This is a genomic window from Streptomyces globisporus (assembly GCF_003501885.1).
GTDB classification, from domain to species: domain Bacteria; phylum Actinomycetota; class Actinomycetes; order Streptomycetales; family Streptomycetaceae; genus Streptomyces; species Streptomyces globisporus_D.
In genome coordinates, this window is record NZ_QWFA01000025.1 from 1 (window position 1) to 41,051 (window position 41,051).

General features: G+C 71.9%; 34 protein-coding genes. 9 read left to right on the forward strand and 25 right to left on the reverse strand.

Annotation, left to right across the window (positions count from 1 at the left end; translation table 11 throughout):
• The 7 genes from D3105_RS35995 to D3105_RS06575 all read right to left on the reverse strand — a co-directional run.
• Positions 1-246 (reverse strand): NAD-dependent epimerase/dehydratase family protein (locus D3105_RS35995; RefSeq protein ID WP_425315725.1); only part of this gene is annotated, 246 nt, incomplete at its 3' end.
• Complete coding sequence (locus tag D3105_RS06555) at positions 206-922, reverse strand: lysophospholipid acyltransferase family protein (protein ID WP_118900878.1); 717 nt, start codon at positions 920-922, stop codon at positions 206-208. The genes D3105_RS35995 and D3105_RS06555, both read right to left, overlap by 41 nt.
• A 198-nt stretch (positions 923-1,120) precedes the next feature.
• Positions 1,121-1,279: a hypothetical protein gene (locus tag D3105_RS34480; protein WP_006122878.1), complete on the reverse strand. Its 159-nt coding sequence runs from the start codon at positions 1,277-1,279 to the stop codon at positions 1,121-1,123.
• Between the two features lie 66 nt (positions 1,280-1,345).
• Positions 1,346-2,296 carry a cytochrome c oxidase assembly protein gene (locus tag D3105_RS06560; RefSeq protein ID WP_097886878.1) on the reverse strand — a complete coding sequence of 317 codons (951 nt, stop codon included), beginning with the start codon at positions 2,294-2,296 and terminating at the stop codon, positions 1,346-1,348.
• A 111-nt stretch (positions 2,297-2,407) separates the two neighbouring features.
• Positions 2,408-3,433 carry a 6-phosphofructokinase gene (locus D3105_RS06565; RefSeq protein WP_018516056.1) on the reverse strand — a complete coding sequence of 342 codons (1,026 nt, stop codon included), beginning with the start codon at positions 3,431-3,433 and terminating at the stop codon, positions 2,408-2,410.
• A 212-nt stretch (positions 3,434-3,645) separates the two neighbouring features.
• On the reverse strand, positions 3,646-4,371 hold the full coding sequence (locus tag D3105_RS06570) for a type 1 glutamine amidotransferase (protein ID WP_118900880.1): 726 nt from the start codon (positions 4,369-4,371) through the stop codon (positions 3,646-3,648).
• Positions 4,372-4,405: 34 nt separating this feature from the next.
• The gene (locus tag D3105_RS06575) at positions 4,406-5,644 is read right to left on the reverse strand and encodes a MurT ligase domain-containing protein (protein ID WP_030580492.1); all 1,239 of its coding nucleotides are present in this window, start codon (positions 5,642-5,644) and stop codon (positions 4,406-4,408) included.
• Between the two features lie 114 nt (positions 5,645-5,758).
• On the opposite strand from D3105_RS06575, the gene def reads away from it, so the two are divergent.
• Positions 5,759-6,304, forward strand: a complete 546-nt coding sequence (gene def / locus D3105_RS06580) for a peptide deformylase (RefSeq protein WP_118900882.1) — start codon at positions 5,759-5,761, stop codon at positions 6,302-6,304.
• Positions 6,305-6,332: 28 nt separating this feature from the next.
• Here def and D3105_RS06585 read toward each other — a convergent pair whose 3' ends face one another.
• Positions 6,333-7,007, reverse strand: a complete 675-nt coding sequence (locus tag D3105_RS06585; protein ID WP_118900885.1) for a TetR family transcriptional regulator — start codon at positions 7,005-7,007, stop codon at positions 6,333-6,335.
• Between the two features lie 186 nt (positions 7,008-7,193).
• Between D3105_RS06585 and D3105_RS06590 the strand changes: the two genes are divergently transcribed.
• Positions 7,194-8,420, forward strand: a complete 1,227-nt coding sequence (locus D3105_RS06590; RefSeq protein WP_118900888.1) for an acyl-CoA dehydrogenase family protein — start codon at positions 7,194-7,196, stop codon at positions 8,418-8,420.
• A 56-nt stretch (positions 8,421-8,476) separates the two neighbouring features.
• On the opposite strand, the gene D3105_RS06595 is transcribed toward D3105_RS06590, so the two are convergent.
• The 5 genes from D3105_RS06595 to D3105_RS06615 all read right to left on the reverse strand — a co-directional run bounded on the left by D3105_RS06595 (position 8,477) and on the right by D3105_RS06615 (position 13,720).
• Complete coding sequence (locus D3105_RS06595; protein ID WP_118900890.1) at positions 8,477-8,965, reverse strand: glutathione peroxidase; 489 nt, start codon at positions 8,963-8,965, stop codon at positions 8,477-8,479.
• 50 nt (positions 8,966-9,015) lie between these two features.
• A complete protein-coding gene (locus tag D3105_RS06600) occupies positions 9,016-9,540 on the reverse strand; it encodes a GNAT family N-acetyltransferase (protein WP_118900892.1) in 525 nt (174 codons plus the stop codon).
• Positions 9,541-9,739: 199 nt separating this feature from the next.
• Positions 9,740-11,083 carry a chloride channel protein gene (locus D3105_RS06605; protein WP_118900894.1) on the reverse strand — a complete coding sequence of 448 codons (1,344 nt, stop codon included), beginning with the start codon at positions 11,081-11,083 and terminating at the stop codon, positions 9,740-9,742.
• A 185-nt stretch (positions 11,084-11,268) separates the two neighbouring features.
• Positions 11,269-12,732 carry a DUF2252 domain-containing protein gene (locus D3105_RS06610; RefSeq protein ID WP_118900896.1) on the reverse strand — a complete coding sequence of 488 codons (1,464 nt, stop codon included), beginning with the start codon at positions 12,730-12,732 and terminating at the stop codon, positions 11,269-11,271.
• 22 nt (positions 12,733-12,754) lie between these two features.
• Complete coding sequence (locus D3105_RS06615) at positions 12,755-13,720, reverse strand: DUF389 domain-containing protein (RefSeq protein WP_118900899.1); 966 nt, start codon at positions 13,718-13,720, stop codon at positions 12,755-12,757.
• A 173-nt stretch (positions 13,721-13,893) separates the two neighbouring features.
• Here D3105_RS06615 and D3105_RS06620 point away from each other — a divergent pair, with 173 nt between their 5' ends.
• Positions 13,894-14,148, forward strand: a complete 255-nt coding sequence (locus D3105_RS06620) for a DUF6011 domain-containing protein (RefSeq protein ID WP_118900901.1) — start codon at positions 13,894-13,896, stop codon at positions 14,146-14,148.
• Between the two features lie 12 nt (positions 14,149-14,160).
• Here the strand turns inward: D3105_RS06620 and D3105_RS06625 are convergent, their stop codons facing one another.
• Together D3105_RS06625 and D3105_RS06630 are read right to left on the reverse strand one after the other, a co-directional pair.
• On the reverse strand, positions 14,161-15,033 hold the full coding sequence (locus tag D3105_RS06625; protein ID WP_118900903.1) for an acyl-CoA thioesterase: 873 nt from the start codon (positions 15,031-15,033) through the stop codon (positions 14,161-14,163).
• A 34-nt stretch (positions 15,034-15,067) separates the two neighbouring features.
• Positions 15,068-17,581, reverse strand: coding sequence for a DEAD/DEAH box helicase (locus tag D3105_RS06630; RefSeq protein WP_118900906.1), 2,514 nt, complete (start codon positions 17,579-17,581; stop codon positions 15,068-15,070).
• 138 nt (positions 17,582-17,719) lie between these two features.
• Here D3105_RS06630 and D3105_RS06635 point away from each other — a divergent pair, with 138 nt between their 5' ends.
• Positions 17,720-18,511, forward strand: coding sequence for a metal-dependent hydrolase (locus D3105_RS06635; RefSeq protein WP_118900908.1), 792 nt, complete (start codon positions 17,720-17,722; stop codon positions 18,509-18,511).
• Between the two features lie 95 nt (positions 18,512-18,606).
• Positions 18,607-20,142, forward strand: coding sequence for an ATP-dependent DNA ligase (locus D3105_RS06640; RefSeq protein WP_118900910.1), 1,536 nt, complete (start codon positions 18,607-18,609; stop codon positions 20,140-20,142).
• 46 nt (positions 20,143-20,188) lie between these two features.
• On the opposite strand, the gene D3105_RS06645 is transcribed toward D3105_RS06640, so the two are convergent.
• Together D3105_RS06645 and D3105_RS06650 are read right to left on the reverse strand one after the other, a co-directional pair.
• A complete protein-coding gene (locus D3105_RS06645; RefSeq protein WP_118900913.1) occupies positions 20,189-21,550 on the reverse strand; it encodes an NAD(P)/FAD-dependent oxidoreductase in 1,362 nt (453 codons plus the stop codon).
• A 125-nt stretch (positions 21,551-21,675) separates the two neighbouring features.
• Positions 21,676-22,671: a phosphotransferase gene (locus tag D3105_RS06650; protein ID WP_118900941.1), complete on the reverse strand. Its 996-nt coding sequence runs from the start codon at positions 22,669-22,671 to the stop codon at positions 21,676-21,678.
• A 227-nt stretch (positions 22,672-22,898) separates the two neighbouring features.
• Here D3105_RS06650 and D3105_RS06655 point away from each other — a divergent pair, with 227 nt between their 5' ends.
• A complete protein-coding gene (locus tag D3105_RS06655; RefSeq protein ID WP_118900915.1) occupies positions 22,899-24,461 on the forward strand; it encodes a fused MFS/spermidine synthase in 1,563 nt (520 codons plus the stop codon).
• Positions 24,462-24,584: 123 nt separating this feature from the next.
• Here D3105_RS06655 and D3105_RS06660 read toward each other — a convergent pair whose 3' ends face one another.
• The 5 genes from D3105_RS06660 to D3105_RS06680 all read right to left on the reverse strand — a co-directional run bounded on the left by D3105_RS06660 (position 24,585) and on the right by D3105_RS06680 (position 33,631).
• Positions 24,585-26,366: an ABC transporter ATP-binding protein gene (locus D3105_RS06660; protein ID WP_118900918.1), complete on the reverse strand. Its 1,782-nt coding sequence runs from the start codon at positions 26,364-26,366 to the stop codon at positions 24,585-24,587.
• Positions 26,363-28,219 carry an ABC transporter transmembrane domain-containing protein gene (locus tag D3105_RS06665; protein ID WP_118900920.1) on the reverse strand — a complete coding sequence of 619 codons (1,857 nt, stop codon included), beginning with the start codon at positions 28,217-28,219 and terminating at the stop codon, positions 26,363-26,365. The genes D3105_RS06660 and D3105_RS06665 overlap by 4 nt, the downstream gene beginning before the upstream one ends.
• A gap of 156 nt (positions 28,220-28,375) precedes the next feature.
• The gene (locus D3105_RS06670) at positions 28,376-29,860 is read right to left on the reverse strand and encodes a Gfo/Idh/MocA family protein (protein ID WP_118900922.1); all 1,485 of its coding nucleotides are present in this window, start codon (positions 29,858-29,860) and stop codon (positions 28,376-28,378) included.
• 264 nt (positions 29,861-30,124) lie between these two features.
• Entirely contained in the window at positions 30,125-33,079 is a 2,955-nt protein-coding gene (locus tag D3105_RS06675) for an FAD-binding and (Fe-S)-binding domain-containing protein (RefSeq protein ID WP_118900924.1), read from the reverse strand.
• Positions 33,080-33,130: 51 nt separating this feature from the next.
• Complete coding sequence (locus D3105_RS06680; RefSeq protein WP_118900927.1) at positions 33,131-33,631, reverse strand: MarR family winged helix-turn-helix transcriptional regulator; 501 nt, start codon at positions 33,629-33,631, stop codon at positions 33,131-33,133.
• Between the two features lie 113 nt (positions 33,632-33,744).
• Between D3105_RS06680 and D3105_RS06685 the strand changes: the two genes are divergently transcribed.
• From D3105_RS06685 to mltG, 3 genes are all read left to right on the forward strand, one after another.
• Positions 33,745-35,562, forward strand: coding sequence for an ABC transporter ATP-binding protein (locus D3105_RS06685; protein ID WP_118900929.1), 1,818 nt, complete (start codon positions 33,745-33,747; stop codon positions 35,560-35,562).
• Between the two features lie 39 nt (positions 35,563-35,601).
• The gene (locus tag D3105_RS06690; protein WP_118900931.1) at positions 35,602-36,213 is read left to right on the forward strand and encodes a hypothetical protein; all 612 of its coding nucleotides are present in this window, start codon (positions 35,602-35,604) and stop codon (positions 36,211-36,213) included.
• A 423-nt stretch (positions 36,214-36,636) separates the two neighbouring features.
• A complete protein-coding gene (mltG, locus tag D3105_RS06695; RefSeq protein ID WP_118900933.1) occupies positions 36,637-37,497 on the forward strand; it encodes an endolytic transglycosylase MltG in 861 nt (286 codons plus the stop codon).
• A 54-nt stretch (positions 37,498-37,551) separates the two neighbouring features.
• Here mltG and D3105_RS06700 read toward each other — a convergent pair whose 3' ends face one another.
• The 3 genes from D3105_RS06700 to D3105_RS06710 form a co-directional block, all read right to left on the reverse strand.
• Positions 37,552-38,682 carry an NAD(P)-binding domain-containing protein gene (locus D3105_RS06700; protein ID WP_240646823.1) on the reverse strand — a complete coding sequence of 377 codons (1,131 nt, stop codon included), beginning with the start codon at positions 38,680-38,682 and terminating at the stop codon, positions 37,552-37,554.
• Positions 38,683-38,746: 64 nt separating this feature from the next.
• Positions 38,747-39,955 (reverse strand): LLM class flavin-dependent oxidoreductase, encoded by a 1,209-nt coding sequence (locus D3105_RS06705; RefSeq protein ID WP_118900937.1) that lies wholly within the window; start codon positions 39,953-39,955, stop codon positions 38,747-38,749.
• A complete protein-coding gene (locus D3105_RS06710) occupies positions 39,952-40,980 on the reverse strand; it encodes an ABC transporter substrate-binding protein (protein WP_118900939.1) in 1,029 nt (342 codons plus the stop codon). The genes D3105_RS06705 and D3105_RS06710 overlap by 4 nt, the downstream gene beginning before the upstream one ends.
• Positions 40,981-41,051 lie beyond the last annotated feature (71 nt).

Below are 41,051 nucleotides of genomic sequence, written 5' to 3' on the forward strand. Positions count from 1 at the left end.
GACCCCGGTGTCCCACCCCTCGTCCCGGCCCCCGCCGCGCGAGGCCGCGGTGACCTCCCAGCCGTCGGCGGCCAGCGCGCGGACCGCCGCCCGCCCGATCTGGCCCGTCGCTCCCAGCACCCATGCGTGTCCGTTGCTCATGCGGTCGACGCTAGGGGAGCGGGGCCTCCCGGACGAGGGCGCTCTGCCGGTGGCGGATTCGCCCTCAGCGTCGCAGCTTCGGGAACTTCCTCGGCGGCGCGGCAGCCTGCTCGGCCGCCTTCACCTTGGCCGCGTACTCGTCCACGTACTCCTGGCCGGAGAGCTCGAGGATCGCGTACATGATCTCGTCCGTCACCGCCCGGATCGCGGCCTTCTGGTTCTCCATTCCCGCGTAGCGGGAGAAGTCCAGCGGTTCGCCGAACCGGATCGCGACCCGCTTGATCTTCGGCACGACCTGGCCGGGCGGCTGGATCTCGAAGGTGCCGACCATCGCGCACGGGATCACCGGCACCCCTGCGGTGATCGCCATGACCGCGACCCCCACCTTGCCCTTGTAGAGGCGGCCGTCGTGCGAGCGGGTGCCCTCCGGATAGATCCCCAGCAGCTCGCCCTTGTTCAGTACGCCGAGCCCCTCGCGGATCGCCGCCTGCCCGGCGTCCTTGCCGGACCGGTCCACCGGGATCTGGCCCGCACTGCGGAAGAAGGCGGCCGTGAGCCGGCCCTTGATCCCCGGGCCGGTGAAGTATTCGGCCTTCGCCAGGAAGGTGATGCGGCGCTTGAGGATGGCCGGCATCAGGAAATGGTCCGAGAAGGAGAGGTGGTTGCCCGCGACGATCGCCGCGCCGTCCTCGGGGATGTTCTCCAGGCCCTCGATGCGGGGGCGGAACAAGAGCCGCAGAACGGGACCCAGAACGACATACTTCAGGACGTAATAAAACACCTTGTGGGTGCACCTCGCTCTGCCGGGCCGACTCAGGACTCGTACTACCAGGTCATGGTGGTGCCGGGACCCTACCCGCAGGGTCCCGGCACCACCATGCGACCGTAGCGAACCGGTCTCCCGACGCGTACCCGCCTCCGGGGCCGTCAGGCGTGGTCACCCGCCGTGACGTCGGGAGTGGTCACCCGCTGTGACGCCTCAGGTGTCCTGCGTGGCCAGCATGCCGATGGTGCACAGTCCCAGCACCACCCAGCCGAACCAGAGCCAGCCACTGCTTCCCAGCGCCACCGTGTACGCGGTCACCGCGACCAGCGCCCCGACGGTCATGTATCCCATGGTCTTCGTCGATCCGGACATGCGCGCACGCTCCTCGTCGGCCGCGCGGCCGTTGTCCCCATGGTCACCCCGTATGCGCCATTCGCGCTACTGTCCGCGCGCCTGCAAAGACGCGAGATAGGCGTTGTACGCCGCCAGCTCCTTGTCGCCGTCGCGGTCGGCGGCCCGGTCCGAGCGCCGGGCGGCACGCTGTTCGGAGTTGTACCACTGGTAGACCAGCGCGATCAGCACCAGCACCGAGGGGATCTCGCTGAACGCCCAGGCGATGCCGCCCGCCCAGTTCTGGTCGCTCAGGGCGTCGATGCCCAGCGAGGCGGGCGGATTCTCGTACGTCTTCACCATCGGCGTCGACGCCATCATCAGCGCGATCCCGAAGAACGCGTGGAACGGCATCCCGGCGAACAGCTCCAGCATCCGCATCACATAGCCGGGGCGGTGCGGACCCGGGTCCACGCCCATGATCGGCCAGAAGAAGACCAGGCCGACCGCGAGGAAGTGCACCATCATCCCGAGGTGGCCCGGCTTGGAGCCCATCAGGAAGTCGAAGATCGGCGTGAAGTAGAGCGCGTAGAGGCTCGCGATGAACAGCGGGATCGTGAACACCGGATGCGTGATGATCTTCATGTACCGGCTGTGCAGCAGCTTCAGCAGCAGCTCGCGCGGCCCGGTCCGGCCCCGGCCGGCCGGCGGCAGCGCCCGCAGCGCCAGCGTCACCGGGGCGCCCAGCAGCAGCAGGATCGGCGACAGCATGCTGATCACCATGTGCTGCACCATGTGCACGCTGAACATGACCATGCCGTAGTCGTTGAGCTTGGTGCACATCACCAGCGCGATGCTCAGCACGCCCACCGTGAAGAACACGATCCGGCTCACCGGCCAGCCGTCCCCCCGCCGACGCAGCCGCACCACGCCGTACCCGTACAGGGCGAGCGCCAGGATGCAGCCGGTCAGGAAGAACGGTTCGACGGAGAGCTCCAGCCCCCGTCCCAGCGTGAACGGCGGCAGATCCATGTTCATGCCGTGCCCGCTGTGATCCATCTGTTCACTCCCGATGGGGACACGTCCCCGTTTCGTGCCGGTTGTCCGGTCCAGAGTAGAACTGCCCCCGGCCGCGGTTGCGGCCGGGGGCAGTTCTGGAAGGACGTGTTCCTACAGCACGCACTCCGCCTCGGCGTACCGCTCGGCCGGGACCGTCTTCAGCGTCTCGACCGCCTCCGCCAGCGGGACCATCACGATGTCCGTGCCGCGCAGCGCGGTCAGCATCCCGAACTCGCCCCGGTGCGCCGCCTCCACCGCGTGCCAGCCGAACCGGGTCGCGAGGACGCGGTCGTACGCGGTCGGCGTACCGCCGCGCTGGACATGGCCGAGGATGACCGGGCGGGCCTCCTTGCCGAGCCGCTGCTCCAGCTCGCCGGAGAGCTGCGTGGCCACACCGGCGAACCGCTCGTGGCCGTAGATGTCCTTGACGCCCTGCTCGAACTGCATGGAGCCCTCGCGCGGCTTGGCGCCCTCGGCGACCACCACGATGGCGAACTTCTTGCCCGCCGAGAACCGCTTGCCGACCAGCTCGGTCAGCTCGTCGATGTCGAAGGGGCGCTCGGGCACCACGATCGCGTGGGCACCGGCGGCCATGCCCGAGTGCAGGGCGATCCAGCCGGTGTGACGGCCCATGACCTCGACGATCAGCACCCGCTGGTGCGACTCGGCGGTGGTCTTCAGCCGGTCCAGCGCCTCGGTCGCGACACCGACGGCGGTGTCGAAGCCGAAGGTGACGTCGGTGGACGCGATGTCGTTGTCGATGGTCTTGGGGACCCCGACGATGGGCAGCCCGGCCTCGGAGAGGAGGTTGGCCGCCTTCAGCGTGCCCTCGCCGCCGATCGGGATGATGGCGTCCAGGCCGAGGTCCGCGACATGGCCGCGGGCGCGCTCCACCCCGTCGCGCAGATGCGCGGGCTGGACGCGGGAGGAGCCGAGGATCGTGCCGCCGCGGGCCAGGATGCCGCCCACCGCGTCGAGGTCGAGCTTGCGGTAGTCCGCCTCCAGCAGGCCCTTCCAGCCGTCGTGGAAGCCGATGACCTCGTCGCCGTGATCCACCACCGCGCGGTGCACGACGGAACGGATGACGGCGTTGAGGCCGGGGCAGTCGCCGCCGGAGGTGAGTACGCCAATGCGCATGGCCCGGAAACCTTTGCAACGTGTAAGTCGACGACCGGACCACGCCGTCCGGTTGGATCCCCGCCACCCTACCGGCGCAGGGTGGCGGGGCCGAACCGGCCGTCCGCCTGGTGGACTTCGCTCAACCGAGCGAAATACCCCTCAGGCGGGCTGTCGCTCAACCGAGCGTCAGCCCCCTCAGGAGGGCTTTGCTCATGCGAGCGGAACGTGCCTCAGGCGGGCTGGGTCGCCGAGGCGATCCGCTCGGCGCGCAGCGCCTCGTACCAGCGGTCGTCGGTCGGCGGCAGCGCGTTCACGTCGAGGGCCAGCTTCAGCAGCAGATCGGCGATCTGCGGGTTGCGTGCCATCACCGGACCGTGCATGTACGTCCCGAAGACCGTGTCGTTGTACGCGCCCTCCGTGCCGTCCCCGGTGCCGTTGCCCCGGCCGAACCGCACCCGGGCGAACGGCCGTGCCGTCGGGCCGAGATGGGTGACGCCCTGGTGGTTCTCGAACCCGGTCAGGGGCTCAAGACCGAGCTGCGGGTCGATGTCCGCGAGGACGTCGCCGACGCACCGCGCGCCCTCACCGCGGGTGGAGACCACGTCGAGCAGACCGAGACCCTGCTCGCGCTCACCGAGGTCGTTGATGAACTCGTGGCCGAGGATCTGGTAGCCCGCGCAGACCGAGAAGATGATCGCGCCGTTGGACGCGGCCCGGGCCAGCCCGCCGTCGCGGCGCAGCCGCTCCGCCGCGAGGCGCTGCGGCCGGTCCTCACCGCCGCCGATCAGATAGATGTCGCCGGACGTCGGCACCGGCTGGTCGCTGCGCACGTCGACGCGCTGCACGTCCAGACCGCGCTGCCGGGCCCGCCGCTCCACGACCAGGGCGTTGCCCTGGTCGCCGTAGGTGCTGAGCAGGTCGGGGTAGACCCAGACCAGACGCAGACCGTTGTTCATACTTCGTCCTCTCCGGAGATGGCCGGGGCCGGGGTCAGTTGCCGACACGACGGCGCAGATCCTGGAAGGCGGTGTAGTTGGCGATGACCTCGATACGGCCGGGCGGGGCGTACTGCACGGCCTCGTCGAGGTTCTCGCAGACCCGGAAGTCGAGACCGGCCACTTCGAGGCGGACCGCGAGGTCCAGCTTCCGGTCGCCGAGCACGAAGATCGGGTGTCCGGCCAGCTGGGTGTAGTCCACGTCCCACAGCCAGGAGGTGTCCGTGCCGTCCGCGCCGCGGGCGTTCACCGAGAGGATCACCGGCGTCGGCGGCGGGTCGATCAGCGAGAAGGTCTCCAGCCAGCCGGCCGGGTTCTTCGCCAGCAGGAGCCGCAGCTCACGGTTCTGGAAGGTGACGACGTCGTACCGTCCGGCGACCGCCTGCACCTGGTACATCCGCTCCAGGGCGACCTGCGGCGGCACACCGAAGACGGCGGCCACGGCGGCCGAGCTGGCGGCGTTCGCCTTGTTGGCGCGGCCGGGCAGCTGGAGGTGGATCGGCCACGCCGAACCGTGCGGGTCCAGGACGTAGTCGCCGTTCAGCGCCCAGCTGGGGGCGGGGCGGCGGAAGCCGCACTGCCCGCAGAACCAGTCGTCGCCCGGACGCTGCATCACACCGCCGCAGGACGGGCAGGACCAGGCGTCGTCCTTCCACGCCTGACCGGCCGCCACCCACACCACGTTGGGCGAGGAGGAGGCCGCCCAGACGACCAGAGGGTCGTCCGCGTTGGCGATGATCACGGCCTTCGAACCGGACAGGCCCTCGCGCCAGTGCTCGGCCATCATCCGGGTCTCCGCCGCGCGGTCCAGCTGGTCGCGGGAGAGGTTGAGCAGCGCGATGGCCTTGGGCGTGGTGTCCCGGGCCACTCCCGCCAGATACTTCTCGTCGACCTCGATCACGCCGAACTTCGCGTCCGAGCCGCCGGCCAGCGCCGAAGTGATGCCCGCGGGCATGTTCGCGCCGAGCGCGTTCGACACGACGGGCCCGGCGGCCCGCAGCGCCTCGGCGATCAGCCGGGTGGTGGTCGTCTTGCCGTTCGTCGCCGACACGAGGATCACGTCCAGGTGCTGCGCCAGCCGCCCCAGCAGGTCGGGGTCGAGTTTGAGCGCCACCCGGCCGCCGATCACCGATCCGCTGCCCCGCCCCGCGGCGCGTGACACCGCCGCCGCGGCCTTGCCCGCCGTCACGGCCAGTTTGGCCCGCGGCGACAACGGCTCCGTGTTGCCTGCCATCGTCCTAGATCCTCCTTGCATCGGTCCGCGCCCAGCCTATCGATGTCCGCCGCATCGACCGCACCGCGGCACCACGGGAACTGACCGGCCGCGGCGGAACGTACGCTTGCCGCCATGCGAAACCGCCCGATCCCCGGCAGTTCCGGACTCGTCCGTGAGATGAGTCTGCTCGGCGACCCGTTGCTCCACCGGCCCTGCGAGGACGTCACGGACTTCGGCCCGTCGCTCGCGAAGCTGGTCGAGGACATGTTCGCCACGATGTACGCCGCACAGGGTGTCGGGCTCGCCGCCAACCAGATCGGCGTCCCGCTCAAGGTGTTCGTCTACGACTGCCCGGACGACGACGACGTCCGCCATCTGGGACACGTGGTCAATCCCGAACTGGTCGAGGCGGACGGACTCACCGTACGCGGACCGGAGGGCTGTCTGTCACTTCCGGGTCTGGAAGCGGGCACGGAACGCTTCGACCACGCGGTCGTCGAGGGGCTGACGATGACCGGCGAGCCGGTCAGGATCGCCGGGACGGGATGGTTCGCCCGGTGCCTCCAGCACGAGTGCGACCACCTGGAGGGCACCGTCTACCCCGACCGGCTGACCGGGCTGCGGCGCTCCCGGGTGCTGCGCGCCGCGCGCAGGGCCTCCTGGGCGCGGCAGGGCTGAGCAGCACCGGGGCCGGTGTCCCGGGACCTCAGAACCCCGGGCCGCCCTTGACGTCGCGGTCGCCCGCCTCCGCCAGCCGCCCCCACAGCAGATCGGCGAGGCTGCTGACCAGCCGCTCGCGGGAGCAGGGCCGGTCGGCGAGCCACCAGTCGCCCGCCGCGTGCATCATGCCGACGATCCCGTGCCCCCAGATGCGGGCCATCTGCTCGCTGTCGGGGCCCAGGTCGACCCGCTCGACGATCACCTGGCCCAGCTCCTCGCCGAGGCGGCGCAGCAGCGGTGCGGAGTGCCGGCCGACGTCGAAGCCCTGCTCGGCGGAGGGGGAGGCGTCGGCGGTGTCGGCCGCTCCGTCGGCGGGGTGCATCAGGAAGCGGTAGACCTGCGGGCGGGCCTCGATCGCGGCGAGATAGGTGTCGAGCGTGGACTCCACCCGCGCACGCCGCTCGGCGGGCGCGTCCAGTGCGGCGCGCAACGCGCTGAGCAGCGCGTCGGTGTGGCGCTTGGCCAGCGCGCGGTAGAGGCCGCCCTTGTCCCCGAAGTGGCGGTAGAGGATCGGCTTGGTGATGCCGGCCTCGGCGGCGATGGCGTTCATCGAGGCCTGCGGTCCGTCTCTGAGCACCACCCGGTCCGCCGCTTCCAGCAACTCGCGGCGACGGCGCTCGGCCGCGGTCCGCTGTCGCTCGGAGCTTCGTGCGGTCTCCATGTCGTCTCTCCCACCCCTGGCCACGCGATGCCGTCGCATCGCTCCTGCACGCCCGCGCAACGTAACACTCCACGGGGCGGGCGCCGGATCGGCTCCATGACGGTTGACAGTACCTACTTGCCGGTAACAGACTGTGGTTACCGCGAGTAACGCATGGTTTTTCACCGCAGTGCCTGGAGGGGAAACATGGCCGAGTTCACGCTTGAGCTCAACGACGACCAGAAGCAGGTCAAGGAGTGGCTCCACGGCTTCGCGGCGGATGTCATCCGCCCCGCCGCCGCCGAGTGGGACGAGCGTGAGGAAACGCCCTGGCCCGTCATCCAGGAAGCGGCCAAGGTCGGCATCTACTCCCTGGACTTCTACGCCCAGCAGTTCTTCGACCCTACGGGTCTGGGCATCCCGATGGCTATGGAGGAGCTCTTCTGGGGCGACGCGGGCATCGCCCTGTCGATCGTCGGTACGGGCCTGGCGGCCGTCGGCGTCCTCGCCAACGGCACCGAGGAGCAGATCGGCACCTGGATCCCGCAGATGTACGGCGACGCCGACGACGTGAAGGTCGCCGCCTTCTGCTCCTCCGAGCCCGACGCCGGCTCCGACGTCGCCTCGATGCGCACCCGGGCCGTGTACGACGAGGCCAAGGACGAGTGGGTCCTCAACGGCACCAAGACCTGGGCGACCAACGGCGGCATAGCCAACGTGCATGTGGTCGTCGCCGTGGTCGACCCCGACATCGGCTCCAAGGGCCATGCCTCCTTCATCGTGCCGCCGAACACCCCCGGCCTCTCCCAGGGCCAGAAGTTCAAGAAGCACGGCATCCGCGCGTCCCACACCGCCGAGGTGGTCCTGGAGGACGTCCGCGTCCCCGGACACTGTCTGCTCGGCGGCAAGGAGAAGCTCGACGAGCGCCTCGCCCGCGCGCGGGAGCGCGCCAAGTCCGGCGGCGAGCGCGTCAAGAACGCTGCGATGGCCACCTTCGAGGCATCCCGCCCGGCCGTCGGCGCGATGGCCGTGGGCACCGCCCGCGCGGCCTACGAGGTCGCCCTCGACTACGCGAAGACCCGCAGCCAGTTCGGCCGCCCGATCATCGACAACCAGGGCATCGCCTTCCAGCTCGCCGACATGCGCACCCGGATCGACGCGGCCCGGCTGCTGGTCTGGCGCGCCTCCTGGATGGCCACCACCGGAAAGCCGTTCACCTCGGCCGAGGGCTCCATGTCGAAGCTGTACGCGAGCGAGACCGCCCGGGACGTCACCGCGCAGGCGATCCAGATCCTCGGCGGCAACGGCTTCACCCGCGAGTACCCCGTCGAGCGCATGCACCGCGACGCGGCCATCTACACCATCTTCGAGGGCACCAGCGAGATCCAGCGCCTGGTCATCGCCCGCACGCTCTCGGGCATGCCGATCCGCTAGCGAACACGCCGAAAGAAGGGGGCCGTCCGCGGACGGCCCCCTTCTTTCGGCGTCGCTCAGCCCGGCAGGTGCGCCTCGATCGCCGCCACGACCTCCGTGGACTCCGGCTCGGAACGCGGCCTGATGCGGGCCACCGGCTCACCGGCCGGCGAGATCACGAACTTCTCGAAGTTCCACTGGACGTCCCCGGCCTCCCCGTCCGCGTCCGCCAGCTTCGTCAGCTCCGCGTACAGCGGGTGCCGGCCGTCGCCGTTGACGTCGATCTTCTCCAGCAGCGGGAAGCTGACCCCGTACGTCGTCGAGCAGAACGTCTGGATCTCCTCCGCGCTGCCCGGCTCCTGCCCGGCGAACTGGTTGCACGGGACGCCGAGCACGGTCAGGCCCCGGTCCCCGTAGTTCTGCTGCAACCGCTCCAGGCCCTCGTACTGCGGGGTGAGCCCGCACTTGGAGGCCACGTTCACCACCAGGACGGTCCGGCCGCCGTACGCGCCCAGCGTGGTCGGCTCGCCCGTGAGGGTGCGCAGCGGAATGTCGTGCAGCGTCATGAAGCTCTCCCTGTTCCTTGCGTGGTGCCGCTCATTGTGCCGCTCGCAGCTCACGGAGCGGCGAGCTCCTTGTAGTAGAAGGTCGTCGGCTTGAGGCTGCCCGCCGGGTCGGCCGCGTATCCCGGCACGCTCCCGACCTCTCTCCACCCCGCCCCGCAGTAGACCTGCTCGGCCAGGCTGCCGCTCTCGGTGTCCAGGATCAGCAGCGTGATGCCCTCGGTCGCCGCGTACGCCTCCACCGCCGCGAGCAGCGCCCTGCCGAGCCCCTGGCCGCGCGCGGAGGGGCGGACCATCAGCTTGGCGACCTCCGCGCGGTGGCGGGCGTTCGGCAGCGGGGCGCGGACGAGGGCGATCGTCCCGGAGACCCGGCCGCCCTCGCGGGCGATCCAGATGCCGATGCTCCCGGCCTCCACGGCGGCGGCCCGCTCCCGCCACCAGATGGCGGCCGCCTCCCGGTCCAACGGGGCCAGGAAGCCCACCGAGGACCCCTCATCGACGGTCTCGACCAGCAGGCCGGCCAGGTCGTCGGCGTACGTGACCAGTTCGGGGGCGGACACATGGACGATCTCGGTCATGGGCGGGGTCCTTTCGCGGGGGGAGGAGCCGGAGCGCGGCGGCGCAGCCGGGAGCGGGCCGGGCACCCCGGGGCGGAGGCTGTCTCCAGGGTGCATGGTGTGCGCCCCCCGGCGGCCGTCGCCTCCACCGGTGCCGTCCAACCCCTACCCCGGATGCGCTGCCGGCCACCGGGTACGGATGACACCGGTGCGGGAGACTTCACCCGGCGTCCGGGCGCACCCCGCCCCGGTCCCCAGGCGCGGGCGTCAGCCGGAGAGTCACCACGTACGCGACCACCACCGCCACGATCACCAAGGGCATCACGGTGAGCCCCTCCCTGCCCAGCAGCAGCGTCGCCAGGAGCACCGAGGACATCGGCAGCCGCAGCATCGCCACGCACATCGCCCCGACGCCCATCGCGAACCCCGCCGTGAGCTCCAGCCCCGGCAGATGGGACAGCGCGACACCGCCCACCGCGCCCACGAACATCGCGGGAAAGACCGGGCCGCCCCGGAAGCAGCTCAGCGAGGCGCAGTAGGCGAGCGACTTGCAGACGATGAGCAGGACGAGCGCACCGACCGAGTACTCCGCGCTCGCGGACAGGAGGTGGCCCAGCTCGTGCTCGCCCGAGTACAGCACCTCGGAACCGGCCTTGCCCGACGTCTCGGCGTACACCAGCGCCATCGCGCCGACGACCAGGCCCATCACCGCCGTGGCCACCACCGTCCGCCGCTCCACGCGTTCCTGGAGGGTCAGCGACAGCCGGCGGATGCCCGCGCCCGCGAAGGCCGCCGCGACACCGAGGACCAGCGCCCATCCGAACCCGGCGGCATCCGGGGCGGCCGCCGACGGCACCTCGCCCAGCGTCAGGGAGTACGTGCCCAGCCCCGTCCAGGACCCCAGCCCCGTGAAGATCAGCGCGCCGATCCCCGCCGAGAGCAGCCCGGGCACCAGGACCACGCCCAGCATCGGCCCGGCCAGACCCGCCACCTCCATCAGCAGGAACGCGCCCAGCAGCGGGGACCCCAGCAGGGCGCTCACCGCGGCGAAGCTCCCCGACGCCCCGACCAGGGACCGCGCATCCGGTGGCAGGTCCCGCTTGACGCGGCCCGCCGCCCAGACGGCCAGTCCGCCACCCAGCGCGATCAGGGGCGCCTCCGGCCCCAGCACCGCGCCCACGCCCAGCGAGACGAGCGCCGCGAGCATGATCCCGGGCAGATCCGCCGCGGGAGGCGCGCCCGTGGACACCAGCCCCTCCGCCGGCCGGTGCCCGCCCCCGCCCGGCAGCCGGCGGACGACGAGCCCGACCAGGAGCCCGGCGGCCCCGAGCAGCGGAACGGGCCACCACGACGGGGTCGCATCGAACCCCAGCGCCTTCGGCAGCTCCGTGTACGTCAGAGACTGGAGCTCCGAGACCAGCGCCAGGAAGCCGAACGCGATCGCCGAGACCGGCACCCCGAGAACGGCCGCCATCAGCAGCAGCCCCGCGTACTTCCGCGTGCGGACCGCCGCGTACGGGTCCTCCGGCGCGGCGGAGGGGGTGACCGGAGGCGTGGTCGGCATGGTCTCGGCTCCTCGGCGTGACGACGGTCGGGAAAGCGGCATCCCCCCGGCCGTCGGGCACGGGCCCACCCCCGGCCGCCGGACATCGGAAGGGGCGCACACCCCGCGGCTTCACGCCGGAATACCACGCGGCAGCGGACCGGACCGCCCTACGCCGCCGGGAACACACCCTCCGGTGCGGAAGGTCAGCCGCCCGGCCCCGGAAGACCGCCCGCACCGCAGGCGCCGTTCGCTCCCGCCGCGGGCAGCCGCCCCGCGGCCACCGCGTCGACCAGTGCCCGGTGATCCAGCTCGTTGCGGTCCGCGTACGACTCCGCGAACGTGGCGATCGCCCGGTCGAAGACGTCCTTGGAGCCCAGATAGCCGGCGATGGCGATCCGGTCCCCGGACCTGGCATGGGCGCGTGCCAGCGTGGCCCCGCACATCTCGCCGAACACCCGCATCCCCTTCGGCGCCATCGACTCCGGTTCGGCGATGCCCTTCCAGTCGCGCAACTGGCGCACATAGAAGTCCCGGCTCCGGCCGTCGAGGCCGTCGGCCCGCTCCCAGCCCAGGAAGATGTCACCGGCCGCCTGCATCAGGCGCTGCCCCGCGACCACCCGTTCCCCCTGGTTCGCATACCGGCTCGCCCCCGCGAACTCGGCCAGCACCGAGGGACCGGCCTCCTTGGCCTGGAGCAGCAGCGGATCCCCGCCGTCCCGGCCGAGCAGCAGGACGATCCAGCACCGGGTGCCGACACTGCCCACACCGACGACCTTCCGGGCCACGTCCACCAGCGCGAAGTCCTCCAGGAGGCTGCGCCGGTCGGCCGGCAGGCTGCGCGCGTACCCCGCCAGCATGGATCCGAACTGCCGGAACACCGCATCCCGGTCCACCCCCGGCGTCAGATCGGTCAGCGGGACGACCATCGGCGGGTCCGCCGCGATCCGCAGCCGCCCGTCCACCACCTCGGCGAGCTTTCCGAAGGCCTGCAGGCTGTCCCGGGACCGCGCCTTCCCCAACGCCCGGTCGACAGTCCTGCGCCCCCGTCCGCCCAACTGCTCCGCGGCCACCGCGCGCAGCCGCTCGGCGTCCGTCCGCGCGTACCAGACCTCCAGATTGCGCATGCCCGCGAACCGGGCCATCGCCTCCCGGTACGAGCGGACCGCGGCTCGGACGATCCCGGCCCGCTCCGGGGGCGTGAAGCCGTTCGCCCGCCCCGCGATGACGAGGCTCGCCGCCAGCCGCTTGACGTCCCATTCCCAGGGCCCCGGCAGCGTCTCGTCGAAGTCGTTGATGTCGAAGAGCAGATTCCGCTCGGGGGAGGCCAGCAGCCGGAAGTTCAGCAGATGGGCGTCCCCGCACAACTGCGCCCGGATCCCGGAGACCGGGGTGCCGGCCAGGTCGGCGGCCATCAGCGAGGCCGCGCCCCGATAGAAGCGGAACGGGGACTCGGTCATCCGGGCGTAGCGGATCGGGACCAGCTCGGGAACCCGCTCCGCCGACTGCCTTTCGAGGACGGTCAGCGGATCGGGACGGTGCGGCGACGCGGTGAACTCCGCATGGCCCGACCGGGGAGCCTTCCGGCGGGCGGCCTTGCCCAGGGCCGCGCGTTCGGCCGGTGTCGCGTGCGGTGCGGCGCGCAGCGGCGCCTCGGCTTCCCGGTCCATGGACGACCCCTTCCGGTGTTCCTCAGGCCTCTTCGGCGATCCGGCGGTCGTGGTCGCGCCGCAGGCGGACCCGCTGCCAGATCGCGCGCTGGGCCTTGAGCGCGGACGTGCCCACCACGATCAGCACGAGGATGTTGACGACGAGCTGGATGGCCGAGCCCCGCACATCGGACCAGCTGGTGAAAGCCGTGGAGACGGCGATGTCCGCGGCGGCCGGGATCGTCGTCACGGAGATGAACACCCCGAGCAGGGCGCTCGTCCTGGCCTCGGTGAGCGACACGATCCCGACGATTCCGGCCAGGGTGGCGACGGCGACGGAGAAGAAGTTCGGCGTGTTGATGAGGTTGGACACGGGCCGCAGCCCCCGGTCGAACGCCTCCGACTCCAGCCCGAAACCCCGGATGAGGAGGGCGAAGAGGAAGGTGATCACGATGGTGAGGAGGAAGCCGGCGCCCAGGGCGGTCAGCCCGCTGCGCACCATGGACCGGTGGCGCCGGTCGATCCCCAGCGCCACGCTGACGATGGCGCCGTACTCAGGACCGACGACCATCGCTCCGACGATCAGGATCTGCGAGTTGGTGACGATGCCGACCGAACCGATCAGACCGGCGACGACCAGGTAGAGGTAGAAGCTCGGCGGGTACCGGCCCCCGGACCTGATGCGTGCCTCCACCTGTTCCCAGACCGGGGCCCGGCTCAGCGGCCCCAGCTCACGCTGCCCGCCCTCGGTGGCCGCGCCGGAGAAGGCCATGTCGACGGGTTCGATGACGAGGGAGCCCCGCCGGTCGAGGTGGACGGCGCGCAGCCGGTGCAGTACGTCGTTGGCCGCGCCCGTCAGTACGTCGCAGGCGATGGCGTCGCCGTCGGGGCGGCGGGCGGCATCGCGCTGGACGATCAGGTTGAGTACGCAGGGGTCGGCCGAGAGCAGGCCGACGACCTCGTCGGTCAGGTCCGGCGGGCTCACCGCGCGGATGTGGATCATGTCCATCCCGGCACCTCCGCGGCTCCCGGCCCCGTCGCACGGAGCTGTGCCCGGCAAGCGGCCCGGGGCTCACTCCAGTAACGCGGCCCCGGCACGGTTCGGCAAACCGGCGGTCACCCGTCCGGGCCGGGAGACCGATGCCACGGGCCGCTGCCGGCCCGGGCTGCGATCATCGAGGGGTGGACACACCCGACGCCTTTCCCGAACCGCTGCCCGGGGCCGACGAAGCGGTCCGCGGGGAGGCGGCCGCCGACGAGGGGACGCCGGAGCGCCGCCGCCTCGTCCGCTGCCGTCTCTGCGGCCGGCCCCTGACCGGGACCGACTCGCGGCGGGCCGGCCTCGGCCCGTCCTGCGACGCCAAGCTGCACCCCGCGCCGCCGGACATCCGCACCCGCCGCCACGAGGTCGACCAGGACCCGCTGCCCGGCACGTGAACCGGGACGGGGCTACTGCTCCAGCCGCCGGAACAGCCCTTCCTGCACCACCGACACCAGCAGCTGACCCGAACGGTCGTAGATCCGGCCCCGCGCCAGGCCCCGCCCGCCCGTCGCGATCGGCGACTCCTGGTCGTACAGGAACCACTCGTCCGCCCGGAACGGCCGGTGGAACCACATGGCATGGTCCAGGGACGCCATGTCGAAGCCGCGCGGACCCCACAGCGGCTCCACCGGGATGCGGACCGCGTCCAGCAGCGTCATGTCGCTCGCGTACGTCAGCGCACAGGTGTGCACCAGCGGGTCGTCGCCCAGCGGGCCCACCGCCCGCATCCACACCGCGCTGCGCGGATCGGCGTCCTTGATCTCGTCCTTCGTCCAGCGCAGCCGGTCGACGTAACGGATGTCGAAGGGCTGGCGGCGGGCCATCCGCTCCAGCGCCTCCGGCAGCGCGCCCAGATGCTCGCGCACCTCCTCGGCGACCGTCGGGAGCTCCTCCGGGTCCGGGACGATCCGGGCGGGCGGCAGCTGGTGCTCGAAGCCCGCCTCCTCGGGGCGGTGGAAGGACGCCGTCAGGTTGAAGATCGTCCGGCCCTCCTGGACGGCCGTCACCCGGCGGGTGGTGAAGGACCGGCCGTCCCGCACCCGCTCCACCTGGTAGACGATCGGCACCCCGGGACGTCCCGGCCGCAGGAAGTAGGCGTGCAGCGAGTGCACCGGCCGCTCCCCGTCGGTGGTCCGGCCCGCCGCCACCAGCGCCTGGCCCGCGACCTGCCCGCCGAAGACCCGCTGCAGGGACTCGTCGGGGCTGCGGCCGCGGAAGATGTTGACCTCGATCCGCTCCAGGTCGAGCAGGTCGACCAGACGCTCGGCCGGATTCGTCATGCCGCACCTCTCCACTTCCGCGTCGGGGACGCGCTCACAGCTGGCCGACCTCGGTGACCCGGACGACCGCCCGGCCCTCCTCGTCGGACGCCGCGAGGTCCACCTCGGCCTTGATGCCCCAGTCGTGATCGCCCGCCGGGTCGGCGAACGCCTGCCAGACCCGCCACAGCCCGTGCGCCGGGTCCTCCTCGATCTTCAGCAGCTTCGGCCCCCGCGCGTCCGGACCGGTGCCGATCTCCTCGTGCGCGTCCCAGTACGCGTCCAGGGCCCCGCCCCACGCGTCCTCGTCCCACCCGGACTCGCCGTCCAGCTCGCCCAGGGCACCGGCCCGGTCCAGCGCGGCCAGCTCCACCCGGCGGAACATCGCGTTGCGCACCAGCACCCGGAAGGCGCGCGGGTTGGCCGTGACCGGCTTGACCTCGTCCGCCTTCTCCTGCGCCTCCTCGGCGGTCTCCACCTCGGGGTTGGCCAGCTGCTCCCACTCGTCCAGCAGACTGGAGTCCACCTGACGCACCATCTCGCCCAGCCAGGAGATCAGGTCCTGGAGATCCTCCGACTTCACGTCGTCCGGGATCGTGTGCTCCAGCGCCTTGTACGCGCTCGCCAGATACCGCAGCACGATGCCCTCGGTCCGGGCCAGCTCGTAGTGCGAGGTGAACTCCGTGAAGGTCATGGCCCGCTCGTACATGTCCCGGATCACCGACTTCGGCGACACCGGGTGGTCGTTCACCCACGGGTGGCTCGTGCGGTACACGTCGTACGCGTGCCACAGCAGCTCGCTCAGCGGCTTGGGGTACGTGACCTCCTGGAGCCGCTCCATCCGCTCCTCGTACTCGACCCCGTCCGCCTTCATCTGCCCCACGGCCTCGCCGCGCGCCTTGTTCTGCTGGGCGGCCAGGATCTGCCGGGGGTCGTCCAGCGTCGACTCGACGACCGAGACCATGTCCAGCGCGTACGACGGCGATTCGGCGTCCAGCAGGTCGAACGCGGCCAGCGCGAACGTGGACAGCGGCTGGTTCAGCGCGAAGTCCTGCTGGAGGTCGACCGTCAGCCGTACGATCCGGCCCTCGGCGTCCGGGGTGTCCAACTGCTCCACCACCCCGCCGTCCAGCAGTGAACGGTAGATGGCGATGGCCCGCCGGATGTGGCGCAGCTGCGCCCGGCGCGGCTCGTGGTTGTCCTCCAGCAGATGCCGCATCGCCTCGAACGCGTTGCCCGGGCGCGCGATGACCGCGAGGAGCATCGTGTGGGTCACCCGGAAACGCGAGGTCAGCGGCTCCGGATCGGACTGGATCAGCTTGTCGAACGTCGACTCCGACCAGGCGACGAAGCCCTCGGGGGCCTTCTTGCGGACCACCTTGCGCTTCTTCTTCGGGTCGTCGCCCGCCTTCTTCAGTGCCTTCTCGTTCTCGATGACGTGCTCGGGGGCCTGCGCCACGACGAACCCGGCCGTATCGAACCCGGCCCGCCCGGCCCGGCCCGCGATCTGGTGGAACTCCCGCGCCCGCAGGGTCCGCACCCGGTTCCCGTCGTACTTGGTGAGCGCCGTGAACAGCACCGTACGGATGGGGACGTTGACGCCGACACCGAGCGTGTCCGTCCCGCAGATCACCTTCAGCAGACCCGCCTGGGCCAGCTTCTCCACCAGGCGCCGGTACTTGGGCAACATGCCTGCGTGGTGCACCCCGATGCCGTGGCGTACGTAACGGGAGAGGTTCTGGCCGAACTTGGTGGTGAAGCGGAAGCTGCCGATCAGATCGGCGATCTTCTCCTTCTCCTCCTTCGTGCACATGTTGATGCTCATCAGCGACTGCGCCCGCTCGACGGCCGCCGCCTGCGTGAAGTGCACGATGTAGACCGGCGACTGCCGGGTGTCCAGCAGCTCGGTGAGCGTCTCGGTGATCGGCGTGAAGCGGTACTCGTAGCTCAGCGGCACCGGGCGGGTCGCCGAGCGCACCACGGAGGTGGGGCGGCCGGTACGGCGGGTCAGGTCCTTCTCGAACATCGAGACGTCGCCGAGCGTCGCCGACATCAGCACGAACTGCGCCTGCGGCAGCTCCAGCAGCGGAATCTGCCAGGCCCAGCCCCGGTCCGGCTCGGCGTAGAAGTGGAACTCGTCCATCACGACCTGGCCGATGTCGGCGTACTTCCCGTCGCGCAGCGCGATGGAGGCCAGCACCTCGGCCGTACAGCAGATCACCGGGGCGTCCGCGTTGACCGAGGCGTCGCCGGTGAGCATGCCGACGTTCTCGGTGCCGAAGAGCTTGCACAGGTCGAAGAACTTCTCCGACACGAGCGCCTTGATCGGCGCCGTGTAGAAGGTGACCTTGTCCTGCGCCAGAGCCGTGAAGTGCGCGCCCGCCGCCACCAGGCTCTTGCCCGAGCCGGTCGGGGTGGACAGGATCACGTTCGCCCCGGAGACCACCTCGATCAGCGCCTCCTCCTGAGCCGGGTACATCGTGATGCCCTGGCTCTCGGTCCATGAGGAGAAGGCCTCGAAGAGGGCGTCCGGGTCGGCGGTCTGGGGAAGCTGGTCGATGAGGGTCACGCCCCCATCTTGCCTGTCTTCGGCCCGGATGAGGGAACCGGCGGACGGCACGAAGATCACGGACGGTACGCTGCGGTCTCAACCTGCCCGCGCCCTACCGGTGATGGGCGCACGAACCACTGGGGGCGGGAAAAGACCATGATGGGACCGGCACACTCTCTGTCAGGGGCAGCGGCCTGGCTGGGGGTGGGCGCGGCGGCGGCCGCCGCGGGCCACACGATGCCCTGGCCCGTCCTCGTCGTCGGGGCGCTGATCTGCGCGGGAGCCGCGCTCGCCCCCGACCTCGACCACAAGTCCGCGACCATCTCGCGCGCCTTCGGCCCGATCTCCAAAGCCCTCTGCGAGATCGTCGACAAGCTCTCCTACGCCGTCTACAAGGCCACCAAGAGCGCCGGGGACCCGCGCAGGACCGGCGGGCACCGCACCCTCACCCACACCTGGCTGTGGGCCGTCCTCATCGGCGGCGGCTGCTCCGTGGCCGCGGTCACCGGCGGCCGCTGGGCCGTCCTCGCGATCCTCTTCGTCCACCTGGTGCTCGCCGTCGAGGGACTGCTGTGGCGGGCCGCCCGCGTCTCCAGCGACGTCCTGGTGTGGCTGCTCGGCGCGACCAGCGCCTGGATCCTGGCCGGCGTTTTGGACAAGCCCGGCCACGGGGCCGACTGGCTGTTCGACGCCCCCGGCCAGGAGTACCTCTGGCTCGGACTGCCGATCGTGCTGGGCGCCCTCGTCCACGACATCGGCGACGCCCTGACCGTCTCGGGCTGCCCGATCCTGTGGCCCATCCCGATCGGCCGCAAGCGCTGGTACCCGATCGGCCCGCCGAAGGCCATGCGCTTCCGGGCCGGCAGCTGGGTGGAGATGAAGGTGCTGATGCCCGCCTTCATGGTCCTCGGGGGAGTGGGCGGGGCCGCCGCCCTCAACTACATATGACGCGTCGCCGGCCGCGCCTGCTGCCTCTGAGGCGGGCGGCGCGTCCGGTGCCTTTCCGGTGGGCGGCGCGCTCCGCCCCGTAGCACCATGGGCGCATGCTGCTCGCCGAGCTCGCCCAGGTGTCCCTGGAGGTCGCCGCCACCTCCGCCCGGTCCAGGAAGGTGGCGCTCCTCGCCGGCCTCTTCCGGGACGCGGGACCCGAGGACGTCCCCGTCGTCATCCCGTTCCTCGCCGGACGGCTGCCCCAGGGCCGGATCGGGGTGGGGTGGCGGTCGCTCGGCGACCCGGTGGAGCCCGCGGCGGAGCCCACCCTCACCGTCACCGGCGTCGACGCCCGGCTGACCGCCCTCGCCGCCGTCTCGGGCCCCGGCTCCCAGGCCCGGCGCAAGGAGCACCTGCGCGCCCTGTTCGCCGCCGCCACCGAGGACGAACAGCGCTTCCTGCGGGCCCTGCTCACCGGGGAGGTACGCCAGGGGGCCCTGGACGCCGTCGCCGCCGACGCCCTGGCCCGTGCCGCCGAGGCCCCGCCCGCCGACGTCCGGCGGGCCGTGATGCTCGCGGGATCGCTCCGGGAGGTCGCCGGGGTCCTCCTCGCGGACGGCCCCTCGGCGCTCGCCGCCTTCCGGCTCACCGTCGGGCGGCCCGTCCAGCCGATGCTGGCGCACACCGCCGCCTCGGTCGGCGAGGCCCTCGACAAGCTGGGCGCCTGCGCGGTCGAGGAGAAGCTCGACGGCATCCGGGTGCAGGTCCACCGCGACGGCGACCGCATCCGCGCCTACACCCGGACCCTCGACGACATCACCGACCGGCTGCCCGAGCTGACCGCCGCCGTCGCCGCCCTCCCGGCCGGCCGCTTCATCCTGGACGGCGAGGTGATCGCCCTGGGGGAGGACGGCAGGCCCCGGCCCTTCCAGGAGACCGCCTCCCGGGTGGGCTCACGGCGGGACGTGGCGGAGGCGGCCGCACACGTGCCCGTCGTCCCGGTCTTCTTCGACGCGCTCCTCGTCGACGACGAGGACCTGCTCGACCTGCCCTTCACCGACCGCCACGCGGCCCTGGCCCGGCTCCTCCCCGAGCACCTCCGGGTCCGACGCACCCTCGTCCCCGACGCGGAGGACCCGAAAGCCCGCGCGGCGGCCGACGCGTTCCTCGCCGACACCCTGGAACGCGGCCACGAGGGCGTCGTCGTCAAGGACCTCGCCGCCGCCTACAGCGCGGGCCGCCGGGGCGCGTCCTGGCTGAAGGTGAAGCCCGTGCACACCCTGGACCTGGTGGTGCTGGCCGTCGAGTGGGGCAGCGGCCGGCGCACCGGCAAGCTCTCCAACCTGCACCTGGGCGCACGCCGCCCCGACGGTACGTTCGCGATGCTCGGGAAGACCTTCAAGGGGCTCACGGACGCCCTGCTGGAGTGGCAGACCGAGAAGCTGGGCGAGCTGGCCACCGACGACGACGGCCACGTCGTCACCGTACGCCCCGAACTCGTCGTGGAGATCGCCTACGACGGACTCCAGCGCTCCACCCGCTACCCCGCCGGGGTCACCCTGCGGTTCGCCCGCGTCCTGCGCTACCGCGACGACAAGACCGCCCAGGAGGCGGACACCGTGGAGACGGTGCTGTCCCGGCAGCCGTGAGCGCGCCCCTGTCCTGAAGGGGCGCGCTCGTACAGGGCCCGGCGGCTCAGTGCTTGATGACCGTCGCCGCCGTGTGCTCCTTGATCTGCTCGGGCGTCAGATACACGTCCGTGTACTCGAAGTCCCGCAGCGTCGCCGGCTTGCGGGACTGGAATCCGGTCCGTACGAAGTCGTCACCGGCGACCGCGTTCAGCATCCAGTTCGTCATGACCCGGGTCTTCGCCACGTTCGTCCGCAGCGCCGACCAGTGGTAGCCCCGGGCCACCGCCTGCGCGGGCAGCCCGCGCAGCTCGATGCCCAGCGGCTTGGACACGGCGTCCCGGCCGCCGAGGTCCACGACGAGCCCCAGGTCCTTGTGCACGTAGTCCTTGAGCGGCTCGTGGCGCACCGAGGCGATCAGATTGTCCGCCAGCACCCGGCCCTGGCGCATCGCGTGCTGCGCGGTGGGCGGGCAGACCGCCCCGTCGCCCTTCGCCAGGTCGGGCACCGCCGCCGCGTCGCCGAGCGAGAACACCCCGTCCGCGCCCGGCAGTTGCATCTGCGGGGTCACGGCGAGCCGGCCGCGTACCGTCTCCGCGCCGAGCGTGGCGACCAGCGGACTCGCGGCCACCCCGGCGGTCCAGATCAGCGTCCGGCAGGGCAGCACCCGGCCGTCGGTGAACGTGACCTCCTCCGGGCCCGCTTCGGCGATCGAGACCCCGAGCGACACCTCGATGTTCCGCTTGCGGAGCACCTCCAGCGCGGCCAGGCCGAGCTTGTCGCCGAGTTCCGGCATCAGCTTGGGCGCGATGTCGATCAGATGCCACTTGATCAGGCGCGGGTCCAGCCGTGGATAGTGCTTCACCGCGTTGGTGGTCAGACGCTGGAGGCAGGCGGCCGTCTCCGTGCCCGCGTAACCGCCACCGACCACCACGAACTGGAGCCGGGAGGCCCGCTCGGCCTCGTCGTGGCTGGCGTCCGCCAGGTCCAGCTGGGCGATGACGTGGTCGCGGACGTACGCGGCCTCGGCCAGCGTCTTCATCCCCCGGGCGTTGTCCAGCAGCCCGGGGATGTCGAAGGTGCGGGTGACGCTGCCCGCCGCCAGCACGAGGTAGTCGTACGGCTCGTTCACGATCTCGTCCGTGATCTTCCGGATCACACAGACCTTCGCCTGCGTGTCCACGCCGATAGCCCCGCCCGGCACGATCCTGGTCCGGTGGCGGCGGCTGCGGCGCAGCGACACCGCCACGGACTGCGGCGTGAGCACCCCGGAGGCCACCTGGGGGAGCAGCGGCAGATAGAGCTGGTAGGAGAACGGCGTGACGAGCGTGATCTGGGCCTCGCCCGGAGCGAGCCTGCGCTCCAGACGGCGTACGCACTCGACGCCTGCGAAGCCGGCGCCGACGACGAGAATCCTGGGTGGTGCCACGGTCTGCGTCCCTTCTCGGGCTTGCGTGGTTCTGCGCTCGCCTGCCCCGTTTACCGGGTGATTCACCCCTCATCCTCACCGCAGGCTCCGGCATCCGCCTCCTGACAGGGGTGAAACGGGCCCGATCAGAGGGGCGGGGCGGCCGCCAGCTCCCGCAGCCAGTAGGCGCCCTCCGCGTCCCCGGACACGCCCGGACCACCCGGCGGTACGGGGAACATCCGCCCCCAGGAGGCGGCCCGGCCGAGCGCCGCCAGCCGCCACGCCAGGCTCACCGCACGGCGCAGCCCCGCCGTCGTGAGGCCCCCGCCGGTCCACGGCTCCAGATAGGCGTCCCGCAGCCGGGGCAGCACCTCGGGACCACAGCGCTCACGGGCCGCCCGCGCGGGCACCAGCAGACTGCAGAACGGATGCCCGACCAGGGCGTCGCCCCAGTCGAAGAAGGCGTACCGCCCGGCCGCGGGCGCGAACAGCTGCTTCTCGTGCAGATCGGCGTGGTCCAGCGAATCCGCCACCCCCGACGACGCCAGCTCCTCGCACCAGTCGGCCACCCGGGGCCGCAGGGCCTCCAGCGCCACCCGGTCCTCCCGGGTCAGCGCACCGTTCCCCACGACCAGCCGGTCGAACAGCGCGGGCAGATCGCGCGGCCGGGCCGCCGGAACCCCCAGGGCCTCCATCGCCTCCGCGTACGGGGTCAGCTCCCGCTGCATCGCGGCGTACTGGCGCAGCGGCTCCTCCCAGTACCCGGGGTCGGGGCCGCCGGGGCGCCCGTCCAGCACCTCCGACAGCACCGGACCGCCGTCCGGGGTCAGCGTCCAGCCCCGTGCCGCCTCGACGGCGAGCGGGGGCAGCACCTGTGCGGGGACCCAGCGCGCCAGGGCCTCGGTGAGCCCCGCCTCGAAGGCCGCGGCGGGCGGAACGGCCTTGAACCAGACGGGCGCGGGCCCGGTGACGGTCAGCCGCACCAGCACCGACCAGGGACGCAGCCGCACCGCCCGGGGGCCCGCCTCCACCAGCCCGTGAGCGGCGAGACCCTCGGTCACCCAGGCGAGGGCCTCCGCCCGCCGGACCGGGTCCTCCCAGGGCGTCACGGCGTCCGGGAAGCGCCCCCGGTCCACGGTCATGGGCGCGGCGGGTCCGGCCAGGGCAGTCGTGGGGGCGGCGTCCGGGGTCGCTTCGGGTCCGAGCTTCTCGTCTCTGCGCACCTGATCATGGGACCACCGGCCCCTGCGCGGGCGCACCGCAATTTCCGGGAACACCCGTTCCTGTCCTGCCCGGATCGGCGGACCCTCTCCCTTCGCCCCCTGGAACAGCGGGAGTTCGGCTGCCCGCCCCGTGCGAGGATGTTGCGGTGACCACCTCGCCCTCCTCGCCCGTGGCCGACGACTCTCCCGTGGGCGACGCCCCGCCCCGCGACCAGGGGCTGAGCTCCCGGGCCGCGGCGGTCCTCGTCTTCGGGTCCTCGGCCGCGGTCCTCGTGGTCGAGATCGTCGCCCTGCGGCTGCTGGCCCCGTACCTCGGCCTCACCCTGGAGACCAGCACGATGGTGATCGGCATCGCGCTGACCGCCATCGCCCTGGGCTCCTGGCTGGGCGGGCGCATCGCGGACCAGGTCGATCCGCTCCGGCTCATCGCCCCCGCGCTCGGAGTGTCGGGCGTGGTCGTCGCGCTCACCCCGCTCCTGCTCCGTACCACCGCCGAGTGGTCTCCCGCGCTGCTCCTGCTGGTCGCGTCGGCGACCCTCCTGGTGCCGGGCGCGCTGCTCTCCGCGGTGACCCCGTTCGTGACCAAGCTGCGGCTCACCAGCCTCGCCGAGACCGGGACGGTCGTCGGGCGGTTGTCGGGCGTCGGCACCTTCGGAGCCATCGTCGGCACCGTCCTCACCGGGTTCGTCCTGGTCACGCGGCTGCCCGTCAGCTCCATCCTGATCGGCCTCGGCACGCTGCTGGTGCTCGGGGGCGCCCTCGTCGGGTGGCAGGCCCGGCGGTGGCGGCGCGCCACGGCCGTGGCCCTCGCCACCGTCGTCGCGGGCACCCTCGCCACCGGTTTCGCCCCCGGCGGCTGCGACGCGGAGACCCGCTACCACTGCGCCCGGGTCGTCGCGGACCCCGAGCGGGACAGCGGCCGCACGCTCGTCCTGGACGGCCTGCGCCACTCCTACGTCGACGTGGAGGACCCGGCGTACCTGAAGTTCGCGTACGTACGCGCCTTCGCCTCCGTGGTCGACACCGTCTTCCCCGAGGGCGCACCGCTGACCGCCCACCACATCGGGGGCGGCGGCCTCACCTTCCCCCGCTACCTCGCGGCCGCCCGCCCCGGAACCCGCAGCCTCGTCTCCGAGATCGACCCCGGGGTCGTCCGCATCGACCGCGACCGGCTCGGCCTCGGCCCCGCGGCCACGACCGGCATCGACGTACGCGTGGAGGACGGGCGTCTCGGCCTGCGGCGGCTCGCCGCCGGCAGCCACGACCTGGTCGTCGGCGACGCCTTCGGAGGCGTCAGCGCGCCCTGGCACCTCACGACGTCCCAGGCGCTGAAGGACGTACGCCGGGCGCTCGACGCGGACGGTCTGTACGTCACCAACCTCATCGACCACGGCCGGCTCGCCTTCGCCCGCGCCGAGGTCGCCACCCTCGCCGCGACCTTCCCGCATGTCGCACTGCTCGGGAAGCCCGCGGACATCGGCCTGGACCCCACGGCTTCGAGCATCGGCGGCAACATGGTGGTCGTCGCCTCCGCCCGGCCGCTCGACGCCCCCGCCGTCCAGGAAGCCATGGACGCCCGGGACGTCGGCTGGAGGATCGCCACCGGCGACACCCTCACCGCCTGGACGGGAAACGCCCGGGTGCTCACCGACGACCACGCGCCCGTCGACCAGCTCCTCCAGCCCCACCCCGTCCCAGCGGCCCGGTGATATCCGGACGCCTCGGTGACGCCCGAACAGCCGGGTGACATCCAGAACGGCCCGGCGACGCCGAACGGCCCGGTGATCCCCGGCCGTTCGCGCGGGGTCACCGGGCCGTTCGGGCGGGACGCCTCACCCGTGCCAGGACCGCCACAGCGACGCGTACGCGCCGCCCGCCGCCACCAGCTCGTCATGGCTGCCCAGTTCGCTGATCCGGCCGTCCTCCACGACCGCGATCACATCCGCGTCGTGCGCGGTGTGCAGCCGGTGCGCGATCGCCACCACCGTACGGCCCTCCAGCACCCGGGCCAGGGAACGCTCCAGATGGCGGGCGGCCCGCGGGTCGAGCAGCGAGGTCGCCTCGTCCAGCACCAGCGTGTGCGGATCGGCGAGCACCAGCCGGGCCAGCGCGATCTGCTGCGCCTGCGCCGGGGTCAGCGCGAACCCGCCCGAACCGACCTCGGTGTCCAGCTCCTTCTCCAGCGCCTTCGCCCAGCCGTCCGCGTCGACCGCGGCCAGCGACGCCCACAGCTCCGTGTCCTTGGCCCCCTCGCGGGCGAGGCGCAGATTGTCCCGGAGCGAACCGACGAAGACATGGTGCTCCTGGTTGACCAGGGCCACATGCTCACGGACCCGCTCCGCCGTCATCCGCGACAACTCGGCCCCGCCGAGCGTCACCTCACCGGTGCGCGGTGCGTAGATCCCCGCGAGGAGCCGGCCCAGCGTCGACTTGCCCGCGCCGGACGGTCCGACCAGGGCGAGCCGGGTGCCCGGAGCCACGTCGAGCGACACCTTGTGGAGGACGTCGACGCCCTCCCGGTACCCGAAGCGGACCTCGTCCGCCCGTACGTCCCGGCCGTCGGGGCCGACCTCGGCGTCGCCCGCGTCCGGCTCGATGTCCCGGACGCCGACCAGCCGTGCCAGCGACACCTGGGCGACCTGGAGCTCGTCGTACCAGCGCAGGATGAGACCGATCGGGTCGACCATCATCTGGGCCAGCAGCGCCCCCGTCGTCAGCTGCCCGACCGTCAGCCAGCCCTCCAGCACGAACCAGCCGCCGAGCAGCAGGACCGCGCCGAGGATCGTCACGTACGTGGCGTTGATGACGGGGAACAGCACCGAGCGCAGGAACAGCGTGTACCGCTCCCACGCGGTCCACTCCTCGATGCGCCGGTCCGACAGCGCCACCCGGCGGCCGCCGAGGCGGTGCGCCTCCACGGTCCGCCCGGCGTCCACGGTCTCCGCGAGCATCGCGGCGACGGCGGCGTAACCGGCGGCCTCCGAGCGGTACGCGGAGGGGGCGCGGCGGAAGTACCAGCGGCAGCCCACGATCAGCACCGGCAGCGCGATCAGCACGGCCAGCGCCAGCGGGGGAGCGGTCACCGTCAGCGCGCCGAGCAGCAGCCCCGCCCACACGACGCCGATCGCCAGCTGCGGCACGGCCTCGCGCATCGCGTTCGCCAGCCGGTCGATGTCCGTGGTGATCCGGGACAGCAGATCGCCCGTTCCGGCCCGCTCCAGCACACCGGGCGGCAGCCCGACGGACCGGACGAGGAAGTCCTCGCGCAGATCCGCGAGCATCTCCTCGCCCAGCATCGCGCCGCGCAGCCGCATGGAGCGGGTGAACACGACCTGGATGAGCAGCGCCACCGCGAAGATCGCGGCCGTGCGCTCCAGATGCAGGTCGGTGGCCCCGGCCGAGAGGTCCTCGACCAGACCGCCCAGCAGATACGGTCCGGTGATCGAGGCGACCACCGCCACCGCGTTGACCGCGATCAGGACGGTGAACGCCCTGCGGTGCCGGCGCAGCAGACTCCGTACGTAACTCCGCACGGTCGTCGGTGTGCCCACGGGCAGCGTCGTCGCCGACTCCGGTGCCGCGGGGTCGTACGCCGGGGGTGCGACGCCGATCATGCCCTCTCCTCGATTTCCTCGATGCTCTTCATGGCGGGGACGTCGTCGATCTTCGGGGCGGGGACGTCGCCGACGCCGTTCGCCGCGGCCGCCTCGTCGTCGGTCTCGCGGGTGACGACCGCCCGGTAGCGCGGTTCGGTGCGCAGCAGGTCGCGGTGGTTCCCCACGGCGACGACCGTGCCCTCGTGGACGAGGACCACCCGGTCGGCGGCGTCGAGCAGCAGCGGCGACGAGGCGAACGCCACCGTCGTACGCCCCTGGCGCAGCTTCGCGATCCCGGCGGCGACCCGTGCCTCGGTGTGCGAGTCGACCGCGGAGGTCGGCTCGTCCAGCACCAGCGCCTCCGGGTCGGTGACCAGGGACCGCGCCAGCGCGAGGCGCTGGCGCTGACCGCCGGACAGGGACCGGCCGCGCTCGGTGATCCGGGTCCGCATCGGGTCCCCGTAGTTGTCGGCGGACGCCTGGGCCAGGGCGCTCAGCACATCGCCGCACTGGGCCGCCTCCAGGGCCGCGTCCGCGGTGACCAGGCCCGAGGACGGGACGTCCAGCAGCTCCCGGAGCGTGCCGGACAGCAGCACCGGGTCCTTGTCCTGGACCAGGACCGCCGCTCGTGCGGTGTCCAGCGGGACCTCGTCCAGGGCGACCCCGCCGAGCAGCACCGACGGGGCCGCCGCGGCAGCCTTCTCGTCCTCCTCGCCGGTCTCCGCGTGCCCGCCGAGCCGGTCGGCCAGTCGGCCCGCCTCGTCCGGGTCGCCGCAGACGACGGCGGTGAACTGGCCCCGCGGGGCCATCAGCCCGGTCGCCGGGTCGTACAGATCACCGGTGGGCGTCACACCCTCCACCGTGGCCTCCTGGGCGCTGCGGTGCAGCGACAGCACCCGCACCGCACGCTGGGCGGACGGCCGCGAGAAGGAGTACGCCATCGCGATCTCCTCGAAGTGACGCAAGGGGAACAGCATCAGAGTGGCCGCGCTGTAGACCGTGACGAGCTGGCCGACGTCGATGCGGCCGTCCCGGGCGAGCGTCGCCCCGTACCAGACCAGGGAGATCAGCAGGATCCCCGGCAGCAGCACCTGCACCGCCGAGATCAGCGCCCACATCCTGGCGCTGCGCACGGCCGCGCGGCGGACCTCCTGCGAGGCGCGGCGGTAGCGGCCGAGGAACAGCTCCTCACCGCCGATACCGCGCAGCACCCGCAGCCCGGCGACGGTGTCCGAGGCCAGTTCGGTGGCCTTGCCCGCCTTTTCGCGCTGCTCGTCGGCGCGGCGGGTGGCGCGCGGCAGCAACGGCAGCACGGCCAGGGCCAGCACCGGCATGGCGAGCGCCACCATCAGTCCGAGGGACGGCAGGTAGATCGCCAGGCCGACGCAGATCACCACGAGGGCGGTGGCCGCGGCGGCGAACCGGGAGAGCGCCTCGACGAACCAGCCGATCTTCTCCACGTCACCGGTCGACACGGCCACGACCTCACCGGCCGCGACCCGGCGGGTCAGCGCGGAGCCCAGCTCGGCGGTCTTGCGGGCGAGCAGCTGCTGGACCCGCGCGGCGGCGGTGATCCAGTTGGTGACGGCGGTCCGGTGGAGCATGGTGTCGCCGACGGCGATCAGCACGCCGAGGGCCACGATGAGGCCGCCCGCCAGGGCGAGCCGCCCACCGGAGCGGTCGATGACGGCCTGGACGGCGAGCCCGACGGTGACCGGCAGACCGGCGATGCCCAGCTGGTGCAGCAGCCCCCAGGAGAGGGACTTCAGCTGTCCGCCGAGCTGATTGCGGCCGAGCCAGAACAGGAAGCGAGGGCCCGAACGGACATCGGGGTCGCCGGGATCCGAATACGGAAGGTCGCGAATCTGCATGACGTCCCAGGGCTCGTGAAACGGAGGTCCGGACGGACCTCGAAGACGGGGTGACGTGCAAGAGTCCCTGTTCGTCCCGTTCCGGGGCAACCGGTTTTTCCGGTCGCCCCCGCCCTGCGGGGTCCCGGGCCGAGCAGGCCCGGGACCCCGCAGACGTCACTCCGCGGGCTTCTCCGAGTCCATGCCGGACCGGGCCTTCTTCCACTCGCCCCGGGTGAAGTCGGGGATCGGCAGGGGCGCGCCCTTGGCCTTGATGGACAGATGGCTCAGCGGCACGGGGGCCGTCCAGACCGCCGCGTCGTACACGTCGAAGTCGGGCACCAGGCCGAGCCGCATGCACTGCATCAGGCGGAACACCATGATGTAGTCCATCCCGCCGTGGCCGCCCGGCGGATTGGCGTGCTCCTTCCACAGCCAGTGGTCCCACTCGGCGTACTTCTTGAAGTCGTCCCACTGGTGGTTGGTGTTCGTGGGCTCCAGATAGATCCGCTCCGGGTAGTCCTCGAACACGCCCTTGGTCCCGCCGAGGCTGTTGATCCGCGAGTACGGGTGCGGCGACGACACGTCGTGCTCCAGCCGGATCACCCGGCCCTTGGCGGTCTGCACGAGGCTGATCGTCCGGTCGGCCCCGATGTACGACTCCTTCCAGCTCGGGTCGCCGGACGGCATGTGCTCCTCGCGGTACGCGGCGAGCCCCAGGGGGGTGGTGCCGACACTGCTGATGCTGACGACCCGGTCGCCCCGGTTGACGTCCATGTAGTTGGCGACCGGACCGAACCCGTGGTTGGGGTAGAGGTCGCCGCGGAGCCGGGTGTGCCACAGCCGCCGCCACGGACCCTCGTAGTAGTCGGGGTCGAACATCAGCTCACGCAGATCGTGGTTGTAGGCCCCGGCGCCGTGCTGCAGTTCGCCGAAGAGACCCGCGTGCGCCATCCGCAGCACCCGCATCTCGTTCTTGCCGTAACAACAGTTCTCCAGCTGCATGCAGTGCCGTCGGGTGCGCTCGGAGAGATCCACGAGCTGCCACAGCTCTTCCAGGCGCATCGCGATCGGGCACTCCACCCCGACGTGCTTGCCGTTCAGCATCGCCGTCTTCGCCATCGGGAAGTGCAGCTCCCACGGCGTCACCACGTAGACGAAGTCGATGTCTCCGCGCTTGCAGAGGTTCTCGTAGTCGTGCTCGTCCTTGGCGTAGATCGCGGGGGCGGGCTGACCGGCGGCCGTCACCTTCTTGGCGGCCTTCTCCGCCTTGTCCCGGACCGTGTCGCACACCGCCTTGACCTGGACGCCCGGGAGGGCGAGGAAGAGGTCGATCATGCTGTCGCCGCGGTTGCCGAGGCCGATGATGCCGACCCGGACCGTGGAGCGCCGCTCGAAGGGCACGCCCGCCATGGTGCGGCCCTGCCGGGGAGGGGCGGCGGCCACGGCTTCCGCGGCGGCGACGGCTTCGGGGGCGCTCGCCCCGGCCGCCGACGCGGTGCCTCCGCCCAGTGCGCCGAGGCCGAGTCCGGCCCCAGCCACGCCCGCCGTGGTCCACAGCACCGAACGGCGGCTGGGATCCTGCCGGTTCACCTCGTCGGCCGCGCCGCTGTGCGGGGGTATGTCCCGCGGTTCCGGTGCGGGCCGGGCGTCGTCGTTCATCGAGCCTCCAGGTGGGGTTTGGGGGTTCAGACGGTGCGCGAGCGCGCCCGGCCCCGCCGTACGGATACGGGCGGCGGGACCGGGGCTCGGTAAGGACCCTGGAGGGTGAGGCTGATGGTGCGCAAGGGAAGTATTTGGACTCTTGTCCTCAAACATTGGACTTTTCTCACGGCACGCCGAAGCCCCGACTGGTGCAACCAATCGGGGCCTTCAAACGCTCATCTGTGCAGGCCGGCGGGGGTGTTGACGCCCGTCGGCACCGACTCACGGGAGAGTCGGCCGGGTGGCGTGTTCCAGTTCGATCAGCGCCGAGCGGTACGGGTGGCCGGTGGCGCGTTCCATACCGATCTCGCACATCCGGTTCGCCGACAGATAGGCGTCGTAGGGGCGGCGGTCGACCTCGGCGGCCTCCTTGGCCGTCGCCGAGTCGGTCAACTCCTTGTGGAGCATGCCCCGGTCACCGGCGAACGCGCAGCACCCCGCGTCGTCCGGGACCACGACCTCCTTCGCACAGGCATCGGCCAGCGCCCGCAACTGCCCGACGTCACCCAGATGTTCCATCGAACAGGTCGGATGCAGGACCGCCGAGCCGACCGTCCGGAACACCGTCAGATGCGGCAGCAGCTCCTCGGCCGCCCACACCAGTGAGTCCACGACGGTCAGTTCGCGGTGGAGCGCCCGGTTGTCCTCGGTGAGGTAGGGCACCACCTCCTCGGCGATGCCAAGCGTGCACGAGGAGGCGTCCACGACCAGCGGCAGCGTCCCGCCCGCCGTCCAGCCCCAGGCGGCCTCCACGATCCGGTTCGCCATGATCCTGTTGCCCGCGTCGTACCCCTTGGAGTGCCAGATCGTCGCGCAGCAGGTCCCCGTGACGTCCTCGGGGATCCACACCGGCTTTCCGGCCCGCCCGGACACGGCGACCACCGCCTCGGCCAGCGAGAGTCCGGGCCCCGCCCCGCCGTCGTCCGATCCGGCGAAGATGCGGTTGACGCAGGCCGGGTAGTACACCGCGCTCGCCCCGACGCGTGCCGTGTCCGGCAGCCGCCGGGCCGCCGCACCGGGGATCTGCGGCAGCCACTCCGGTACGAGATCGGGGCGCACGGCCTTGCGGGCGAGCCGCGTCACGGCCTCCAGCGGAGCGTCACCCACCCGGTCCCCGACGGCGTCGGCCGCCGCCACGGCCAGCCGCGCCGAGGCCTCCACCGCCCGGAAGTTCTTCGCGGTGAGGGCCGCGATCCGCTCCTCGCGCGGGGTGTGCCGGCGGTGGCGGAAGCCCTTCATCATCGCCCCGGTGTCGATACCGACCGGGCAGGCCAGTTTGCAGGTGGAATCCCCTGCACAGGTGTCCACGGCGTCGTAGCCGTACGCGTCCAGCAGGCCGGCCTCGACCGGTGAGCCATCGGTCTGGCGCATCATCTCCCGGCGCAGCACGATCCGCTGGCGCGGAGTGGTCGTCAGATCCTCGCTGGGGCAGGTCGGTTCGCAGAATCCGCACTCGATGCACGGGTCGGCGACCGCCTCCACCTTCGGAATGGTCTTCAGACCTCGCAGATGGGCCCGCGGATCCCGGTCCAGCACGATGCGCGGGGCGAGCACCCCGGCAGGGTCGATGACCTGCTTGGTCCGCCACATCAGCTCGGTGGCGCGCGGCCCCCACTCCCGCTCCAGGAACGGTGCGATATTGCGTCCGGTGGCGTGCTCCGCCTTGAGTGATCCGTCGAACCGGTCCACCACCAGCGCGCAGAACTCCTGCATGAACGCGTCGTACCGGGCCACGTCGGCCGGCTTCGCCGCGTCGAACGCGAGCAGGAAGTGCAGATTGCCGTGCGCCGCGTGCCCCGCCACGGCGGCGTCGAAGCCATGGCGCGACTGGAGCTCCAGCAGCGCGGCGCAGGCGTCCGCCAGCCGGGCGGGCGGCACCGCGAAGTCCTCCGTGATCAGGGTGGTGCCCGAGGGCCGGGAGCCGCCGACAGCGGTGACGAACGCCTTGCGGGCCTTCCAGTACCCGGCGATCGTCCCGGCGTCCCGGGTGAACGCGTTGGTCACGGACGCCGCCGGACGGACGAGCTCCAGACCGGCCACGACGGCGTCCGCCGCCCGGTCGAACGCCGCCTGGCCCGCCTCGTCGGCCGCCCGGAACTCCACCAGCAGAGCGGTCGTCTCCCGGGGCAGCGCCGCCCAGTCCGCCGGAACGCCCGGCACACTGACGGAGGCGCGCAGGGTGTTGCCGTCCATCAGCTCCACGGCGATCGCCCCCGCCTCGGTGAACCGGGGCACGGCCGCAGCGGCGGCGGTGAGGGAGGGGAAGAACAGCAGGGCGCTGGAAACCCGCCGGTCGAGCGGGAGGGTGTCGAAGACGACCTCGGAGATGAAGCCGAACGTCCCCTCGGATCCGACCATCAGCCCCCGCAGGATCTGCACCGGCGTCGCCCCGTCGAGGAAGGCGTCCAGGCGATAACCATTGGTGTTCTTGATCGTGTACTTGGCGCGGATCCGAGCGGTAAGCTCCGCGTCCGCCTCGATCTCCGCCTTCAGCTCCAGCAGCCCCGCGCACAGCTCCGGTTCGGCGTGGGCCAGCTCTTCGTCGGCGGCGGGCTCCGCGGTGTCGACGACGGTGCCGCTCGGCAGGACGAAGGTGAGCGAGGCGAGCGTCCGGTAGGAGTTGCGGGTGGTGCCCGCCGTCATGCCCGATGCGTTGTTGGCGACGACCCCGCCGAGGGTGCACGCGATGGCGCTGGCCGGGTCCGGGCCGAGCAGCCTGCCGTACCGGGCGAGGGTGGCGTTGGCCCGCATGACGGTGGTGCCCGGCAGGATCCGGGCCCGCGCCCCGTCGTCCAGCACCTCCACGCCGGTCCAGTGACGGCGTACGTCGACGAGGATGTCCTCGCCCTGCGCCTGGCCGTTGAGGCTGGTGCCCGCGGCCCGGAACACCACGGAACGCCCCTTGCCGTGGGCGTACGACAGGATCGCGGACACGTCGTCGAGGTCCTCGGGGACCAGCACGACCCGGGGGAGGAAGCGGTAGGGGCTGGCGTCGGAGGCGTACCGCACGAGGTCGGAGATCTTCCAGAGCACCTTGTCCGCGCCGAGCAGGGCGGTCAGCTCACTCCGCAGCGGCTCCGGGGTGCCGCCCGCGCTGCGGTCGGTCACCCGGTCGGGGGCGGGTTCCCGCGCCGTTCCGGGGCGCAGGGCTTCCGGGTCGGGCTCCAGCAGCGGCATGTCGGCCTTCCCCTCGGCTCGGCGCTCAGCGGTGGCACGCGGCAACTGCGCTCAGCAGTGGCGCTCCGGCATTCCGTCGACCAGAGCGGACAGCAGCTCACCGAACACCTCGCGCTGATCGGCGGTCAATGGAGCCAGGATCTCCTCTGCGGCGGCCCGGCGCGCGCTGCGCAGGGACCGCAGCGTGGCGCGCCCCTCGTCGGTGATCTCGATGCGGACCACCCGGCGGCTGTCGGGATCCGGGGCGCGGCGCACCCGGCCGCTCGCCTCCAGGGCGTCGACCAACGTGGTCACGGCGCGCGGGACGACGTCGAGACGGCGGGCGAGATCCGCCATCCGGGGGGCCGCGTCGTAACTCGCGACCGTCCGCAACAGCCGGAACTGGGCCGGAGTGATGTCGATCGGATCCAGCTGGCGGCGCTGGATGCGGTGCAGCCGCCGGGTGAGCCGCAGCAACTGCTCGGCGAGCAGGCCGTCGCGGGAGTCACGAGAATCGCGGGAATCAGGGGAATCAGGGGAGTCGGAGGGGTCGGGGGAATCCGGGGCGTCCATACGGGAACAATATCAGGACCTTGTTCATTGTGAGTATAGGTAACAATGAGCTAGACTCTCACTGTGCGAGGCCGGGACCGCCCGGCCTCGCCTCACGCCCGACGAAGGAGCCCATGAAACCCGACGAACCCACGTGGACGCCCCCGCCCGATGCCGGCACCGACGCCGACCGGCCGCCCGCCGAGGTGCGCCGCATCCTCCGCCTCTTCCGCCCCTACCGCGGCCGCCTGGCCGTCGTCGGCCTGCTGGTCGGCGCATCCTCCCTGGTCGGGGTCGCCTCCCCGTTCCTGCTGCGCGAGATCCTCGACACCGCCATCCCGCAGGGGCGCACGGGCCTGCTGACCCTGCTCGCGCTCGGCATGATCCTCACCGCCGTGGTGACCAGCGTCTTCGGCGTGCTCCAGACCCTCATCTCGACCACCGTCGGCCAGCGCGTCATGCACGACCTGCGCACCGCCGTCTACACCCAGCTCCAGCGGATGCCGCTCGCCTTCTTCACCCGGACCCGCACGGGCGAGGTCCAGTCCCGCATCGCCAACGACATCGGCGGCATGCAGGCGACGGTCACCTCCACCGCGACCTCGCTGGTCTCCAATCTCACGGCCGTCATCGCGACCGTCGTCGCCATGCTCGCCCTCGACTGGCGGCTCACCGTCGTCTCGCTCCTCCTCCTGCCGGTCTTCGTCGGGATCAGCCGCCGCGTCGGCCGGGAACGCAAGAAGATCACCACCCAGCGCCAGAAACAGATGGCCGCGATGGCCGCCACCGTCACCGAGTCCCTCTCGGTCAGCGGCATCCTCCTCGGCCGCACGATGGGCCGATCCGACTCCCTCACCCAGGGCTTCGCCGAAGAGTCCGAGCGCCTGGTCGACCTCGAAGTGCGCTCCAACATGGCCGGCCGCTGGCGGATGTCCACGATCGGCATCGTCATGGCCGCCATGCCCGCCGTCATCTACTGGGCGGCCGGACTCACCTTCGCGTCCGGAGCCGCCGCCGTCTCCATCGGCACGCTCGTCGCCTTCGTCACGCTCCAGCAGGGGCTGTTCCGTCCGGCGGTCAGCCTGCTCTCCACCGGCGTCCAGATGCAGACCTCCCTCGCCCTCTTCCAGCGCATCTTCGAATACCTCGACCTCACGGTGGACATCACCGAACCGGAGAATCCGGTCCGCCTGGAGAAGATCCGCGGTGAGATCGCCTTCGAGGACGTCGACTTCAGCTACGACGAGAAGAACGGCCCGACGCTGACCGGCATCGACGTGACCGTCCCCGCAGGCCACAGCCTCGCGGTCGTCGGATCCACCGGCTCCGGCAAGTCCACGCTCAGCTACCTGGTGCCCCGGTTGTACGACGTCACCGGCGGCCGGGTCACGCTCGACGGCGTCGACGTCCGCGACCTGGACTTCGACACCCTCGCCCGGGCCGTCGGCGTCGTCTCCCAGGAGACGTACCTCTTCCACGCCTCCGTCGCCGACAACCTGCGCTTCGCCAAGCCGGAGGCCACCGACGAGGAGATCGAGGCCGCGGCCCGCGCCGCGCAGATCCACGACCACATCGCCTCCCTGCCCGACGGCTACGACACGATGGTCGGCGAGCGCGGCTACCGCTTCTCGGGCGGCGAGAAGCAGCGGCTTGCCATCGCCCGCACCATCCTGCGCGACCCTCCGGTGCTGATCCTCGACGAGGCGACCAGCGCGCTCGACACCCGTACGGAACAGGCCGTGCAGGAAGCGATCGACGCCCTGTCCGCCGGACGGACCACGCTCACCATCGCGCACCGGCTCTCCACCGTCCGCGACGCGGACCAGATCGTCGTCCTGGAGGACGGGCGGGTCGCCGAGCGCGGCACACACGAGGAACTGCTCGACCGCGACGGCCGCTACGCCGCCCTGATCCGCCGCGACTCCCACCCGGTCCCGGTCCCCGCCCCCTGACGTCACGGCCATGGCCCGCATACGGCATGATCGCCGCGCATGAGAGCTCTCCTCGGGGTGGAACTCCCCGGCTACCGCACCGTCGACACCGACACCTGGCTGAACGACCACGGCGATGTGCTGTCCTTGCACTTCTTCGACCTGCCGCCGGACCTGCCGGCCGCGCTGGACGACGGCCCGACCCTGCGGCACGGCCTGACCCACTTCACCGCACGAGCGGGCGGCGGACTCATCGAGGCATCGGTGAAGCGCCTGAGCGAGCTGCCCGCCCTGCGGCAGATACTCAAACTGCCCCTGCCGAACCAGCCCAGCGGTCAGGCGTTCGTCGGCAGCTTCACGGTGCCGCGCGCCGGGTGCAGCACCGTGGTGAAGATCCAGGCGGCGGAGCGCGGCATGACAGGCATGCGGGAAGCCGTGGTGATGGCCAAGCTCGGCCCCGACCAGTACTTCCGGCCGCACCCCTACGCCCCCGAGGTCCAGGGCGGGCTGCCCTTCCACGCGGCGGATCACGCCCAGTGGGACACGGAATTCCCGGACCACCCGCTCACCCGGGTCCGCCGGACGCTCGACACCCTCGCGGCGGCGGTGACGGTGGACCCCGGGTTCGCCGCGCTGCCGCCCTTCACCGGACCGGCCGCGGCGAACGGCTGAACCGACCGGCTCCGTACAAACGGCGCACAGGGCACACACGGCGGCGCCGCCGCTCCCGTGGGACGGGGAGCGACGGCGCCGGGCGGAGCAATGGTCAGACGAGCCAACCCACGAAGTGGACGACGCCGGCCAGCAGGTTGGTCAGGAAGTTCATCTGGTCTTTCTCCTTGTACGTGGTGCATCTGTGGGACTGCGCAGTAGCGGTCTGCAGCCCGTTGACTGCGCTCTGCAATCATCACGCCCCGGACGAGTGAAGAGCAATGAATCCCCTGACGATCACGCGTTCCAGCGAACACCCGATCCCTTGTTCGCGTGTTCCGGCTACGGGTGTTCTGGTCACGCCGTACGGCGTTCGTGTCGCCGGAGCCGACGCCGTGGTCGGGTCTACCGGCCGTGGCGCGCGCCCCGGGTTAACGTGCGCGCATGGTGAACGAGTCCCCGGACGCCCGCCCCCGTCGCAGACTCCGCCCGACCCGCCGCGGAAAGATCGTCCTGGCCGTCGGCGCACTGCTCGTCGTATCGGCCGCCGTCCTGATCCCCCTGTCCCTCAGCGGATCGGACGAGCCGCCGAAGAAGCAGGAGAGCCCGCAGAGCACACTGATGATCCCCGAAGGCCACCGCGTCTCGCAGGTGTACGAAGCAGTGGACAAGGCGCTCGACCTGAAGCCCGGCAGCACGCTGAAGGCCGCGTCGACGGTGGACCTGAAGCTGCCCGCCCAGGCCGAGGGCAACCCCGAGGGGTACCTCTTCCCGGCCACGTATCCGATCGACGACGCGACCGAGCCCGTGGGCCTGCTGCGCTACATGGCCGACACCGCCCGCAAGCACTTCGCCGCGGACCATGTCACGGCAGGGGCCCAGCGCAACAACGTCTCCGTCTACGACACGGTCACCATCGCCAGCATCGTCCAGGCCGAGGCCGACACCCCGGCCGACATGGGAAAGGTGGCGCGGGTCGTCTACAACCGGTTGCTCAAGGACATGCCGCTGCAGATGGACTCCACGATCAACTACGCCCTGAAGCGTTCCACCCTGGACACGACGACCGCCGACACCCAGCTGGACAGCCCGTACAACAGCTACCGGATCAAGGGCCTGCCGCCGACGCCCATCGGCAATCCGGGGGAGGAGGCGCTGCGCGCGGCCGTCAGGCCCACGCCCGGCCCCTGGCTCTACTTCGTCACGGTCGGCCCCGGCGACACCCGGTTCACCGACAGCTACGACGAGCAGCAGAGGAACGTCGAGGAGTTCAACCGCAGCCGCGGCTCCGCGACGACGGGCTGACCGACCCGGCCGATGGGACGGGTGAGGCCGACATCACCGAGACGGGCGGGGGAATCACGCTCCCGGCACGGGCACGGAGACGACCGCCCCCGCTTCCCCGCCGGCCCGCGCGCCGCCCGTCTCCTTGAGCAGCCGCATGACCGACCGGACCGCCGCGCGGCCCGCACGGTTCGCGCCGATGGTGCTGGCGGAGGGGCCGTACCCGACGAGGTGGACGCGCCCGTCCCGTACGGCACGGGTGTTCTCGGCCCGGATGCCCCCACCCGGTTCGCGCAGCTTCAGCGGGGCCAGATGGTCCACGGCGGGCCGGAACCCGGTCGCCCAGAGGATCACGTCGGTCTCGACGACACGGCCGTCGTCCCAGGCGACGCCGGTCGGCGTGATCCGGTCGAACATCGGCAGCCGGTCCAGCACCCCCTGCTCCCGGGCCCGCCGCACGGCATCGTTCAGCGGCAGCCCGGTCACGCTGACCACGCTCTTCGGCGGCAGCCCGTTGCGTACCCGCTCCTCCACCATCGCCACGGCCGCCCGCCCCCACTCCTCGGTGAACGGACCTTCGCGGAAGACCGCTTCGCTGCGGGTCACCCAGAAGGTGTCGGCCGCGTGCTCGGCGATCTCCATCAGATGCTGCGTACCGGAGGCGCCGCCCCCGACCACGAGGACGCGCTGCCCCGCGAACTCCTCGGGCCCCGGGTAGTTCGCCGTGTGCAACTGCCGCCCCCGGAACGTCTCCTGGCCCGGATAGCGCGGCCAGAACGGCCGGTCCCAGGTGCCGGTCGCGTTGATCAGGGCCCGTGCCGCGTACGTCCCCTCGGACGTCTCCACCAGCAGCCGCCCGCCGCTTCCCTCCCGTACGGCGCTCACCTCGACGGGCCGGTGGACCCGCAGGCCGAAGCGGTCCTCGTACGCGGCGAAGTACCCGCCGATCACCTCCGAGGAGGGCCGGTCGGGGTCGGCCCCGGTCAGCTCCATGCCCGGCAGCGCGTGCATCCCGTGGACCTTGCCGTACGTCAGCGAGGGCCAGCGGAACTGCCACGCGCCGCCCGGCCGGGGCGCGTGGTCCAGCACGACGAAGTCGCCGTCCGGCTCCAGCCCGACGCGGCGCAAGTGGTAGGCGGCGGACAGTCCCGCCTGACCCGCGCCGATGACGACCACGTCCAGATCGCGCACCGCAGAAATGTTCACGCTTCTACTAACTCGTCGGGCGCCCGGGATCTTCCCGAGCGCCCGACGAGTGTCACCGCACGGCTCAGCGACCCCCGGCGAGCAGCAGGGGAGCCCCGCCCGGCGCCGCGGCGGTCCGGCTCTCGACACCGTCCACGCCCAGCAGCGGCGACGCGGGCACGGTCGGCAGCAGCCCTCGGCGGGACAGTTCGGGGGTGACGCCCTCGCCGAACCAGTACGCCTCCTCCAGATGCGGATATCCGGAGAGCACGAAGTGCTCCACCCCCAGCGCGTGGTACTCCTCGATCCGGTCCGCGACCTCCGCATGGCTGCCCACCAGCGCGGTCCCGGCCCCGCCGCGTACCAGACCGACGCCCGCCCAGAGGTTCGGCGCGATCTCCAGCTTGTCCCGCGAACCGCCGTGCAGCGCCAGCATCCGCTGCTGCCCGACCGACTCGCTCTTCCCCAGCGCCTGCTGCGCCGCCGCGATCGTCTCCGGATCGAGGTCGCCCAGCAGTCGGTCGGCGGTCGCCCACGCCTCCCGCGACGCATCCCGCGAGATGGTGTGCAGCCGGATGCCGAACCTGACCGTGCGCCCCTGCTCCTCCGCCAGGGAGCGAATCCAGTCGATCTTCTCCTTCACGGCGGCCGGCGGCTCGCCCCAGGTGAGATAGACATCGGCGTGCGCGGCGGCGACCGGCCCGGCCGCCGCCGACGACCCGCCGAAGAAGATCTCCGGCAGCGGGTCCGGCGGCAGCGCGGTCAGCCCGCCCTCCACCTGGTAGTGCTCCCCGTCGAAGTCGTACGGCTGCCCGCTCCAGGCACCCCGCACCACCGACAGGAATTCCGCGGTCCGCGCGTACCTCCGGTCATGGTCCAAGTGGTCTCCGAAACGCCGCTGTTCGGTCGAGTCGCCCCCGGTGACGACGTTGAGCAGCAGTCGGCCCCGGGTGATCCGCTGATAGGTGGCGGCCATCTGCGCGGCCAGCACGGGCGAGATGACCCCCGGCCGGAACGCCACCAGGAACTTCAGCCGCTCGGTGTGCTGGGCGAGCGCCACCGTGGTCAGCCAGGCGTCCTCGCACCAGGTGCCGGTGGGCGTCAGCACGGCCTCGAAGCCCAACTGCTCGGCCGCCTTGGCGATCTGGGCCAGATACTCGATGTCCGGCGCGCGCACTCCGCTCACCGGCGTGATCCGGTCGCGCTTGATGCCGCCGTCGGTGTACGCGTGCCGGTCCACGAGCGTCCGGCCGTCACCGCCGGTGGGCAGGAACCAGTGCAGACGGACGTTCATGAGGAGGCCTTTCCGTAGGAGCGCGGCGCGGTGGAGGAAGGAGGAAGATCGCGGTTGAACCGGGTGTCGACGTAGTCCGCGAAGTCGAACCGCCGTGGAATCAACTTGAGTTCGGCGAAGGTGTCGGCGATCTCCTGCTCGGAGGCGATGGCGGCGTCGTCGATCGCCACCGGGACGCGGGTGCCGTAGGAGCGCTTCACGGCATCCAGCGCCACGTCGTACGGAAGCCCGGTCTCCTTCGCCCAGACCTTCGCCCACTCCTCGGGGTGCTCGAAGACCCACTTCTGGGCCCGCTCCAGCCGGACCAGCAGATCGCCGATGGCCTTGGACTTCTTGGCGTTCTTGAGCGAGGCGGGCGAAGCGACCTGGAATCCGAGGCCGTTGACGACGCCTTCACCGGTCGTGAGCACCCGGGCGTCCGCCGTGCGCAGGACCTGCGAGGTGTACGGGTCCCAGATCGCCCAGGCGTCGACCTTGCCCCGGCTGAACGCGGCGAGCGCGTCGGCGGGCTGGAGGTAGTTCAGCTCGACGTCCCCGATCCCGAGCCCGGCCTTCTTGAGCGAGGCGACCAGCTGGAAGTGGGCCGAACTGCCCTGGGCGACGGCGATGGACTTGCCCTTGAGCTGGGCGGGCTTCTCCAGCGGGGAGTCCTCGGGCACGACGATGACCTCACCGGCGGGCGAGCCGTGCGTGGCGCCGACGACGGCGATGTTCGAGTCGGCCCCCGCGGCGAAGACGGGCGGCGTGTTGCCGACGCCGCCGATGTCGACGGCTCCGGCGCTCACGGCCTCCAGCAGGGGTGGTCCTGAGGTGAAGGTGGACCACTTGATGCGGTAGTCGAGGGCGTCGAGCTCTCCGGACGCCCGCAGGATCGCCTCGTAACCTCCCTTCTGATCACCGACGTTGAGCGTGAGGCCGCCCTTGCCGTCGGTGTTGCCGCCCGAGCCGGCGGACGAGGCGCCGCCGCACGCGGAGAGGAGCAGGGCGAGGGGGAGGAGCAGGGCGGGCAGAGTACGGCGTTTCATGACGGGTCTCCGTGGCGGGGGTGGGGGTGAGGATGTGCGGGCGATACGTCGGGCTCTCCGTGCTCTCCGTA

Excerpts from the sequence above, each read along its gene's own strand:
- D3105_RS06585 (WP_118900885.1), bottom strand. The coding sequence starts at position 7,007 with ATGGAGACCGCACGAAGCTCCGAGCGACAGCGGACCGCGGCCGAGCGC.
- D3105_RS06640 (WP_118900910.1), top strand. The coding sequence starts at position 18,607 with ATGCTGCTCGCCGAGCTCGCCCAGGTGTCCCTGGAGGTCGCCGCCACC.
- D3105_RS06665 (WP_118900920.1), bottom strand. The coding sequence starts at position 28,219 with ATGCAGATTCGCGACCTTCCGTATTCGGATCCCGGCGACCCCGATGTC.
- D3105_RS34480 (WP_006122878.1), bottom strand. The coding sequence starts at position 1,279 with ATGTCCGGATCGACGAAGACCATGGGATACATGACCGTCGGGGCGCTG.
- D3105_RS06610 (WP_118900896.1), bottom strand. The coding sequence starts at position 12,732 with ATGGACCGGGAAGCCGAGGCGCCGCTGCGCGCCGCACCGCACGCGACA.
- D3105_RS06680 (WP_118900927.1), bottom strand. The coding sequence starts at position 33,631 with ATGGACGCCCCGGATTCCCCCGACCCCTCCGACTCCCCTGATTCCCCT.
- D3105_RS06560 (WP_097886878.1), bottom strand. The coding sequence starts at position 2,296 with ATGGATCACAGCGGGCACGGCATGAACATGGATCTGCCGCCGTTCACG.
- D3105_RS06705 (WP_118900937.1), bottom strand. The coding sequence starts at position 39,955 with ATGAACGTCCGTCTGCACTGGTTCCTGCCCACCGGCGGTGACGGCCGG.
- D3105_RS06670 (WP_118900922.1), bottom strand. The coding sequence starts at position 29,860 with ATGAACGACGACGCCCGGCCCGCACCGGAACCGCGGGACATACCCCCG.
- D3105_RS06690 (WP_118900931.1), top strand. The coding sequence starts at position 35,602 with ATGAGAGCTCTCCTCGGGGTGGAACTCCCCGGCTACCGCACCGTCGAC.
- D3105_RS06710 (WP_118900939.1), bottom strand. The coding sequence starts at position 40,980 with ATGAAACGCCGTACTCTGCCCGCCCTGCTCCTCCCCCTCGCCCTGCTC.
- def (WP_118900882.1), top strand. The coding sequence starts at position 5,759 with ATGCGAAACCGCCCGATCCCCGGCAGTTCCGGACTCGTCCGTGAGATG.
- D3105_RS06575 (WP_030580492.1), bottom strand. The coding sequence starts at position 5,644 with ATGGCAGGCAACACGGAGCCGTTGTCGCCGCGGGCCAAACTGGCCGTG.
- D3105_RS06685 (WP_118900929.1), top strand. The coding sequence starts at position 33,745 with ATGAAACCCGACGAACCCACGTGGACGCCCCCGCCCGATGCCGGCACC.
- D3105_RS06565 (WP_018516056.1), bottom strand. The coding sequence starts at position 3,433 with ATGCGCATTGGCGTACTCACCTCCGGCGGCGACTGCCCCGGCCTCAAC.
- D3105_RS06635 (WP_118900908.1), top strand. The coding sequence starts at position 17,720 with ATGATGGGACCGGCACACTCTCTGTCAGGGGCAGCGGCCTGGCTGGGG.
- mltG (WP_118900933.1), top strand. The coding sequence starts at position 36,637 with ATGGTGAACGAGTCCCCGGACGCCCGCCCCCGTCGCAGACTCCGCCCG.
- D3105_RS06570 (WP_118900880.1), bottom strand. The coding sequence starts at position 4,371 with ATGAACAACGGTCTGCGTCTGGTCTGGGTCTACCCCGACCTGCTCAGC.
- D3105_RS06625 (WP_118900903.1), bottom strand. The coding sequence starts at position 15,033 with ATGACGAATCCGGCCGAGCGTCTGGTCGACCTGCTCGACCTGGAGCGG.
- D3105_RS06605 (WP_118900894.1), bottom strand. The coding sequence starts at position 11,083 with ATGCCGACCACGCCTCCGGTCACCCCCTCCGCCGCGCCGGAGGACCCG.
- D3105_RS06650 (WP_118900941.1), bottom strand. The coding sequence starts at position 22,671 with ATGACCGTGGACCGGGGGCGCTTCCCGGACGCCGTGACGCCCTGGGAG.
- D3105_RS06675 (WP_118900924.1), bottom strand. The coding sequence starts at position 33,079 with ATGCCGCTGCTGGAGCCCGACCCGGAAGCCCTGCGCCCCGGAACGGCG.
- D3105_RS06615 (WP_118900899.1), bottom strand. The coding sequence starts at position 13,720 with ATGGACATGATCCACATCCGCGCGGTGAGCCCGCCGGACCTGACCGAC.
- D3105_RS06595 (WP_118900890.1), bottom strand. The coding sequence starts at position 8,965 with ATGACGCTGCACGACATTCCGCTGCGCACCCTCACGGGCGAGCCGACC.
- D3105_RS06590 (WP_118900888.1), top strand. The coding sequence starts at position 7,194 with ATGGCCGAGTTCACGCTTGAGCTCAACGACGACCAGAAGCAGGTCAAG.
- D3105_RS06600 (WP_118900892.1), bottom strand. The coding sequence starts at position 9,540 with ATGACCGAGATCGTCCATGTGTCCGCCCCCGAACTGGTCACGTACGCC.
- D3105_RS06660 (WP_118900918.1), bottom strand. The coding sequence starts at position 26,366 with ATGATCGGCGTCGCACCCCCGGCGTACGACCCCGCGGCACCGGAGTCG.